The organism is bacterium SCSIO 12844, from assembly GCA_024397935.1.
Classification (GTDB): Bacteria; Pseudomonadota; Gammaproteobacteria; order Francisellales; family Francisellaceae; genus M0027.
Window position 1 is genome coordinate 115,344 of record CP073743.1, and the last position, 57,671, is coordinate 173,014.

Annotated in this window: 47 protein-coding genes (2 of these 47 cut by a window edge); 29 read left to right on the plus strand and 18 right to left on the minus strand. The window is 31.7% G+C overall.

What is annotated here, in order from left to right; translation table 11 throughout:
- The 3 genes in view from KFE69_00545 to KFE69_00555 are tightly spaced (at most 20 nt apart) and all read left to right on the plus strand, a layout consistent with a single transcriptional unit that may run on beyond the window.
- On the plus strand, positions 1-443 hold the 3' end of the coding sequence (locus KFE69_00545) for an ATP-grasp domain-containing protein (GenBank protein ID UTW42668.1). It extends 814 nt beyond the left edge of the window; only the last 443 of its 1,257 coding nucleotides appear in the window; its start codon lies off the left edge, out of view; the stop codon is at positions 441-443.
- A gap of 20 nt (positions 444-463) precedes the next feature.
- Positions 464-2,071, plus strand: a complete 1,608-nt coding sequence (locus KFE69_00550) for an FAD-binding oxidoreductase (GenBank protein UTW42669.1) — start codon at positions 464-466, stop codon at positions 2,069-2,071.
- A gap of 9 nt (positions 2,072-2,080) precedes the next feature.
- The gene (locus KFE69_00555; protein UTW42670.1) at positions 2,081-8,272 is read left to right on the plus strand and encodes an AMP-binding protein; all 6,192 of its coding nucleotides are present in this window, start codon (positions 2,081-2,083) and stop codon (positions 8,270-8,272) included.
- A gap of 163 nt (positions 8,273-8,435) precedes the next feature.
- Here the strand turns inward: KFE69_00555 and KFE69_00560 are convergent, their stop codons facing one another.
- Positions 8,436-8,837 carry a hypothetical protein gene (locus KFE69_00560; GenBank protein ID UTW42671.1) on the minus strand — a complete coding sequence of 134 codons (402 nt, stop codon included), beginning with the start codon at positions 8,835-8,837 and terminating at the stop codon, positions 8,436-8,438.
- Between the two features lie 393 nt (positions 8,838-9,230).
- Here KFE69_00560 and KFE69_00565 point away from each other — a divergent pair, with 393 nt between their 5' ends.
- Positions 9,231-9,530 (plus strand): helix-turn-helix domain-containing protein, encoded by a 300-nt coding sequence (locus tag KFE69_00565; GenBank protein ID UTW42672.1) that lies wholly within the window; start codon positions 9,231-9,233, stop codon positions 9,528-9,530.
- 390 nt (positions 9,531-9,920) lie between these two features.
- Here the strand turns inward: KFE69_00565 and KFE69_00570 are convergent, their stop codons facing one another.
- Together KFE69_00570 and KFE69_00575 are read right to left on the minus strand one after the other, a co-directional pair.
- Positions 9,921-10,124: a cold shock domain-containing protein gene (locus KFE69_00570; protein UTW42673.1), complete on the minus strand. Its 204-nt coding sequence runs from the start codon at positions 10,122-10,124 to the stop codon at positions 9,921-9,923.
- A gap of 140 nt (positions 10,125-10,264) precedes the next feature.
- On the minus strand, positions 10,265-10,618 hold the full coding sequence (locus KFE69_00575; protein UTW42674.1) for a hypothetical protein: 354 nt from the start codon (positions 10,616-10,618) through the stop codon (positions 10,265-10,267).
- A gap of 583 nt (positions 10,619-11,201) precedes the next feature.
- Between KFE69_00575 and KFE69_00580 the strand changes: the two genes are divergently transcribed.
- Both KFE69_00580 and KFE69_00585 read left to right on the plus strand, forming a co-directional pair.
- On the plus strand, positions 11,202-12,299 hold the full coding sequence (locus tag KFE69_00580; protein ID UTW42675.1) for a fatty acid desaturase: 1,098 nt from the start codon (positions 11,202-11,204) through the stop codon (positions 12,297-12,299).
- 181 nt (positions 12,300-12,480) lie between these two features.
- Positions 12,481-13,782, plus strand: a complete 1,302-nt coding sequence (locus tag KFE69_00585) for an MFS transporter (protein UTW42676.1) — start codon at positions 12,481-12,483, stop codon at positions 13,780-13,782.
- Here KFE69_00585 and KFE69_00590 read toward each other — a convergent pair.
- Positions 13,779-14,264: a MarR family transcriptional regulator gene (locus KFE69_00590; GenBank protein UTW42677.1), complete on the minus strand. Its 486-nt coding sequence runs from the start codon at positions 14,262-14,264 to the stop codon at positions 13,779-13,781. The genes KFE69_00585 and KFE69_00590 overlap by 4 nt on opposite strands.
- Before the next feature lie 210 nt (positions 14,265-14,474).
- Between KFE69_00590 and KFE69_00595 the strand changes: the two genes are divergently transcribed.
- Positions 14,475-15,638 (plus strand): tetracycline destructase, encoded by a 1,164-nt coding sequence (locus KFE69_00595; protein ID UTW42678.1) that lies wholly within the window; start codon positions 14,475-14,477, stop codon positions 15,636-15,638.
- A gap of 203 nt (positions 15,639-15,841) precedes the next feature.
- Here the strand turns inward: KFE69_00595 and KFE69_00600 are convergent, their stop codons facing one another.
- The 4 genes from KFE69_00600 to KFE69_00615 form a co-directional block, all read right to left on the minus strand.
- Positions 15,842-16,219 (minus strand): VOC family protein, encoded by a 378-nt coding sequence (locus tag KFE69_00600; GenBank protein UTW42679.1) that lies wholly within the window; start codon positions 16,217-16,219, stop codon positions 15,842-15,844.
- Between the two features lie 78 nt (positions 16,220-16,297).
- Entirely contained in the window at positions 16,298-17,584 is a 1,287-nt protein-coding gene (locus KFE69_00605) for an MFS transporter (GenBank protein UTW42680.1), read from the minus strand.
- Between the two features lie 54 nt (positions 17,585-17,638).
- The gene (locus KFE69_00610; protein UTW42681.1) at positions 17,639-20,743 is read right to left on the minus strand and encodes an efflux RND transporter permease subunit; all 3,105 of its coding nucleotides are present in this window, start codon (positions 20,741-20,743) and stop codon (positions 17,639-17,641) included.
- A 3-nt stretch (positions 20,744-20,746) separates the two neighbouring features.
- Positions 20,747-22,045 carry an efflux RND transporter periplasmic adaptor subunit gene (locus KFE69_00615; protein UTW42682.1) on the minus strand — a complete coding sequence of 433 codons (1,299 nt, stop codon included), beginning with the start codon at positions 22,043-22,045 and terminating at the stop codon, positions 20,747-20,749.
- Between the two features lie 161 nt (positions 22,046-22,206).
- Here KFE69_00615 and KFE69_00620 point away from each other — a divergent pair, with 161 nt between their 5' ends.
- From KFE69_00620 to KFE69_00630, 3 genes are all read left to right on the plus strand, one after another.
- On the plus strand, positions 22,207-22,509 hold the full coding sequence (locus tag KFE69_00620; protein UTW42683.1) for a hypothetical protein: 303 nt from the start codon (positions 22,207-22,209) through the stop codon (positions 22,507-22,509).
- A 76-nt stretch (positions 22,510-22,585) separates the two neighbouring features.
- Positions 22,586-22,951 carry a hypothetical protein gene (locus tag KFE69_00625; protein UTW42684.1) on the plus strand — a complete coding sequence of 122 codons (366 nt, stop codon included), beginning with the start codon at positions 22,586-22,588 and terminating at the stop codon, positions 22,949-22,951.
- A gap of 73 nt (positions 22,952-23,024) precedes the next feature.
- A complete protein-coding gene (locus tag KFE69_00630) occupies positions 23,025-23,987 on the plus strand; it encodes an isopenicillin N synthase family oxygenase (GenBank protein ID UTW42685.1) in 963 nt (320 codons plus the stop codon).
- 5 nt (positions 23,988-23,992) lie between these two features.
- On the opposite strand, the gene KFE69_00635 is transcribed toward KFE69_00630, so the two are convergent.
- From KFE69_00635 to KFE69_00645, 3 genes are all read right to left on the minus strand, one after another.
- A complete protein-coding gene (locus tag KFE69_00635) occupies positions 23,993-24,820 on the minus strand; it encodes a VUT family protein (GenBank protein UTW42686.1) in 828 nt (275 codons plus the stop codon).
- A 141-nt stretch (positions 24,821-24,961) separates the two neighbouring features.
- Positions 24,962-25,153: a DUF2188 domain-containing protein gene (locus KFE69_00640; protein UTW42687.1), complete on the minus strand. Its 192-nt coding sequence runs from the start codon at positions 25,151-25,153 to the stop codon at positions 24,962-24,964.
- Between the two features lie 70 nt (positions 25,154-25,223).
- A complete protein-coding gene (locus KFE69_00645) occupies positions 25,224-27,272 on the minus strand; it encodes a mechanosensitive ion channel (protein UTW42688.1) in 2,049 nt (682 codons plus the stop codon).
- 148 nt (positions 27,273-27,420) lie between these two features.
- Here KFE69_00645 and KFE69_00650 point away from each other — a divergent pair, with 148 nt between their 5' ends.
- The 8 genes from KFE69_00650 to KFE69_00685 all read left to right on the plus strand — a co-directional run bounded on the left by KFE69_00650 (position 27,421) and on the right by KFE69_00685 (position 34,967).
- A complete protein-coding gene (locus KFE69_00650) occupies positions 27,421-28,272 on the plus strand; it encodes a mechanosensitive ion channel (GenBank protein UTW42689.1) in 852 nt (283 codons plus the stop codon).
- 67 nt (positions 28,273-28,339) lie between these two features.
- On the plus strand, positions 28,340-29,287 hold the full coding sequence (locus KFE69_00655) for a hypothetical protein (GenBank protein ID UTW42690.1): 948 nt from the start codon (positions 28,340-28,342) through the stop codon (positions 29,285-29,287).
- 10 nt (positions 29,288-29,297) lie between these two features.
- On the plus strand, positions 29,298-30,200 hold the full coding sequence (rimK, locus tag KFE69_00660; protein ID UTW42691.1) for a 30S ribosomal protein S6--L-glutamate ligase: 903 nt from the start codon (positions 29,298-29,300) through the stop codon (positions 30,198-30,200).
- 3 nt (positions 30,201-30,203) lie between these two features.
- Positions 30,204-31,232: a succinylglutamate desuccinylase/aspartoacylase family protein gene (locus tag KFE69_00665; protein UTW42692.1), complete on the plus strand. Its 1,029-nt coding sequence runs from the start codon at positions 30,204-30,206 to the stop codon at positions 31,230-31,232.
- A complete protein-coding gene (locus tag KFE69_00670) occupies positions 31,229-31,708 on the plus strand; it encodes an ATP-dependent zinc protease (GenBank protein UTW42693.1) in 480 nt (159 codons plus the stop codon). Before KFE69_00665 ends, KFE69_00670 begins: the two co-directional genes overlap by 4 nt.
- Positions 31,709-31,790: 82 nt before the next feature.
- On the plus strand, positions 31,791-32,636 hold the full coding sequence (locus KFE69_00675) for a DUF4396 domain-containing protein (GenBank protein ID UTW42694.1): 846 nt from the start codon (positions 31,791-31,793) through the stop codon (positions 32,634-32,636).
- A gap of 141 nt (positions 32,637-32,777) precedes the next feature.
- On the plus strand, positions 32,778-33,707 hold the full coding sequence (locus KFE69_00680; GenBank protein ID UTW43934.1) for an aldo/keto reductase: 930 nt from the start codon (positions 32,778-32,780) through the stop codon (positions 33,705-33,707).
- 60 nt (positions 33,708-33,767) lie between these two features.
- Positions 33,768-34,967 (plus strand): multidrug effflux MFS transporter, encoded by a 1,200-nt coding sequence (locus KFE69_00685; protein ID UTW42695.1) that lies wholly within the window; start codon positions 33,768-33,770, stop codon positions 34,965-34,967.
- Here the strand turns inward: KFE69_00685 and KFE69_00690 are convergent.
- The 7 genes from KFE69_00690 to KFE69_00720 all read right to left on the minus strand — a co-directional run bounded on the left by KFE69_00690 (position 34,964) and on the right by KFE69_00720 (position 45,243).
- On the minus strand, positions 34,964-35,338 hold the full coding sequence (locus KFE69_00690; GenBank protein ID UTW42696.1) for a membrane lipoprotein: 375 nt from the start codon (positions 35,336-35,338) through the stop codon (positions 34,964-34,966). The genes KFE69_00685 and KFE69_00690 overlap by 4 nt on opposite strands.
- A gap of 230 nt (positions 35,339-35,568) precedes the next feature.
- Positions 35,569-38,382 (minus strand): type VI secretion system ATPase TssH, encoded by a 2,814-nt coding sequence (tssH, locus tag KFE69_00695; protein ID UTW42697.1) that lies wholly within the window; start codon positions 38,380-38,382, stop codon positions 35,569-35,571.
- Positions 38,383-38,427: 45 nt separating this feature from the next.
- Positions 38,428-40,830, minus strand: coding sequence for a type VI secretion system tip protein VgrG (gene tssI / locus KFE69_00700; protein UTW42698.1), 2,403 nt, complete (start codon positions 40,828-40,830; stop codon positions 38,428-38,430).
- A gap of 9 nt (positions 40,831-40,839) precedes the next feature.
- A complete protein-coding gene (locus KFE69_00705; protein UTW42699.1) occupies positions 40,840-41,229 on the minus strand; it encodes a DUF4150 domain-containing protein in 390 nt (129 codons plus the stop codon).
- Positions 41,230-41,247: 18 nt separating this feature from the next.
- Positions 41,248-41,835, minus strand: coding sequence for a DUF3540 domain-containing protein (locus tag KFE69_00710; protein ID UTW42700.1), 588 nt, complete (start codon positions 41,833-41,835; stop codon positions 41,248-41,250).
- A complete protein-coding gene (locus KFE69_00715; protein ID UTW42701.1) occupies positions 41,828-42,859 on the minus strand; it encodes a pentapeptide repeat-containing protein in 1,032 nt (343 codons plus the stop codon). The genes KFE69_00710 and KFE69_00715 overlap by 8 nt, the downstream gene beginning before the upstream one ends.
- The gene (locus tag KFE69_00720) at positions 42,859-45,243 is read right to left on the minus strand and encodes a pentapeptide repeat-containing protein (protein UTW42702.1); all 2,385 of its coding nucleotides are present in this window, start codon (positions 45,241-45,243) and stop codon (positions 42,859-42,861) included. Before KFE69_00720 ends, KFE69_00715 begins: the two co-directional genes overlap by 1 nt.
- 235 nt (positions 45,244-45,478) lie before the next feature.
- Here KFE69_00720 and tssB point away from each other — a divergent pair, with 235 nt between their 5' ends.
- The 11 genes in view from tssB to KFE69_00775 are tightly spaced (at most 58 nt apart) and all read left to right on the plus strand, a layout consistent with a single transcriptional unit that may run on beyond the window.
- Entirely contained in the window at positions 45,479-45,979 is a 501-nt protein-coding gene (tssB, locus tag KFE69_00725; protein ID UTW42703.1) for a type VI secretion system contractile sheath small subunit, read from the plus strand.
- A 24-nt stretch (positions 45,980-46,003) separates the two neighbouring features.
- Positions 46,004-47,485 (plus strand): type VI secretion system contractile sheath large subunit, encoded by a 1,482-nt coding sequence (gene tssC / locus KFE69_00730; protein ID UTW42704.1) that lies wholly within the window; start codon positions 46,004-46,006, stop codon positions 47,483-47,485.
- Between the two features lie 32 nt (positions 47,486-47,517).
- Positions 47,518-48,003, plus strand: a complete 486-nt coding sequence (locus KFE69_00735; GenBank protein UTW42705.1) for a type VI secretion system tube protein Hcp — start codon at positions 47,518-47,520, stop codon at positions 48,001-48,003.
- A gap of 58 nt (positions 48,004-48,061) precedes the next feature.
- A complete protein-coding gene (gene tssE, locus KFE69_00740) occupies positions 48,062-48,430 on the plus strand; it encodes a type VI secretion system baseplate subunit TssE (GenBank protein ID UTW42706.1) in 369 nt (122 codons plus the stop codon).
- Positions 48,431-48,476: 46 nt separating this feature from the next.
- Positions 48,477-50,210: a type VI secretion system baseplate subunit TssF gene (tssF, locus tag KFE69_00745; protein ID UTW42707.1), complete on the plus strand. Its 1,734-nt coding sequence runs from the start codon at positions 48,477-48,479 to the stop codon at positions 50,208-50,210.
- Positions 50,174-51,163 carry a type VI secretion system baseplate subunit TssG gene (gene tssG, locus KFE69_00750; protein UTW42708.1) on the plus strand — a complete coding sequence of 330 codons (990 nt, stop codon included), beginning with the start codon at positions 50,174-50,176 and terminating at the stop codon, positions 51,161-51,163. The genes tssF and tssG overlap by 37 nt, the downstream gene beginning before the upstream one ends.
- Positions 51,164-51,175: 12 nt before the next feature.
- On the plus strand, positions 51,176-51,697 hold the full coding sequence (locus KFE69_00755; GenBank protein ID UTW42709.1) for a type VI secretion lipoprotein TssJ: 522 nt from the start codon (positions 51,176-51,178) through the stop codon (positions 51,695-51,697).
- 19 nt (positions 51,698-51,716) lie between these two features.
- Complete coding sequence (gene tssK, locus KFE69_00760) at positions 51,717-53,108, plus strand: type VI secretion system baseplate subunit TssK (GenBank protein ID UTW42710.1); 1,392 nt, start codon at positions 51,717-51,719, stop codon at positions 53,106-53,108.
- 2 nt (positions 53,109-53,110) lie between these two features.
- Positions 53,111-53,788 (plus strand): type IVB secretion system protein IcmH/DotU, encoded by a 678-nt coding sequence (gene icmH, locus KFE69_00765; protein UTW42711.1) that lies wholly within the window; start codon positions 53,111-53,113, stop codon positions 53,786-53,788.
- An 18-nt stretch (positions 53,789-53,806) separates the two neighbouring features.
- A complete protein-coding gene (locus KFE69_00770) occupies positions 53,807-57,427 on the plus strand; it encodes a hypothetical protein (protein ID UTW42712.1) in 3,621 nt (1,206 codons plus the stop codon).
- A protein-coding gene (locus KFE69_00775; GenBank protein UTW42713.1) for a type VI secretion system domain-containing protein crosses the window boundary here: on the plus strand, positions 57,418-57,671 show its 5' end (the start). 1,300 nt of this gene lie beyond the right edge of the window; only the first 254 of its 1,554 coding nucleotides appear in the window; it begins with the start codon at positions 57,418-57,420; the stop codon falls past the right edge of the window. Before KFE69_00770 ends, KFE69_00775 begins: the two co-directional genes overlap by 10 nt.

A 57,671-nucleotide genomic window follows, 5' to 3' on the forward strand; every position in this document is an offset into this window, starting at 1 on the left:
CCTGCCACACCGAACTTATGCAGCAGAATGACAGAATCGTAATGATAGAGTCTGCAAATCGCTTAATGGGCGGAATTCCTAGTATATTATTAAGAGAGTGCCTATCAACAACTCAATTAGATGCTTTTTGTCAAATGATTGTTGATCCAAAGTGCTTATTAGACCTTTCGATAGGAATTAAAAAGTTTATTAAAATAGTTAATATTATTCATGATGAGAAGCCAGGAAATTTGGTTAGCATAGAAAAATTAGATTTATTCAAGTCCTTAAAGTCATTTAGAAACCTTAAGATAAATGTATCTATTGGACAGAAAATTGAAACTACTAGCAGCATTCATAACTGTATTGGTCATGTGCTTTTAACGCATGAAAGCTTGACTCAGCTAGATTTAGATGAATGCTATATACGTCAAAATCAGAGTCAGATATTTAAAATAGTGTAATGAATAAAGGTGGGTTGATGATGGACAATATATCTCAAGCGATAGTTAAGTGGCAAGAAATCCTTGGTGAGAACAAAGTTATTATAGATAAAGATCAATTAATAAAGAATTCTGTTACTACCACAGGTGTAAAAAAACATCCAATTTGTAGGTTGGAGCCAGACACTTCTGAGGAAGTTAGTAAAATACTCGAAATAGCCAATGAGTTTCATGTGACTGTTTATCCATATAGTCGAGGAAATAATCATGGCTATAACTCATCGTGCTCTTACTCTGATAAATCTGTATTAATTAATCTTAGCGATATGAAACGTATTATTTCTTATGATAACTATTTTGGGTATATAGAAATTGAACCAGGGGTTACGTTTAAACAATTATATGAATATGTTGCGAACCACATGCCTGATCGAATGATATCTGGCTTTGGTGGGAGTATGTCAGCAAGTATTATTGGTAATGCGCTAGATCGAGGTGTTGGTAAAGGAGTATATGGTAATAGAGAAAAATCTTCCATTATTACAGAAGTTATAACTGCACAAGGAGCAGTTTTAAATTTAAAAGATAAATTGGGTTTGGATGATATAACAGGCGTATTTAGTCACGCAACTGTAGGTCCAAGTTTAAATGAGTTATTTTATCAATCTAACTACGGTGTTGTAACTAAAATGATTGTATATCTCGAGTCTATTCCAGAGTATATGACGGTTCTAGCTTTTTCAGTGCCAAAGGATGATATGTTACCAAAAATAGTTGAAAAACTTAATTTGCTTAATAAGCTAAAAGTTATTGAGCCAGTTTATTCACTATATAATGACGAACGTTTAGCAGTAGGCTCAGGCCTTGGGAAAAAAAGTGAATATATTGATCAGGGATATACAACCAAAGCAGCAATTAAAGATATAATTGATAAACTTTCTGAAAGATATAAGCGTAAATTATCACGGTGGAATTCGTCCTTCGCTATTCACTGCAGTTGTAAGGAAGAATCTGACTTAAGGATAGCTCAGATTCAGAATATATTGGGTGATACTATTGATGGATTCAGTTATTCATCCATCACAAAATCACAAGCTAAAGAAATTATACAAAACTCTCTTTCCTATGCAGATAGTAACCCTCCTGAGAGTGAATTTAAATTCCTATTTAATTTAGGTTTTACAAATGATTATGATCAACAAACATTGTATTGGAAAAGTAAAGCTAGCATGACCTCAGAGTCAGTTGCAGTGATTGACGGTAGTGGGTTAATCTTTTTTGTTCCTAAAATTCCATTTAAGCCTGAAAACATAAAAGAATCTTTAGAAATAGTAAAAACCATATCAGATAAATATGATTATGAAGTGCCTGTTACATATCAATTTAAAAGCCAATATTTTTGCTACTTAGTATTACCAGTTTTATTTGACAAGAATAACCAAAACGATGTAGATAAGGCTTATAAGTATTATATTGAGTTATTTAATTCATTTAAGGATAAAGGCTATATTCCATATAGAGTGCCTGATATTTCTATGAGAGATATGTTTAGTAAAGATACTAACTACAATGATTTAACTCACAAGATTAAAACTATATTTGATCCAAATAATATCATTGATCCTATTAAATATATGTATCATAAATAGGAGAAATTTATGTTACATGTCATTGAGCACTTTAAAATTAATGTGCAAAAACAACCGTCAGCACCTGCACTATTAATAGATGAATCATCTTTTTCTTATGCTGAATTAGATTATCAATCGGCTAAATTTGCTGAAAGTTTAATAAATAGAGGCTTACAAAAAGGTGATGTAGTGGCTATTCATGGCATGAATGAGCCTTGGATTGTATTTATTATATTTGCAGTTTGGAAAGCTAGGGGAGTTATTTGTTTAATCGATACTTCACTTCCTCAAGAAAGAAAAGAAGTTATGGTAAGTGAAGCAAATGTGAAGTTTATAGTTGAAAATGATCATTGTTTACTTACAAAACATGATGTAATAAGGGTAAATGATTTAAAGCTATTATCTAATTTAAAGCATCATAAAGCAGATCACGCTAAGCATGTTTTTGAATATGATTTAAATGATAATGCGTATATATTTTTTACATCAGGTAGTACCGGTAAACCCAAAGGAATCTTAGCAAAACATTTGGGTCTTGCGCATTTTTTAAACTGGCAAAAAGATGAGTTTCAGCTTTCAGAAGAAGATAGTTGTTACCAAATAACAAAAATTTCATTTGATGTAATTTTAAGATCAGTTTTTACGCCATTAATTAGTGGAGCATCTGTTGTATTTCCCAATGCACAATTAGCAATTACTGATGTCAAAATTATAGAAGAAATGTCTTTAAAAAAAGTTACATTTTTTCACTGTGTTCCTACTTTATTTGATATATGGTTATCTCAACTTAATAGCTCAGTTAATATGCCTGAATTGAAATACATATTTTTTGCAGGAGAAAAGCTATCTGAAGAGTTAATAGTAAAATCACGTAAAAAGATTTTTCATAATGCTGAATATGTTAATTTGTACGGTCCTTCAGAGACTGTGTTGGCAAAATTTTACTATCGTTTTACAAATATTATTGAAAATAGAGATATTCCAGTTGGTCAAGGTATACCTGAAACAGAAGTTTATATTCTAGATAGTAAAAAGAATATATGTGATGTTAATCAAACTGGTGAAGTAGTCATTGTAACACCTTATAAAAGTGAAGGGTATATCTCTAAACAGCTAGCATTTAAGAACTTACCAAAAGTGTTAAATAGCAAACATAAGCAAGGATATTATACAGGTGACTTAGGTTTTATCGATTCAAGTGGTTTATTACATATTTCGGGTAGAATAAATGATGAGATAAAGGTAAACGGTGTAAAAGTAAATTTACTAGAAGTTGAAAATATCATTTCATCTTCTGAGCATGTTAGTAGGGCAATTTGTTATTATAATGATTCTTTAAAAGCTCTTGAAGTATATCTAATGCTAGAAGGTAACTTTAGCAGAAAGAAGATAGAATCAATCTATCAATATATGGAAAACTTTCTTTTAGTTGAGATGATGCCAAGTAAAATTTATCGTGTTAAGGAGTTTATTTATACAGGCAGTGGTAAAATTGATCGCAAGCGTACAGCAAGCCTTTCTAAAAAAACTGAAATAACGCTACTGGATGATAATTTTCAAGATTTTAGTGCAACTGATCAATTAATATTTAACCTCATTGAAAGTGAGTTTAACATAACACCCGGGTATGATGTGAGTCTATTTCGTTATGGTATTAATTCTTTAAAGCTAACTTTATTATTAGCAAAATTATCTCAAAGACTAGCTATTAATATTAAGCTTAGTGATTTTAGTGTACCTACTCTAGCTAACATTAGTAAAATAGTTGATCGTTATTTACTTAATCAAAAAGAGTCTATACAAGATAACTTAAGAACCGTTCAAACTACTAATCATCTTAGATTAAGCCCACCACAACAATCAATTTACAACTTCCAGCAGTTATTTCCAGATTCTGCCGCATATAATTTGGTTTATGCTTTTGAGTTTGATGAATATTTTGATAGTAAAATTTATACTCAATTTATTAGCTATATTTGTTATAAATATCCAATCTTACTATCAACGATTCATACTGTTGAAAATGATTATGTTTTTTCATTTAGAAATAATAATGTAGAGTCACAGATTGAAATAAAGGATATGGTTAACTCTAATAAAATTGATGCGTATTTATTGGAATTAACAGCGGAACCTATTAGCAAAAAAGGTTTTCTATTTAAATGTTATATTATTCCTACTGAAGATAAAACATATGTTGTTAATTTATTTGATCATGTTGTCGTTGATGGTTATTCAACAACACTTTTTATCAATGAAATGACTAAGTATCATAATAAATGTTATAAAGATGAGAGGCCTAAGAGAGGGTTTATTGAAACATCTCGCTCCTTCAAATATAGAAAGCATTCTTATGATAGATTTTGGCGATATTATTTACTTGGTTATCAAAAAACATTAGTTTTAGGGGACAAAAATCAAATAGTAAGTAATCTTGGAAAAACTAAATGGTTTCATATTGAAAAACACAAGCATTTAAAGGTTAAGGAAATTTTACCAGAAGATATAACTGAATTTAGTTTTTATTTTTCTGTTTTTGCTATTTTAATATCCAGACTGACAAGCCAGGACATTGTAAATATTGCAGTTCCATTCAGCCATAGAGGACTTTATGTCGATGATGCAATAAATTGCTATGTTGGCGCATTACCACTTATTGTAAATGCCAGAGAACATTTAAATATATTAACGTTTTCTAAAAGAGTATTAAAAATAATTAAGTTAATTAACCAGAATTTAGATGAATCAATAGCTTCTTTAATGAAAAAGAATGGCATAAAAATTGATCATGCGCGCTCGAATAATATTTTTGATGTTTATTTTTCATATGATGATGTGTTCCATAAAGAGGTGTCATTTCTAAAAAGTTCAGGGAAACGCCATCATATCAGTCAACCAGAGTATAAATACCCTTTATCATTTATGATTAATAAATCTGATTTAAATGAGCTTCATATTGAAATCGAGTATAGTTCAGAAACATATTCAGAAAGTTTGATAGATCAGATATTTAGTGGTTATATGGGTTTAATTGATCAGGTTCTTCTAAAACCAAATGAATTAATTAACTCAATTTCTTTATCATCAAATGAAGTATTAAAAAAATATAAGCGCATAACTAGTATTACATCATTATCTCATAGCAATATTATTGAAAGTATTTTGAAAGTCGATGAAAGCGTATTCAACAGAATAGCAATTAAAGATATTAACGGCTATGAATACACCTATACTCAATTACTCTCTTATGCATATAGGATATCAGAAATGTTATCTTCAAGCGTACAGGAAGTCGTTGCAATAAAGCTTAATAAATCATTTGATCAAATTGCTTGTTTACTAGCTAGTTTTATGAGTAACAATATTTATTTACCACTTGCTGTTGATATACCAAAGATACGAATGTCTTATATTTTAGATGATTCAGATGTTAGATTTTTAGTTGAGTATGATGAAAAAGGTACATTAATTCTTAGAGATTTAAAAAATGAAAAATCAGCATTAATATCTAATAAAAATTTATCAGGGATAAAGTATTTAGAAAGCATTAAATTTAACAAAGATATAATCAGTAAGCCAGCATATATTCTATATACATCAGGGACAACAGGAAAGCCTAAAGCAGTAATACAAACACATAGAACATTAGTAAACTTGATAGATTTTCAAAAAAAGCAATTACATGATTTAGAGTTTCCAATTGTCACACAAATCGCATCATTATCATTTGATGTTAGTTTACAAGAAATTTCTTATGCTTTGGCTTCTGGAGGTAAATTAATATTATGTGATAAGGATACAAAATTAAATCCAAATAAGATATGGAGTTTATTTGATACTGAAAAAGTTGAAGTCACTTTTATTCCGCCAGCTATATTACAGTTACTTGCTGAAGAGAGCATAAATAATAAGGCAATTAATTATGGTCTTTATAATTTAAAGTATATTATTTGTGCTGGTGAGCAATTGAAAATTTCAGATGCTATTAGAACTATGCTTAAAAATGCATTTCGACATGCTTCTCCTAAATTATATAATCATTATGGTCCAACTGAAACGCATGTAGTTACAAGTTTTGGTATTGAAACGACTGAAACCTTACTAGAGGATTTCCCTTCAATAGGTAAACCAATTCAGAATGTACAGTGTTATATACTCAATAAGTATAAAGATTTAATGCCATATGGGATGAGAGGAAATTTGTATATAGGTGGAGATACACTGGCGTTAGGCTACTTAAACCGAGTGAAAGAAACAAAAGAAAAATTTATTAATACCCGTTATGGTAGGTTATATGATACTGGAGATATCACATACTACTTTTCTGATAATTTATATTTTGAGGGTCGTTCAGACCATCAAATTAGCATTAATGGCTACAGAATCGAGCCTAAAGAAATTGAATCGGCGATTATGGCATCGAAGTTAGCTATTGAACAATGTTTAGTTGTTAAAGTTAATATTAATGATCAAAACCAACTATGCTGTTACTATAAATCAAAAGAAAAAATTGATCCAAATCTAATTATTACTCATTGCCAGAGTTTATTGCTAGATTATATGATCCCAGTTTTCTACGTTCAAGTATCGAAATTTCCATTAACTGCAAATGGTAAAATAGATATTAAATCCTTATCCAAACCTAAGCTAAATACTAATAAAAAATCTAAAGCTCTTCGATCTGCTAAAGTTGATAGTATTCAAAAACAGATAATTACAGTATTACAAGAATATTGTGACTATCCAGTTTCAATTACTGATAATATTTTGCAAATTGGGATTAGCTCGCTTAATTTAGTTAGGGTATTATCTAAATTAGCTAAATTATTTAAAGTTGAAATATTTTTTAGAGATTTGGTTCAGAACCCAACTATATTTTTACTTGATACATGGATAAAAAGGCAAATAAATAAAAACTTAATATCATCTGGCGGCGGTATTAACGAACAAATTCGTAGAAGTAAGATATCTTATCAGCAAAAAAGGATTATTGAAGATATTAAAAATGGTCAAAACCCAATTGCTAATAATTTATCATTGGTTATACGGTTTAATGATAAAATCGATCTAAGTAAATTATCTCATAGCATTAATTTAATAGTAAACCGACATGATATTTTTAAACTTTCAATGAAACAAACATATAATAATGAAAATTTAGTTAAAGGGTATACATTATTCTCAGAAGCACTTCTCGTACAAGAAGTGACAGTTGATATTTTGGCTTATATTGATCAATTGATACATTATAATTTTTATCCATATAAAAATGGTTTTGGCCAGTTTCATTTATTAAGATCATTACAGAATAATCATATATATTTTGTTATGGTCATCCATCACTTAATTTTTGATGGTATTTCATTAGGACATTTCATTGATGAGTTATTAGATACTTATTTGGATAATACAAAGCAAGGTATTCCTAGGAAAGAATTATCATATTTAGCGTATATTCAGCAAGTATCTCAAGATTATTACTATGAAAATCTAGATTATATTAAAAATTGTATTAAAAATATTAATTCATTAATTTGTGTAAAAACAAAACCTAAATCAGATAACTTTTATAAAAATTATAAATCAAACTGTTGGTTTGAAATTGATAAATCATTAGGAAATGGTTTAAATAAAGTAGCAAAAGCAGTAAACATTTCTTTGTATAGTGTATTTGTTTATATTTACGGTTTATTTATCTACTTTAATAAATCAGATAAAAATAATTCTACATTACTAATTGGCACAACGACCTCAGGAAGAGAGTCAAATAATACTCAATCTATGATGGGTTTATTTTCGCAGAGAATACTAATTGATATTAGTGAAATTGAAGAACAAACTAATTTAACTGAAAAGTTGATATATATACAGTCTAAAGTTAATGTAGCTTTGTCAAATCAATTACTTTCGATGAATGAAGTTCCAAGCTGTAAACGTTTTTTACATAATAAAAATATTTTAACTCCTCAGTTTAATATTGTTTTTCAGAACTTTGCATCTCAAAATAAAAAATTATCTCAACTTAAAGCTGAAATAATTAAGTTAGAAAATAGATATTATTCTCTCGATGAAATGGATATCACACTAGTTATTTATCAGCATGCAGTGAATTTTTTTGAAGTTGAGATCGTTTATAATAAAAATTTTTATAATACAGATTTTATTAATAGTCTGAAGCATTTTTTTATAGAGCAGGCGACAAATATTGCTATGCATTAATAATTTATTTTAGAATAAGCAAAAAAATTAATGTGGGGTAACTATGGGGTAACAAAAAATTATTAAAATATAAATTGATTATAAATTATATAGTTATAATTCAATTGGAATCCCTCTTCCTCCGCCATTTTAGTGTTTTTTAAAGTCTCAAATCATTCCAAAATTAGTTAGAAGACAGTGTTTTTAAAGTGACATTACCCCCTTCTTCAATAAAGCGACTAACTGCCTTATCAGGCTTTCCTCTAATGATTAATACTTTATCACCTAATGAACTAGTATCAAGCAGTTGCCCTGTAACATACTTATGTACAAGTGATCTTAGAAATGGTTGATAATCTAAGCCTTCTAGTTCTGCAATTTTTTTCAATAGAAGTACATCATCTGCATAAGCTTTAAAGTTTACTGATGCAGTCTGCTTTTTATGACTAAGTGCAGCAGATTGTAATTTTTTAATTTCTTCATCTTTATTTTTAGTTACATGGTATTCGCCTTGCTCAAGCAAATCTATTAACTCTTTTTCCTCTTGATCAAGAGGTTTAAATATATCTTTTTTTTGTTTAGTCATTTTATTTCACCTCTTTAACTTTTGTTTTGTAAGTTTTCTTGTTGGAAAAATGGTTTTCAAAAAAATATGCTGTTTATCTTCAACATAGGGTACGGCATAGATGTAGTCATCAAAATTTATTATAGGTTACTTTGTTTATAAGTATACTTAATATGTAGCTAATAGCAATATAATAGCTACAATAATGCTGAAATTAAATTTAATTTTCAGAAAGTTAATAATGACTCCCTAAATTTTTGGAGTACTAAATTAGTTTTGCTCCATTGGAGCTAAATCTCTATTGGTAAGGATTTGAGCGTTATTAATGCCCAAGATGACTAGAGATAAATTGAAGTTTTGTATTTTCAATTATATACTACATAGTAGCATAGTAATTATCTTTTAGATAAAATCATGAGTGCTAGAAATACAATAAATGAGTTTGCCAATGATCTTTATGATAGTGGCATGATTGATAAAAAAACATTACGTGATCTGTCAGATCATGCATTACCAGATCTATATGAATTTACTGGTGATGAAATTAAGGCTTTAAGAGAAAGAGAAAAAGTAAGCCAAGCTGTATTTGCAAAGTATCTTAATATAAGTGCAGGTATGGTTAGAAGCTTAGAGCAAGGTAGTCGCCATGCTAAAGGTGCTATTTTAAAATTACTGAATATAGTTAAGCAAAATGGAATTAAAGCATTAGGTTAAAAAGGTACTTTCAACCCAAAACTTGGTGGGGGTGATTCACCCGCCGAAAGCTTATTCTGCGTTACAAAAAAATTGATTTCGTTTCGCTTTTTTATTCTAAAAGGATGAGTCCATAAATAGCCATTAAAGAATATGAGTGATCATAACGTCTTAAAATTTTAGCTGTAATATGGTTAAAAAAACGAAATGGTTTAAGTGGTGATTAAATTAAGTTTCAATCTAAAGATTTGCTAATTTTGATCTATTAAAAATTATTGTTAGCAAGACTTACTATTATGGAATTTTATAGATGTTTAATTCAAAATTTAAATTTTATTTAAAACAAATAATTCTCTTTTTATTTAGATAAAGGGAAGTAGTAACTCAAATTAGAGATTACTAACTCCTATTTTAGATTGCAGTAACATTAACTGCTTGGTCGCCTTTAGGTGTTTCTTGTATCTGAAACTCGACGTGCTGCTCTTCAGATAAAGTATCAGCACCATTGATGCCTCTAACATGAACAAAAATATCTTTTTTGCCATCATTACGTTTGATAAAACCAAAGCCTTTTTGATCGTTGAAAAATTTAACGATTCCTGTATATGTATTCATTATTGTATATTCTCTTTAATTGTTTAATTTACTTAATTTGCGTTGTGTATAAATTTGAAAAAATAGAAGTTCTAAATTTTAGATAAAAAAATAAACAAAGCTCGCACATCCTAGCACACATTTTTAGATTAAGATATAATTTAGTTGCGATTAAGTTTGACGCCATGAATGGGAAATGTACCATTAGCTAGCTCAGAAGAGTAGAAAGACATTAATTTATTAATGTTTGGTTTGTATTTTTTTCCCCATAATTTTTTTAATCTAAATATGGCTTTTTCATTAATATAAATACCACCTTTATTATCAACTAAAAACATAGCAACATCACTATTATTTGTTGTTATTGCATAGACAAAATCATCTTTATCATCATTCATCTCTTCGATTGTATCTTCAATATGCTCTTTTAGCTCAAATTCATATAATTCTTTTGACATAGGCTTATTTTTAAAGAATGTACTGCGTAAAATTTCTTCAAAGTTTTTTTTACTCATATTTATGAAAACTCCTAGTTTTATTGCTGCTTTAGGGTATGAACGTTACTTGGTAAAGTTCATTAGCTGCTAATGGCATTAAAGTTAAAATTTGAATATTCTAGTGATTACTTATTTTAAGATACCAGCATGCTCATCTATCTTTAAAACTTTAAAAGCCTTTATTTAAGTTACAAATAATGCTGAACTTGGATCTAAGATAAATAGAGAATAACCTATATATTTTGAGAAACTAATAAAGCGGAGATAGTGTATCATCATTTTCTTAAAATTACATCAAAGACGTCTTTAATCTACAGAAAGTGTTAATATATAGGTGCAAAATTGCTATCATTTACCAACTAAATATCTTATGATGGGATTTTCCTAGTTTGTTTCAATGGTTAACTTCTAAATTCTAGAATGCCAAAAGTAAGACATGATTAGGCATTTATTAATAGAAACTTAAGGAGCCAACTAGTGAATAATCCTAGATTTTATATTGATAACTTATTGTTAATATAACAAAAAGTAGATCGTAAATTTTTATTTTAAGTAAGCCTAAACCAAAATATATTAATTTATATTTCTTTTGGATATCAAAATGAAAGTAATCAATGCTAGTTGCTGGAAAGGTCTAATAAGGCCTTATACCCAAAAATCTAATTATATTGCAAGTAGACAAGTAATTAATACACTTTTGCCTTTATTTCTTCTCTGGGCGATTTATTTTACGTTTTATAATGTTTCTATTTTAGTGTTATTTATTTGTCTCATTTTAAGTTCTACATTATTGCTTAGATGTTTTGTATTGATGCATGACTGTGGCCACAACAGCTTATTTAAATCAAAGCGTCTTAACAATATATTCGGCTTTATCTTTGGCGTTATTACGGGTATGCCACAATATGTTTGGTCAGCTAATCATGCCTTTCATCATAAAACAAATGGTGATTGGGATAGTTATCGTGGACCATTAAATATAATAACAACAGATGAATTTACAGAACTAAGTTATTCTAAGCGTATCAAATATATTTTTTTACGTAATCCCTTACTGTTTCCAATTGGAGGTTTTATCTATCTTATTTTTAATCCACGCTATAACTGGATTAAAGATTCTATTTTAATGCTAGTGTATGTAACTAAATATAAAGCAAAGAAGAATAATACGCTTAGTGTACAAGCTTTACTTAAACAGTTTCCATCACGCTCTTGGAGAAATCTGAATGAGTATAAGCATCAATCACTGAATAATATCTTGTTAATTTCAATTTGGATTATTCTTTCTATTTATTTTGGAGCATACCATTTTTTTGTACTATATATTGCGAGCGCTTCAATAGGTGGTGGGATGGGTATTCTTTTGTTTACAGTACAACATAATTTTGAACATGCCTATGCATCAGATAAAGAGAATTGGGATTATTATAAAGGAGCGTTAGAAGGCTCTAGTTTTCTTATATTTCCGCCTATATTAAATTGGATTACAGCTGATATTGCTTATCACCATATACATCACTTATCTGCAAGTATTCCTAATTATCAGTTAGCTAAATGCCATAATGATCATGCTAGTTATTTTCAAGAGGTAAAGAAAATTCACTTAAATGAAATACTATACTCTTTAAAATATATTCTTTGGGATAAAAATAAACAAATACTGATATCTGTCAAAGAGTATAAAAATATTCACGAATAGTAGGATTCTAGCGTTCTTAATTTCATTGCCTTTAATAGTATTTGCATTAAAAAATATTCGTACACAAATTAAATTACATGGATTATAATTGATTGTATCTTGTACAGTTGGTTGATAATATATCTGAAATTTAGTAGTATAGCTATTGTATTGTCAATAAAGGATATTAAATATCAGAAAAATGAAAAATAATATATTTCGTTCACTAAGAAATTCTTTAGGGAATATTATCGAATGGTATGACTTTTCACTCTATGGATATTTTGCCGCAGTAATTGCTGTTGAATTCTTCCCGTCAGACAATCATTTTATAGCCTTATTAGCAACGTTTGCAGCTTTTGGTATAGGTTTTCTTGCACGGCCTTTAGGTGCTATTGTTTTTGGTGCATTAGGAGATAAAAGGGGGCGCTATTATGCTATGAATTTATCTATTCTATTAATGGCAATCCCTACAACCTTAATGGCTATTTTACCAGGCTATAATACGATAGGTATTTTAGCGCCTATTTTATTAGTTCTAATTAGAATAATACAAGGCATATCAGCAGGCGGACAGTTTGGAAATTTATTAACGATTACATCAGAAGATAGTCAAACTAGATATACAGGTTTTAGTGCTGGGATTGCCTACTCATCATCAGTTATTGGTTTTTTAATCGCGGCAGGTGTTAGTTATTTGGTTATGACCTTAACGCCAGAGAGTTGGCATAATATTGCATGGCGTTTGCCATTTGCATTGAGTCTATTATTATTATTTACGCAATTAAAATTAAGAAATAATCATGATAATGAATCTGTGGAACAACAAACAATGCAAACAGACTCAGCTACGGTAGAACCATCTAAACCACTTTCAAAATTAATTGAACTTTATCCAAGATGTTTATTCTACATTATCCTATTATCGACAGTAACTTCATTTTTGTACTACTTGGTACTAACTTATATGATTACCTATATGACCGATTATCTAAATTTGAGTTTAAGCCAAGCGTTAGGTGTTAATGTTATTAGTATTGTATTATTATGCTTGTTGGTTCCAGTCTTTGGTATTGTCTCGGATATATTCGGTAGAAAACGTTTTCTAATTATTGCATTTTTGATCACTTTATTAGTGGAGGCACCTTTAATCTCTCTATTACAACCAGTCAGCTATGCTTCAATTATACTTGCCAGTATTGGATTTGCTGTAATTACTGCTTTAATACAAGGTGCAGCAACCCCTCTATATAGTGAAATTTTTCCAAGATATATCAGAGCATCTGGTTGTTCAATTGGTTTTGGAATAGGAACTTCAATTGCTGGATTTTCGCCAATGATTGCTACTGGGCTAACAGGCTTCTTTAGTCCTGCATCTAGTTTGTATATTTTATTTTTTATGATTGCTTTTGTGGGGTTGGCAGTCGCCATTTTAATACCACACAAAAAGTTAGAAGTTAGACGCTTACAGAATTTAAATACAGAAATGCTTAAGGCAGCTTAATTTAGTTCATCAGAGTAAAGCAATGGTGAGAAGTTTTCATTTTCATTTAAATCAATTAAAGTAGCGACTCTTTCTAAAGAAGATAGAATCATAAGTTGTTCCCACTTTTTTAGATTATCAAATTTTGAAATAAACTGTTCATGCATCAGTGTTGGTGATTGGTTGAATAAGTCGCGACCACTATCTGTTGGTATGATGAATACTTTACGTTTATCTTTGTCTAGGCGAACACGTTCTAAGAGATTCCTTTTTTCTAGTCGGTCAATAATTGGTGTAATGGTAGCTGGAGATAAGGTAATTAATTTAGCAATATCACTGGCAGTTAGCTTTTCTTTACTTTGGCAAATAAATTTTAAAATTAATAATTGTGGTACTGTTAAGCCATATTTTTTAATTAAATCACGAGACCTTTGATCGACTGATCGTATAATTTTACGTAATAGAATTAATACTTGATCACATAGATCATTATTTTCATTCAACAATGCTTAGAACCTCTAGTCTCAAATAATAGTAAATAAGATAGCTATTCTAACTTAATTTATTGTATTCAAACAAAAGAATTTTAAATAATTGAGCTTTGTATCTTCCGCCATTTTAGTTTTTTTGTTTGAATACAAGATATCCTTTCTAAAAAGGGATATTTTGTGTATATTCAAACCATTATTGTAATTATCTATTAAAGGCTAAGTATGAGTCACAACCACAAAATACTCGTTATAGGTGCTGGCATAGCCGGGCCTGCGATTTGCTATTGGCTAAAAAAGTATGGTTTTAACCCAACTCTAATAGAAAGAAGTAAACAATTAAGAACGGGTGGATACGACATAGATATTCGTGGTATTGCAATAGATATTGTCAAAAAAATGGATATATATGACAGTATACGTGCAAAACGCACATCGCTACTATCAACACGTTATGTGAGTGCTGATGGTCAAACGCTATCAGAGGAATACAATGAAGAAGGAAGTTTTAAAGAAGGCGATGAAGTCGAAATTGTTCGTGGTGACTTAGTTAGTATTTTATTAGAAGCCATCCCTGATGTGCCTTGCTATTTTGATCAAGAAATAACAAGCCTTATACAAAAAGAGCAGTTTGTCGAAGTAACTTTTAAGAATGGTCATATTGAGCACTATGATTTGGTGATGGCAGCCGATGGATTACACTCATCAACTAGAAAGATGACCTTTTCAGACGAAGAATATCAGTTTTTTAATCTAGGCTATTACATCAGCGTTTTTAGTATACCTAATTATTTAGATATCAATAGAGCTCAAGTTATATTCACAAAAGATCAAAAATCAATCAGCATGAATAGCGATAAAGACCCCGATAGAGCATTTACATGCGTTGCGTTTCGATCCAAGAAAGTACTAAGTGGTGTAACTAATGAAAGAGAACAAAAAGAGTGTCTTAGAGACTTGTTCTACGATATGGGGTGGGAGTCGAATAAGATAATCGATCTTATGAATGACAGTGATGATTTCTATTTTGACGTTATGGCTCAGATAAAAATGGACTCATGGACTAAAGGTCGCATCGCACTATTGGGTGATGCTGGCTATTGTGCTTCGCCATTATCTGGTATGGGTATTAATATATCTCTTGTCGGGGCTTATATTTTAGCAGGTGAGCTAAAATCTGCAGAAGGTGATTATGCTATGGCCTTTAGTCGTTATAATAAAATAATGCGCCCATTTGTTGATGCTAATCAAAACATAGCCCCTTGGATGGGAGAGTGTTTTCTGACAGAAGATGAAGTTTCAACAGAGGTAATTGAGCAACGCTCAAGTGATATTTTGGAAAAAATCAGAACGGCAGCGAATGCCATTTCATTACCCGATTATGTATAACAAGTGTGAGTTTACAAATAATTACATAACTGGTAAGTATTTATTACCGTGCTTTATTTGATCTTTACATACCCATTGAGGCTGCAAAACAAGGCAATGAAAAGGCACAAGAAAAGCTAGATAAATTAAAAGATAAAGATAATTAAAAGACAAGTGTACCAACTTCAAAAGAAGATAAATAAAATAAAGTAACTTACATATATTTAATCTAAAGGGCATACGCGAATTATATTTCCATCTGGATCTTTAACTAGAAATGTTCGACCAAATACTTCAGTTATAGGGTTTTGTATAATTTTAATATCAGGGTCACTTTTCCATTGTAGAAAAAGATGATCTACTGCTTCATTGGAAGATAACATAATGCCAATTTCTGAAAATCTAGGCGTTGAAGGATCAGGTGTTGTGCCGCCTGACCAAAGTGCAAATAATGCTTCTCTACCAGCAGAAAATGCAACGTATCTAGGACTTGTAAAAACAGGTTCTATATTAAATATTTTTTTATAAAATTCAGTCGATCGATTAATATCTGATACGTAGATAAGCTGTAGATTTGCGCAATATGATTTTAATTGTTGCATGTTTGTTCTTCCTAAATTTTATTTTTATATCAAATAGGCTAGAGTCTATTTAAATAACAGGTTAGTCAATTTAATTGCTTAATTTTGCTTATTAAGTTTAATTAAAATAACACTAATTAAACTTAATATAGCAAGTATAATCATATAGATTGATAATATCATTGGGTTATTTGTAATTTTAATAAGATAAGTGCTTAATAGTGGTGCTGTGCCACCAAAAAAGGAAAAGCCAATATTATAAATAATTGCAATGGCACTAAATCGAATGTTTGTTGGGAACATTTCAGCTAAAAAAGTACCATAACAAGCAATAATAATGGCAAAGAATAAACTTAAAATAAGCATTGCAATAAGGACATAGCCTATCGATTGTGTTAATAAAATAACATATAAGGGATAGAGTGTTATTGCCATAAGTAAAATACCTGTAATGAGTAAATATTTACGTCCTATGACATCCGAATAAAAACCAAAAATGATAATAAAACATGCAAAAATAAGTAAACTTAAAGCAATCATCATTTGAATATGCATGGAACTAATCATATAAGTTCTAAAGTTTGTTAGATAAATTGGCATATAAACAAAAAGTAATAACATTGTCACAGAAATAAAAGCGATCATGATAATGCCTTTAATGATTTGAAAAGCATGATGTTGTAATAAGTGAATTAAGGGTATATTTGCAAATTTAATTTTATATTCAGTCTTAATAAAAGCTTTTGATTCAATTAAATTCTTGCGCAGATAACCGCCAACAATTCCTAAAAGTGAACCAAAGATAAAAGGTATGCGCCAGCCCCACTGGTTAAATACATCATTGGAAAGTAAAAAATGCAGTAATATGATAATACCTTGGGCAATAAAGGTGGATAATGCACTGGCTGCAAATAAAAAGGAGATATAACGACCACGATGTTTGGCATTAACAAGCTCAAATACATAGGTAATCATCCCCGGTGTTTCACCACCAATTGCAAGACCTTGGATGATACGTAATATAATAAGCATAATCGGTGCTAGTATGCCAATGCTTGTATAGGTAGGTAAAAAGGCAATTAGTAATGAGGGAATAGCCATTAACATAATGGTTAAGTAAAAGATTTTTTTGCGTCCATATAAATCACCAAAATGACTGAAAATAATACCACCAATTGGTCGTGCAAGATAACCAACACTAAAAACGCCAAATGTGGCTAATAGCGAATTAATATGATTCGTAGCTGGAAAAAATAAAGGTGCAATAACATTGGCTAAATAAACAAAAATAATAAAATCATAAAATTCAAGCGCACTGCCTAAAGATGTCATGATGACAAACTTATTATTACTAATTGTTCTTGTAGGATGTGTGCTATTGTTCATAATTTAAATCCGCTTTAAAGAGTATTCATATTTTAAGTACTTTATCTAAACTAATTATTTTGCATAATGATACGATTTTAATAGAAAGATACAGGGTAAAAGTAGTAATGCCAATACAGTTGCACTAATCATGCCTCCAACCATTGGTGTTGCAATTTTTTGCATCACTTCAGCGCCTGTGCCAGATGCATACATAATCGGAATTAAACCAGCAATGATTGCAGAGACTGTCATCATAACCGGTCTGATTCTTAGTAGTGAACCATCAATAACAGCTTGTTTAATTTCTTTTTTAGTAGGTGATTTGTTGTGACCTAATAATGTGTTAAGTGACTGGTTCATATAAATTAACATTAAAACGCCAATTTCTACGGCAACACCTGCTAAAGCAATAAAACCAACGCCAACTGCAACTGATAAATTATAATTAAGCCAATAAATAAGCCAGATGCCACCGATAATTGCAAGCGGTAAGGTTAAAATAATAATGAAAACTTCAGTGATTTTTCTAAAACTAAAATAAAGTAAGACTAAAATAATGCCTAAAGTAATTGGAATGACTTTTAATAATTGTTGGTTTGCCCGTTGCATGTATTCATATTGCCCTGAGAAACTGATTGAATAACCTGTAGGTAAGATTAAATCTTTATTGAGTAATGATTGAGCATGGGTGATGTAGCTGCCAATATCTCCTTTAATATCAACTAAAACCCAGCCCGTTAAACGACCATTTTCACTTTTAATGACAGCTGGCCCATCATCAATATAGATGGTTGCAACATCTGATAATGGAATATGCGCACCTGTTGGTGTTACCATGGGCAAGGATTTAAGTTTTTCTAAGGAATTTCTATCATATTGGGGGTATCTTAAGTTAATGGGGTAGCGCTCTAAGCCTTCAATACTTTCGCTGATATTCATACCACCGACTGCAAGTGATATAACAGACTGTATATCTTTAATTGATAAGCCAAAATTGGCAGCCTTTTTGCGATGAATATCAATATTGATATAGCGACCGCCTTCAGAGCGATCAGCATAGGTAGATAATGTATTGGGTAGTGTGTTTAAAGTAGTTGCAATTGATTGGCCTATGGTTTGAATTTCAGATAAATCTGATCCAGATATTTTAATTCCAATGGGTGTTTTAATACCGGTTGCTAGCATATCAATTCTAGTACGAATGGGCATTACCCAAGCATTGGTAACACCTGGAATTTGAACCGTTTTATCTAATTGTTGTTTGATTTTTTCAAATGTCATCCCTTTTCGCCACTGAGACTGTGGTTTAAATTGTATGATAGTCTCTATCATAGTTAACGGTGCTGGATCTGTTGCTGTTTGTGCGCGACCAATTTTACCAAAAACAGTTTTAACCTCTGGAATGCTTTTAATAAGCTTATTAGTTTGTTGGAGTACTTGTTGTGCTTTACCAATCGACACACCAGGTAAGAGAGTTGGCATATACATGAGATCTCCCTCATTCATATCTGGCATAAATTCATACCCTGTATGCTTTAATGGGTATAAGCTGATTAAAACGATAAGAATACAAAGTACAATTGTGATTTTAGGGAATTTAAGTACCAGATTTAAAATAGGTCGATAGAGTGTAATTAAAATGCGATTAATTGGGTTTTTATCTTCTTTAATAATTTTGCCACGGATTAAATAGCCCATTAATACAGGCACTAAAGTAATCGATAAACCAGCTGTTGCAGCCATTGCATAGGTTTTGGTAGATGCCAAAGGTGAGAATAATTTACCTTCTTGTGCTTGTAATGCAAATACAGGTAAGAAGCTTAGGGTAATAATTAATAAAGAGAAGAAAATTGGTGGTCCTACTTCGCTTGTTGCTTTGGCAATAATTTGCCATCGATTTTCATTGGTAATGGTATTTTTTTCAAAATGCTTATGAACATTTTCAATCATTACAATAGCTGCATCAACCATAGCACCAATGGCAATAGCAATACCACCTAAAGACATAATATTCGCGTTAATGCCTTGAATACGCATAATAATTAAGGCACATAAAATACCGACAGGTAAACTGATGAGAATGACTAAAGAAGAGCGGATGTGAAATAAAAAGATTAAACAGACAATTAAAACAATAATTAATTCTTCGATGAGTTTATCATTTAAAGTATCAATAGCATTATTAATTAGAGTTGAGCGATCATAAGTCTCAACAATTTTTACACCTGCTGGTAAGCTTTTTTCTAATATATTTAATGTCTTTTTTACAAGCGCAATGGTTTTAAGTGCATTTGCGCCATCTCGCATCACAATAATACCACCGACACTATCACCTTGACCATTTAAGTCAGCAACACCACGACGCATTTCAGGGCCTGTGTTAATTGTTGCAATATTCTTTAATAAAACGGCTGTACCATTTTGCATCACACCAATGGGAATATTCTCGATACTTTTAATGCTTTTGATATAACCGTTGGTTCTAACCATATATTCAGCTTCTGCCATTTCAATGACAGAGCCACCGACTTCAGAGTTAGCATCAAGAATTGCTTGTTTAATTTTAGCTAAGGTTAAATTATAAGCGCGTATTGCATTTGGATGTAATGTGATTTGATATTGTTTAACCATACCACCAACAGTTGCAACTTCTGAAACACCATCAACTGCTTGTAGTTCATATTTTAAAAACCAATTTTGTAAGCTAGTTAATTGGGATAAATCATATTGATGTGTTGGATCAATTAATGCATATTGATAAATCCATCCAACACCTGTTGCATCAGGTCCAAGTGAGCTTTTGGCGTTTTTTGGTAAGTCGGATGCACTTTGGCTTAATGTTTCTAATACACGTGAACGCGCCCAATAAGGATCAGTTCCTTCTTTAAAAATAATATAGATATAAGAGTCACCAAAAAATGAATAGCCTCGAACACTGACTGCACCTGGTGTTGCTAACAATGCAGTAGATAATGGATAAGTGACTTGATCTTCGATCACTTGAGGGGCTTGGCCTGGATAGGTGGTTTTAACAATCACTTGTACATCAGATAAATCAGGTATTGCATCGATCGGTGTTGTATGAATGGCATAGATTCCACCAATGATAAGTGCAATGGTTATCAGTATAATGAGTAATCTATTTTTAATAGACCAATAAATGGTTTGTTTAATCATTACTTAATGGCTCCTGTGATGGCTATGTGATAGTGAATTAGCTTTATCATCATTTGTGGAGGTCATAAGCCTTTTTAAACTTGTTTGGATATCTGACTCTGAATCAATTAAAAACTGAGCTGAGGTAACGATAGCATCACCTGATTGTAGACCAGCTAAAATCTGATAATAATCATTCGTAGTTAGGCCGATTTTAATTTCTTGGGCAGAAAAATGATTATTTTTATCTGCAACGATTACATAGTCGATATTCTTTAGGCGTATAACAGCAGATTTTGGTACAGCCAAACTATGTTTAATCATTTTGGATTCAATGGTTACATCCATATATAAATTAGGTTTTAATAGCTTTTCATTATTGGCTAAAGTTGCTCGAGCACTAAAAGTTCTTGTGGTTGGATCAATCGTTGGTGAGATAAAATCAATCTTGCCAGAAAAGCTCATGTTTTCAATGCCATTGACTTTACCAATGACTTTATCACCTATTTTAACCTCACTAATTTGATTGGGGAAAACCTCTATCGATAGCCAAACTGTATTTAAGTTAACTATGGTCATTAAATTCTTATCAGGTGTAATATACATACCTTCTTTGGCATCGAGTTCAGATATTACACCAGAGATGGGTGCATAAATATCAACTAAGGTATCAGCCTTTTTATTTTTAATAATTCGTTGTATTTGCTGTTGAGAAATACCTAGTGATTCTAGTTTAGAGATTGCTGAATCAACATAGTTTGTTTGATCAATATAGGGGTTATTTTTAGATAGTTGATTAGAGGTTGTTTGCTCTTTTATGGCTAAGACTAATTCTTGTTCAGCTTCAATTAGTTTAGGTGAGTATATTTTTGCAATTAATTCTCCCTTATTAACATAAGCACCGATTTCATTAATATTTAATTGTCTTATCCAGCCATCTTCATAAGTGTGGATATGCTCAATATTGTTATCATTTTCTTTAACAATGCCTAAGGTGTTAATTGTTTTCGTTAAATTATGATAGTCAACAGGTTCGATTTTTACGCCGATATTATGAATCATATTTGGTGCAATATAGACACCATTACTTTTATGATCTTCTTTATAAACAGGTACAAGATCCATGCCCATAGGTGATTTTCCAGGGTTATCTCGTTTGTAGTTTGGATCCATTGGCGCAACCCAATAAAGAGGTTTGTTTTCATGAGCCATATTACTTTTATTTTTTACAATAGAATGGCTTGTATATAGTAGCGTTATACCGACTCCTAAACAAACTCCGATAATGATCAAAAGCAGATGTTTAATCAGTTGGGGCTTCATGCCAAACTATCCTTTTAACTCTATTTTAAATATTTTTAGTATAGATAATGTTAGGTAAGGTTTATATGATGATATGAAAAATATAATATTGCATTGGTAGCAGTGTTCAAATTAATTTAAGATCATAGCAACTAAATAATAAAGTCTAAGGTTTAAAGTTAATGTATGTGTCGATTCGTCAGTATAAATTAATTAAAGGTACAGTAGAAGTAATGAAAGAAAAAGTTGATAAAACTTTTTTACCTGAGATTAGATCAGCCGAAGGCTTTGTTGATTACTCTGTGATAGTTGGTGAAAAAACAATAAATAATCTACCACATATCATTACGATTAGTATTTTTAAAGAAGTGCAGTTTGCAGCTCAATCAAGTCAAATAGCTGCTAAATGGGCACAACAAATGCTACCTTATTTTGAGTTTGAAAAAATATCAGAAACCAGAGGCTATGTAGCGAATAGAGGGTAACTAATGAATATTTTTAGCATTACTCTACTAAGATTTTATCTATAGTTAATAGAGGAAATCATTAAGGAATTTGATTATGATAATTTATGTAGCAGTAATGGCAATTATTTATATTATTTTTGGTCTTGTATCTTTAGTTTCAATAGAAAAAGCATTTGCATTTTTTAATATTAGATTTTCTAAAACAAGTAATGCATTGAACGAGTTTCAAGCAGCTTATGGTGGTATTAATACTATCATTGGCATATTAGGCTTAATTTCGATTTATTATACATATTTAATTGAGCATTTTTTATGGATTATTTTAATAACTAATTTGGGCTATGCATTAGGTAGAGCATATGCTTATTTAATTGGTAATAAACCAACGCCTAAATTAATGATTATATGGTGTGGTGAAATAGTTATTGTTATCTTATCAGCGCTTTTTTTGCTTTATTAATCATTGTTTTTTACATTTTGTGATCTGATTTAGAATCAGCTAATATTAAAAGAAGTAAAATATGGGGTTATTGATGGCTATTCCAATTTTAGATTTTAGTAGTATAAATAATGAAGTACCACGTTATGATAAGCTTGCGAAATCATTTTATGATGCCTATTCAACGCTTGGCTTTGGTTTAATTACAAATCATGGCGTCAATAAGAGCCTTATTGATCAGTTATTTCAACAAATGAAAGCCTTTCATGCCTTACCAGAAGCAATCAAGATGAAATATAAATATACACAATATTTAAGAGGCTATTTGCCAGGAAATATTTCAACGTTAAAGTCATCGACACTTGCCAATGTGACTAAACCAAATCAAAGTGAATCCTATATGATTTTAAATGAAGCCTTAACTGAAGAAGAAAAGCTTTACTTAGATCAGACACCATTTGGCGGTGTACAAATTTGGCCAGAAGAATTACCTGAATTTCAAAAAGTAGCGCAAAATTATTATCAGGCGCTGATAAATTTAAGTGGGCATCTGGTGAAAATTTTAGCACTTGCATTAAAATTACCTGAGGATTATTTTAAGCCATACTTTAGCCAGCCAAATATTTTCTTTCGTATGTTATTTTATCCACCAAGACCAATCGATACACCAAGTGATGTCTATGGCTCAGCCCCTCACACTGACTATGGTTGCTTTACCTTATTATTACAGGATTCAATCGGTGGCTTACAAGTTAAAGATACAGATGATACTTGGATTGATGTGACAACAGACCAGTATACATTTATCTTAAATACAGGTGATATGATTGAACGTTGGAGTAATGGTACTTTAAAGTCAACACCACATAGAGTAATCAATAAGAGTAATAATAAACCAAGATATTCTGTGCCATTTTTTTATAATTGTAATTTAGATACAATTGTTCAACCATTAGCGACTTGTATTGGTACTAATCATCCTGCTTTATTTGAGCCAGTTAATTATGGTGATGCATTAACTAATAAAATTATTACTAATTATACATTTTTAAAATAGTTTAATTAGTGAGTGATCTGATTTAGCCTATTTGTATGATTAGCTGAGAAACCGCTAATGTTAAATGTTAGTTGCTTATCTAGTGTATCAATTTTTTCTTTACGTTTAATATAGGTGCATAAAGTTGATGTAATAAAAGGACAAGCAAGTAATTCATAGAGCATTTTTATGACATATTGAGTAACTGCCATCATAAAAATTTGTTGAAAGCTTAATCCAGTAAAACTAAATGCGCCAAAACAAAAAATAAAAGAATCCAAGAGTGCACCAATGCTGGTTGATAATAAAAATCTGCGAATGAGTCTTAGATTTTTCAGTGGGTTATAACTTAAACTTTGAGGCTTATGATTTCGATAATCACGTATTTTTAATTTAGATAAAATATAACTATTCGTTAACTCACTAATAGCAAAGCTGATAAACGATAAGATAAAGACTCTAATTGTAATACCATACTGACCAAAGGTTATTTCATAGATTGGATCATGTTGATTAATGCCATGGATTAAAGCAATTAAAAATAATAAAATCAAAGCTATAAAATTTAATTTTAATGCAGTTTTAATGGCATTGCGTGCAGCATTAAAACCATAGATATCGGTAATGATATCATCGATAAAAAATGAGACAGAATAAATGAATATCGCTGCTGGCACGATTGCGGTATAAAAAGATAGGTTAAAAAGAATGATTACTTTTGAAGCGGTAATATTTGAGAGAAAAAATAAAATACAATAAAGTGAAACTAAAAAATGATATGTATTGTACTGAGTATTTTTCGGACTTGTATTTTGATCATTTATGTTTGATGCGCTAGTTAAATCTATCTTCATATTAATTTCCATTGTCAAATAGCAGAGTATTTTATAGATAAGATAAATTAAAAATCAAGATAAAAGTAAACTGAAACTTTAGTTTACTTTTATTGTGGAATGATTTGAAAAGGATTAAAGCTAGTATAGCTACTCCATTAGCTATACGCTTCTGATTTGTCCATTTTTACTATGGATTTTAGTCCCTGCATTTTGATTTCTGGCAATTTGTTTAGCAAGTTGAACTGCTTCTTTTTGTGTTGCACAGATTTTCGTTGCTTTAGTATTACCTTCGCCTTTTACAGCCCAACCATCTTGATGGGGTAATACATGTTGATTTTTGCCTTTAGTCATAAGTTTGCCTCCCCTATGTTTAATTAAAGACATAGATAAGTATATCAATAAATAAAAAAATATATAAAAATTATTTTTCATGTTGATATAAATGTACATCTCTTTGTGGGAAAGCAATGACAATATTATATTTTTTAAACGCATGATCAATGGCAAAATTAAGGTCACTTTGAATTTTGAATTTATTGTTAACATCGTGAATGATACACCACAGTTCAAAGTTTAATGAACTATCAGCAAACTCTCTAAATAAAACACATGGCTGATCCGGTTCTGTTTGGATAACACTTGGATGCTCTTTTGCGACTGATAATAATACTTCTCTAACAAGCTCAATATCGCTACCATAGGCAACACCGACACTACAAGCAATACGCCAATATGGGTCTCTAAACATGTAATTGGTAACTTGATTTTTGATTAGATCAGCATTTGGTACTATCACATCAGATTTTGCCATTGTTGTAATTTGAGTTGAGCGAATGCGCACTTTTTTTACAAAACCTTCTGTCTCGCCAACGATGATTCGATCACCTGGCCTAATCGGTTTTTCAAGTAAAAGTACGATACCTGAGACAAAGTTATTTACGATATCTTGAAGACCTAAGCCGATTCCAACTGATAACGCACCTGCAATAATTGCAAGGCCAGTAAAGTTAACACCAGAGACTAATAAGGCAATTAAAATAGCAAGTGAAAATGAAGCATAACCAATAATTGATGCCATAGCAACTTGAAGGTCTTTATCTTCTTTTTGATATTTTTTTGAGATCGATGCGCTAAAAAAGCGACTAACAAAACATAAAACTACAAAGATAAATATTGCTAAAAGAATTTGAAAAATATCAATTTCGATTTGAAATAATTCAAAACCATTGGATAACGCAAAGATAAACTGATGTGGGTAGGCTGTTTTCCAACCCCAGAGATAAACAAGAAAAGTTAGATAGAGAATAACAATTAAAATATTAGCTATAACTTTTAGTATTACTGTCTCTGGTAATTTTTTATTTGGCTTTACACCTAAGTAAAATCTTAATTTTTGTTGCCATAATTTTTTACTCTCATCAAGTTTTGAAATTGCATAGATAATTAATTTATTAATATAGACAATAGCAATTATGCCTAATGCTGAGAGAAAAATGTTCCTCAAAAGATAAATGGCAAGATTATGATAACCATAAGCAGTTAATGCGATGATGCTAATTAGGACAATTGCAAATAAAGTTATTAGCAATCGATAAAATAATGGGTATGTGATTAACATTTTAATCAGTAATGCACACCAGAATAAACAGATACAGCCACAAATAATAAGTAGTTCAAATGTTAAATCAATAATCAGTTTAGGTGATTGACTAAGGCTTAAGGCGAAATAAATAAAAATACCAATAAGGCCTAATAAACCGAGTATATTCATACGGCGATATAGTTTCTTTTCGTATTGCTCAAACTTAGTTAACTGTTCATTTTTGAGTTGCTTTGTAGGGTTATATAATACCCATTTAAGAAAGTACCAATAGATGAAATATAAGATAATAATCGATAAAAAAAGATACCAGTTTTCAAATAAAATGTGATTGAAGATTTTGTCAATTGATATCGTTTCAAAAGCTTTACTTAAGCTATTAATATCACTAAACTGATACCAAATTGTCTTTTCTTTCATCAATAGCTTTGAAGTTGTTAGACTATGTAATGTGTTGATATAAGCGTTAATCGCTTCATCAGTACGAATTTTAAATAAGCGGCACTCTGATACCGTTTGAATCAGTTTATTTTTTTTATCAACTAAATAGTTAACATCTTTACGACCAAGTTGAAATTGATTCGCTGTTTTTAAGCCTTGTAATTGATTGTTGATTGATTGAAGCTGTGCTGAATTTTCCTCAAAACAAATAGTTGCTTGTTGACGTAAGTCAGATAAGGTTTTAATAGCTTGTTCAAAGTTTATTGGTTTTAAGTTTTCAGTTGATAATTTTAAGGCAATTTGATCAAAAGTCGCATTCGCATTTTCAATGGAAAAATGTTCATCCTTTACTGCTGCAGAACAATAAGAAATACTAAAAAATAAGAGCATGATGATATGAAAAATATGCTTTTTTACATAGTGAGTCAATGCGATTCTCCAAATGGTCCACTACTGATTAAATATAGTTTAAATGTTCGATTTTTCTATTGATTAGATGTAAAGTTATATTGTTAAAAATACTAACTCAAGATACTATTTTATCAATTGGTTATTAATCGAATTAAAAGTGTATATAATGAACTTCAATAAACTATTTGATCAATCAATTCTGCCAAATTTATTACACAGTTTGGTAGCATTCATTATCATTTTTATTTTATTTATTTTTGTATTTTGGACTTTTAGAAATAAATGTGAAACTGAAAAGCAAAAATCAAAGCTTCGTTCAAGGCTACTTTATGTGGCGATGTGTATTTTTGTGATTACTTTAATTCAAATTTGGATTGAAGGTTTGACACATATTTTTACAATGCTTGGTTTAGTTGCCGCAGGTTTAGTTGTTAGTAATAAAGAAACGATTATGAACTTTGTTGGGTTTTTAATTATTAACTGGCGTGGTCTTTTTACTGAGGGTGATTTTGTTCAAATACAAAATTACACAGGTTATGTTGATCGAATAGGTATTTTATATTTTAAACTTTATGAAACATCTGAGTTAGGTCAAAAGCAGACTACGGGTAAAAAACTTAAATTACCAAATAGTTTAGTCATTACATCACCTAGCATTACTTTTTCACCTGATGCAAATGTGATGTTATCACAACTTCGTTTTATTATTGATTGGCAAGCAGATACATTAAAAATTTTAGCATCAGTAGAATCTATAATACAACAATTACTTGATAATGATTATCAGTCGGTTAGTTCATATAAGGATAATTATATTAAAAAACGCAATAAAACTTTAGCTACTTTGATTTCACTGAAGCCAAAGATATATGCTAAATTACCTTATGATAAAGGTAAGGGGTTAACAGTATGTGTAGATTACTATGCTTACGTTGATGATTCTAAGCTAATAGAGACTAAATTTTGGCAGGCATTACAAAAGTTAACATTAGAGGAAAATATAACACTTATATTTTAAACTTAAATAATGTCATACTAGTTTAATTAGTTAAATATTTTCAATGAGGTGAACTAGGATAGTCACTATGAAAAAAAAGATAGCAATACTGTCGCTAGATGGGCAAGGAGGAGATACTGAGTTATCTCAAACCCAGTGGCAAGCATCAAATCAGTTAGTTTGGATACGCTTAGATTTAGATAGTGCTAAAGCGTTTCTTAAGAAAATAGATATTTCTTCACTAGCAAAATCCGTATTATCAGCAAAAGATACTAGACCAAGAAGCTTAATGTTTGATGACTATTTACTAGGAAGCTTCAGAGGTATTAACCTAAATAAAGCAAGTGAACCTGAGGATATGATTTCAGTTAGAGTATTAATCAAAAGTAACTTAATTATTACGGTTCAAAGAAGAAATCTAGTCACTACCAATGAAATTGAAGAATTATTACGTCATAAAGTAGGTCCAAAAAATAGTGCAGAGTTTTTAGAGTTATTATTAAATACGTTGGTTGAAAAATCTTCAGATGTATCATCAAAAGTTGATACAGAGTTAGATCAAATTGAAAATGAAATACATAATAAATTAAAGCATATCGATCGCCATTTATTAAGTGATATACGTAGGCGCATTATTACATTAAGGCGATATTTAGTACCTCAAAGAGAGGCAATTAATAGGATTAACTCAGATAAACTATCATGGCTAGATATGAATAATACGTATCGATTACAAGAAGTCTCTGACAGCTGTGTTCGAATTGTGGAAGATTTAGATGCCATGTATCAACGAGCTATTGTTTTACATGAAGAATTATCTGCACTGATTCAAGAAAAAATTAACCAAAAAATGTATTTATTGTCGATAGTTGCAGTTATTTTTATGCCAATTAGTTTTATTACGGGTTTACTAGGGATAAATGTTGGCGGTATTCCTGGCGCTGATTTTCGCTATGGTTTTTTTGTTGTTTGTTGTGTTTTAGTTATCATTTTATTTGTTCAGTTATTTTACTTACGTAGAAAACGATGGATTTAGGAGATTTATATTGAAAATTGCCATACTTTCACGTAAAGAAAGTTTATATTCAACGAATCGTTTAAAAGAATCGATTGAAAACCGTGGCCATGAAGCCTTTGTCATCGATTATTTAAATTGTTATATGGATATTAATTCAACAAAACCATGTATTCGTTATCAAGATGAAGTGTTATACTTTGATGCAATTATTCCAAGGATTGGTGCTAAAAGAACATTCTATGGTACAGCGATTGTGCGTCAGTTTGAGGCAATGGGTACTTATTCAATTAATCCATCAATTGCAATTACTAGATCAAGAGATAAACTTCGATCACACCAAATACTAGCGATGAAAGGCGTTGATATGCCAATTACGGGCTTTGCCAGTTCACCTAAAGATATTAATCGTTTAATTAAGCTTGTTAATGGACCGCCACTTGTAATTAAGCTAATTGAAGGTACACAAGGCATTGGTGTTGTCTTGGCAGAGACGAAAAAAGCTGCTGAAAGTGTTATGCAGACATTAATTGGTTTAAATGCAAATATTATTGTTCAAGAATTTATAGAAGAGTCAAAAGGAGAAGATATCCGCTGTCTTGTTATTGGTGAGAAAGTTGTTGCTGCAATGAGGCGTCAAGCTGAAGAAGGAGAGTTTCGAGCTAATATTCATCGAGGAGGCTCATTTGAACTTGTTAAAATTACTAAAGAAGAGCGCCTTGCAGCGGTTAAGGCTGCAAAAATAATGGGATTAAAAATGGCAGGAGTTGATCTTCTACGTTCTGCTAGAGGTCCTTTGATATTGGAAATTAACTCATCACCTGGCCTTGAAGGTATTGAAGGAGCAACAAAAAAAGATATTGCTGGTATGATTATAGATTATATTATACAAAACGCTAAACCAATTAGCAGTAAGAGCCGTTATCAAGGATAAAAGATGGATGATGTTATAGAAATCAATAAACAAACGATTCTTCTTGGTGAGAAAAAAATTATACTCCTACCTATGCCACAATTATATGATAGCACGCCCTTATCAATGCCTGTGCATGTGCTAAGGAGTAAAAAATCTGGACCTATTTTATGTTTGTCTGCTGCAATACATGGTGATGAATTAAATGGTATCGAGATTATACGGCGTATTCTCAAACACAGTGCATTAAAACAAATGAAAGGTACGCTAATTGCTATTCCTATTGTTAATATGTATGGTTTTCTCTATCAAGATCGTTATTTAATGGATCGAAGAGATTTAAATAGAGTATTTCCAGGATCAGAAAAAGGTTCACTGGCATCAAGGCTTGCACATCTAATTTCGACTGAAATTATTAATAAGGTCACTCATTGTATAGATTTACATACAGGTTCATTGCATCGAACTAATTTACCACAAATAAGAATTAGCTCAAATTGTAACGATGAAATGTTAGCAATGGCTCAAGCCTTTCATCCACCTGTAATTTTAAAGACCAAGCTATTAGATGGTTCTCTAAGGCAATATACAGCAAATAGAAATATTCCAACATTATTGTATGAAGCAGGTGAATCTTTACGCTTTGATGAATATTCCATTCGTACTGGTGTTAAAGGCATATTAAATGTGATGGAATTTTTAGGAATGATTAAAAAACGCGCGATAAAAACAAAAAATAATCAGCTTAATAGTAATATTGCTCAAGCAAGTTACTGGGTTAGGGCATCACATAGCGGTATTTTTCAACCAAAAAAATTAATCGGTCAACAAGTTAAAAAAGGTGAATTATTGGCAACAATTGGTAATCCTACAACAATCGATGAACAAGCACTGTATTCACCTATTTCAGGTGTTATTATTGGTAAAAATATATTACCAATTATTCATGAGGGTGCGGCATTATTTCATATCGCATCATTTCAATCAATTGATTTAGCAAAAGAGCATATAGAAAATTTACAAGAATCTTATGATGAGCAAATACAAGGATGAAAAGCGTAAAAGTAATTAGCGATAAGTTACTAATTGGCAGAAATGAATGGTTTTCGCTATCAGAATTTAATATACCATTGATTAAAGGAAAAATTGACACAGGTGCTAAAACATCATCGCTTCATGCATTTGATATCCAAGCAAGTATAAAAGATGGTATCGATATCGTTGAGTTTAAAATACATCCACTACAAAATAATACCACAATTACGATAACTTGTAGGACTCCAATTATCGATGAAAGATATATTATGAGTTCTAGTGGCCATAAAGAAAAAAGATTTGTTGTTCAAACATTATTAAAGATAGCCAATGTAGCTTGGAATGTTGAAATGACCTTATCTAATCGAGATCCATTAAAGTATCGAATGCTAATTGGAAGAGAAGCGTTAAAAAATAAAGTATTGATTGATCCAAGCCTTATTTGTAATCAAAAGAAATATAGTAGAAAACAGACAATGGATTATTATATTTAATCAAAATAGGATTAATTAGCTAAGATTGTAAATGATGATTGTTATTTTAAAACTGAATCAAACTTCAATATTGGAGATTATGATGTCATTAGTGCTTACAATTTGGTTTATACTTTTAATCATTAGTTTTATATTTGTCTTATTTGATAGTTTTTTTAGAGTGCCAATCTCTTGGGTTCAAGCATTGGCTTGGTCAATTGTAACACTGTATGCTGGGGTGATTGCTTTAATATTTTATTTAATTACCTGCCGTAAGCGTGGGGTTAAAGCACATGATGAATATATCAAACCGATCTATAAACAAGCGTTTAATAGTCAAATGCATTGTATTGCGGGAGATGCGACAGGTGTTATTATTGCCAGTATTATTTTAGCAGGATTTAGTGTTACTAATGGCTTAGAGCTTGTCATTGAATATGTATTAGGGTTTATCTGTGGATTATTTATTTTTCAAGCATTGATGATGCTGCCTATGTATAATTATCAATATCTTCAAGCAGTTAAAAAAACGCTTTTTGCTGAAACGGTTTCTATGAATTTTGTTATGATGGGCATGTTTTTGATAATGCTTATTCTAACAGAAATTTGGCCACAATCTATGAATCCTTTAAGTTTGTATTTCTGGTTTAAGATGGATATGGCTGTTGTGGTTTCAATGCTTACTGCCTATCCAATTAATTATTATTTAGTAAAGCGAAAACTAAAACATGGCTGTATGACCAGTTATGGTGCAAAAGAAGACCATACGATGATGGCATCCGATCACAACCATCATCAAAATGATCATCATGCTCAATTAGAAGGTCACAATCATCACCAAGTTGGTCATATTTCTTTAATAAAACAATTTACTTGGATTGTAGCGACATTTATTATTTTAATTGTTGAACTATGGATCATAAATTTATTTATTCCAGTTAATTTTTAGTCATACTTGCTTATACAGTTGGTGATTGTGAATTTCAGTTTAATTTTAAGTTGAGGTTTCTATTTCTTTGACTTTAAGGCAGAATAAATGCATCTATTTTGATAGTTAGGAACTAATGCGATGAATGATGTCTTATTTACAATGAATAATCATATAGAGATTAAAGCTTTAGGATTAGGTACTTGGAGAGCAGCAGCGGGAGAAGTATATGATACAGTGATTGAAGCGATAAAAATAGGTTATCGTCATTTTGATTGTGCTTGGATCTATGGTAATGAAAAAGAAATAGGTCAAGCCATTAGTGATGCAATAAAGATGAATTTAGTTAAGCGCGAAGATTTATTTATTACATCAAAATTATGGAATGATTCCCATGGAAAAAATAATGTAGAAGCTGCATTTAAGCGTAGTCTATCGGCATTGAATCTCGATTACATCGATTTATATTTAATTCACTGGCCAGTGAGCTTTGTAGAAGGTATCGCATTTCCAGAATCAAAAGAGCAGCTTATCGCGAATAATTTTCCACTATTACTTGAAACGTGGGCAGAGATGGAAAAGCTTGTAGATTCAGGTCATATAAAAAGTATTGGTGTTTCAAACTTTAATATTAAAAAATTAGATAAATTATTAGATAAGGCAAGGATTAAACCGGTTGTTAATCAAGTCGAACTTCATCCCTATTTAGCACAAGATGATTTATTAGCTTATTGTCAAGATCATCAAATCATATTAACTGCGTATTCACCACTTGGTTCTAAAGGTAGAGATATCAGTGATCAGGGTAATAGCGTTTTAGAGCACCCGGTGATTCGTTCAATTAGTGAGAAATATCATATTACCGAAGCACAAGTGTTAATTGCTTGGGCAATTAATCGTCATACGATTGTTATTCCAAAATCGATTAACCCTAAACGTTTAACACAGAATTATCAAGCACAGTTTGTTAAGCTTGAAGAAAATGATATGCAAATGATTAATCAATTAGATAAAAAGTTACGCTATGTTGATGGTAGTTTTTTAGCTTTTGAAAATAGTGAATTTACGACTGAAGCACTTTGGGATAAATAATATTTAATTATAATTTAAATTGGTATATAATGGGTTAATTCATCTATTTGGGGGGGTAGTATGTCAAAAACACTTTCTGATCGCTTATTGGTTGGTCTAATTGCCTGTGTTATGATTATTGGCCAGCTAGGTATAGATATTTATATACCTGCAATGCCAGAGATGCGTGCCTATTTTTCAACTTCAACGCATATCATACAGCTAACTTTAACTTATTATTTGATTGGCTATGGTGTCGGTCAATTGCTATTTGGTCCGATTTCAGATTATTTTGGGCGTAAGCCAATATTGATCTTAGGTTTATTGATTATTTTGTTATCGACTTTATTAATTTGTATGAATCAAAATGCTTATGTTTTACTCATTTTAAGATTAATACAGGGTATTGGTAGTGCATCTTGTGCAATTATTGCCCGTAGTATTTTACGAGATCGATTAGATGGTAAAGCATTAGTTAAGGCAATGTCTATCGTTATGGCTTTATGGTCATTAACACCTTTAATTGCACCAATTATTGGCAGTTATTTACAAACATTGGTTGATTGGCAAGCAACCTTTGGTTTTATTTTTATATTCAGTTTTATCATATTAATTTTGATCCTTTTAGGGCTGCCAGAGACAAATCAGTCTATTAGAGCATATCCATTAGCACCTTATCATATAGCAAAAAATTACTATCAAATACTAAAAAATAAGATGTTTTTAGGCTGTTGTATCACTTCGGTATTTGTTTTTGCAATCATCACTGCATATAACACAGTAACACCTTTTCTATATCAACAAATACTAAACTTAACACCAACAACTTATGCATGGATTTTATCTATTAGCTCATTAATGATCATTTTAGGTGCCTATTTCAACCATCGATTAATTAATTTTTATAGCTCAGTATCAATTACTTACACTGCTTTAGTGATACTTTTATTATCAGCATTGATCTTATTAATTTTAGGCTTATGCCATTTAGTAAATCTATATGTAATTGTTATTCCATTTGCCATATCCACACTGTGTATTGGTATCGTCCTTCCAAATACCAATACAGGTTTATTATTACCATTTACTAAACAATTAAGCGGCAGTGCCGGTGCATTAAAAGGAGCATTACAAATGTTAATTAGTGCAGCTATTGCGACATTGATTGCATTAACTAGTGAACAAAGCCAAATACCATTAGCAATGATTATGTTAAGCTTAGCATTAATTAGTTTAATTTTTTTCAGATGGTTTGTTTATAGTCAAAAGATAAATGATTAATCATCAATACATAAATGATACCAGTAACCTGCAGTTAAGCACCAGATGGCATTAAAGATGATATTACCTAAAAAGATTGAGGCAGGTGCATAATAGGCAAAAAGACCGACACCATGAAAAGGCATTAAAATAATAAAGTTAAATAATATTGCGAGCGTTGCAATGATTGACGTTTTTAAAAACCATTTTTTTTTATCAAATTTTGGCACAACTAATAACAAAGACCATAAACAACTCCAAAGCATTAAGCGATAAAGTGTTAATTGAAAATCATCGGAGCTATCAAATCCGTAAATCATCGATACAACAAAGTTTAAAAAAACTGCTCCAATAGCACCAGCAGTTAGCGCACAAGAAATTTTTTTGAACATTTATTTATACCTATCGTTATTGTTTCTTTATTTAACTAATAATATTTTATGTCTTGTATAAACAAAATTACCTCATATTTTGCTTAATTTTGTCAAATTCAATTTGTAACATTTGATTAGGTGATATTGCTATGTTTTTATGTAAATTTTAATTATAAATAAATAAGTTGGATAAATTTTAATTTGATAATGATTGAAACAAAATAAACAACAGAAAATGCGCTAGACTATTAATGTGGGCGCTGTGATTGTTGTAGCTTGTCACTTACAGGTTCACTTTGAGGTATTGTCGTTGATACCTCCTGATTCACCTTAAATGTAAATTGACCATTTTGATCAATATCTAATGTAATGGATTCAAGTACCTGTTCATCACACATTGACTCTAAAATGACATCAGATAATTTAGGCATTACATTACTTTTTAAAATATGATCAACATTTCTTGCACCAGTTTCATGCTCAGTACAACGCTGTGCAATTTGTTGAAGTACTTTATCGCTATAGTTAAAATTAATTGCATTTTGCTGAAAGAGTCTATCTTTTAGTTTTGATAATTTCAATGCAACAATTTCAGCTAAAGCATCTTCAGATAAGATTGCATAAGGGATAATGGTAGTTCTTGCAAGTAAAGCAGGCTTAAACCATTGACTGAGTATTGGTCTAATCTGATTAATAATCTCATCTTGAGAAATATTAGGATCTTTCTGTGTTAATTCAGTAATTTCATTAGTTGCTAAATTACTGGTTAAAATCATCACCGTATTACTAAAGTCAATTTCTCTGCCTTCACCATCAGTCAAACTGCCTTTATCAAAAACTTGATAAAATAAATTTAAAACATCCAGTGATGCTTTTTCAACTTCATCAAGTAAGACGACCGTATAAGGGCGTTTACGTACTGCTTCGGTTAGCATACCACCTTCACCAAAACCCACATAACCTGGAGGAGAACCAATTAAACGACTGATGGTGTGTTTTTCCTGAAATTCACTCATATTAATTGAAATAATGCTTTCTTCACCACCGAATATGGTATCAGCAATGGTTAGCGCGGTTTCTGTTTTACCCACACCACTTGGCCCAACCAGTAGAAAAATTCCCATTGGTTGTTCAGGTTGGCTTAAGCCAGCTTTAGCTAATTTTAGATAAGTTGAGATACGTTTGATGCCTTCATCTTGACCTTTAATGCGCTTGATGAGATTATCTTCTAACATTAAAAGACTAGATGCTTGATCACGCAGTACTTTACCTAAAGGAATACCAGTCCAGTTTGAAACCACTTTGGCAACACAGTCAGGATCTACTTCATAGGATATAAGAAAATCCTCTTGTTGTATTGTTTTAAGCTGAGTTTTTAACTCATCTCGTTTATGCTTAAGCTCTGTTTGAGTTAAATTTGCATATTCAGTTATATAATCAGGTGACTGTATGTCTGAATCCGTAGTTGATGATTGGCTATTTTTATCTTCGAGAGGCTCATTTTCAGATGCATTGCTTTGGTGGCTATTAATAGGTGAAGCATCTGGATTTAACAAGCGTGACTGAATAAATAATAATTGATCAATTAAGTCTTTTTCCTGTTGCCAGCGATTAGCTAAATGAGTTTTAGATGTTTCTAGTTGTATCTTCTTTTGGACAATCTCTTCTTGGCGTTCTTTATCAATATCATTACCACAAAGTTCATCTGCATATAATGCTTTTTCTTCTCTTTGTAGTGCAGCTATTGTTCTTTCTATATGATTAATTTCATGTGGCTTTGATGACAAATTTACCTTTACTTTAGCAGCACAAGTATCAAGTAAGTCAACCGATTTATCGGGTTGGTAGCGTCCAGTAATATATCGAGATGATAATTCAACAATTGCTTTAATCGCATCGTCTCTAATCGTTACTTGATGTGATTTAGCATAGTGTTCTTTTAAACCACGCAAAATTAAAGTGGTAGTTTCAAGGTTCGGCTCAGCAAGGCTCACAAGTTGGAATCTTCGTGTCATTGCAGCGTCTTTTTCAAAGTATTGTTTATATTCTTTCCAAGTAGTTGCAGCAACAGTTCTTAATTCACCACGTGATAATGCAGGTTTTAAAATATTAGCTGCATCATTGCCACCTTGATTAGCACCACCAATTAAGCGATGTGCTTCATCAATAAAAAGAATAATCGGTATTTCAGATGCTTTTACTTCATCAATAACTTGCGTTAGGCGTTTTTCAAACTCTCCCTTAACACTGGCACCAGCTTCTAATAAAGCCATATCCAGAGATAAAATTTTAACGTTTTGTAATATTTCTGGCACATCACCACGCATAATGCGTAAGGCTAGCCCTTCAACAACAGCAGTTTTACCAACACCTGGCTCACCAACTAAGATTGGGTTATTTTTACGTCTCCGGCAAAAGATATCAAGCATTTGTTCAATTTCATCTTCGCGACCAAATACTGGATCGATTTTACCTGTTTTGGCTTTTTCAGTTAAATCTTCACAAAAGTTAGCTAAGGCTGAATCCTTATGTTGTATTTTATTACTAGCAGCTGAGGTTGATGATTTTTCACCAATAACTGTTGCAGTCTCTGGAGAGCTACCACAGAGATCATAATAATTTTTTAACAGTTCATTTCTTGATGTATTGGCAAAAATATCAGTCAAATTTAAACTCGATAATAAGGGGCGATTATTGAGTAAAGCTAAGATTAGAAATCCACTGCGAATTTCTGCTAATTGATAATTAATTGAAGCGATTACCCAGGCGCTTTCAACTAATTCAAGTAAACTTAATGAAAAGCTTGGTTTAGCGGAATTACCGCTTTCCATGGCATCAAGGTTTTTGATTAGTATTTGTTTAAAATCTTCTGTGTTGATATTTAAAGCATTTAAAATATGATAAATATCACAGCTTTTATCTTCCATGAGTTTAAATAACCAATGCTCAATCGTAATCTCATAGTGAGATTGGTTCATACATAAACCAACAGCGGCTTCTAAATTACTCGTTGAAACAGTATTTAATTTTTGAATTAAAGGTTTTAGTTCGACATTTAACATAGACTTATCCTTAAGATTAGAGTTAAAAATGAATTAAATATTTATTTATGGCGAAATATCTACCATTGGTGCACCACCTGTTATTGAGCCATCAGTTACTTCAACAAAACTTGCGCCACAAGTTAATGTAATACCGGCAGGTGTTACTTCTATGGTTGTTTCACCTGCTGAAATAGTGATGCCAGCAGGTGTGATTTCAAGGCTTGATTCATCACAAGTTAAAGTAATACCTGCATTGGCTTCAGCTTCAATATTTGTTGGTGACTGTGAAATAATGCTATCACCTGAGGTTAAAAGTGTACCATTTTCAGAAGTTACTGTAGTGGTATCGGCTGTGACTTTAAAGAATGTTGATGTGTTCTCTATTGCCGCAATGGGGGCAGTATTAACAATATTACCTGTTGTTGCAGTATTGGTAATACTACCTGCGCCTGAAGTAATTGCAATTTCTTCACCAACGGTTAACGTCCAATTACCAACGACAACCGTTGTTACATCATTGCCGGCAAAATCAAATTTTTTACTTAATTTACCAACAGTATAGTCAATTACTAAGGGGTTATAATTCCAAGAAGCTTTAATAATACCTAAAGTAATTGCTTGAGATGCGCCTAGTGTTGTGCTGAAATCATTTGCTAGTTTAAAACTTTCCGTTGCACCCATTGTCAAACTAAATTGATTACCCCAAGTTTGAGCCCATGAATTGCCTTTAGTAACAGTAGCACTATCGCCTTTCATATATTTATAGTAGCTAGAGAATTGCTGATAAGCAGTTGATTGTTTTGTATATGACCAGGTTGAGCAATCACTTGGACTAGGTTTAGGGAATATAGCTGGCCAGTCGGATGTCCAGGGTTCTTGTGTTGTTTGGCTACTGGATGATGAACTAGTCGCAGCTAGGGCTGTACCAACACTACCTAAGATAAGCTCTGTATTACCTACGGGACTATAAAAGTGCGTATATTCTTGACCCTTTTGGTCACCCATTACCATCATATTACCGCCAGCGCTTTTGGTGACACTGGTTTTTTGATTGGTTGAAGTGACAACATTTTTATTACTTGAATTATGAACGACACCAATAATAATCGGGCGATCAGGATTACCAAATTCAAATGCAAGACAGATTTCGGTATTTTTATGTAATGGAAAATGATTACCATATTGATTGCCTAAGTAAGATTCCATTTTTCTTACCCAGTCAGATGCCTGTCCACTAGGTTTATCACTATGTAATAGTCGAATTTTATAACGTCCTTGGTTATCAAGCTGTGCGTATTCACCACTGGTTTCAGCATCTAATATTGCAGGAATAATGCCATCGATACGCTTTAAAGGTGTATCAGAAGGTGCTCTAAATTGAACTTTACCAGGAATGGCTTTAAATTCTGTTATAAAAACCACAGTGTCAATAGCTTGATCATTCATTAAATGATTACCTAAATGAGCAAGTACAAGGTCACGTTGTGAGCCTTGTTGAGTCATATCAAAGACTAAGTATTCTTGATTATTGGCTTTACGAAAATGATTTTTCAGCGTGAATCGATAACCGGGTGTAATATTAGTGACCATTGTTTTGCCATAAAAAATTTGCTCTTGGCATGCAATGGCTTGGGCTCTAATCTCAGCAATACGTTTAGCATCTGATTCGCTTAAGACATTTTCATCATAAATTTCAATACTGCCAATACCATGGGATGATACCTCATGTGAGGTTGTAATGGTTTTTGTATCATCATTATAGTTATAACCTTTTAATATTAATGTTTTAGCAACTTTAGTAATATGTGATGAGAATGCTTCAATGGTGTTAGATGATTGTGAAGTAATGGTAATGTTTTCTTGATTATAGATTAATTCAGAGAAGTGGGGGTGATCTTTATGTGTTGAGTAGCGATCAGTTAGAACAAGCGTTTCATAATCACTACCTTGCTCAAAGTAATAATAAATACCTTCATGCTCCATCCAGCGACTAACAAAATTAAAGTCACTTTCTTGAAATTGACAAACAAATTCACGGGGTTGATAGCTTTGGGATAGGTCAAGTCGATAATGCTGAATATTGGCAATTTTAAAATGTGCTTCAATAATATCGGGTATGGATTGATTTAAATAAACTTCAGTTTTTTCTTGATGCTTCATTTGTGTAATATGTGGTTCAAGGATGATTTGATAAATATAATGATCACCTACTTTACCCATTTGCGTAAATGTTGTGATTACACCATTGATATATTGTAATGCATCTGTGCTTTGTACATTAATAGTTAAGGTTGCATTTTTATCAACAAAAGACCAATAATCCAAATTACAATCACTAGAGATCAAATTGATTTGGCATTGATAGAGTTTGGATAATCCAGCATCATAGGTAAAATCAAGGACTGTGAGTGATTCATTATAACCGGAAACCTTACATTCAAATTTACTTAAAAATCCTGCAATCATAATTTATCCTTATATGGCTGAAACAATCATTTGTGCAACTAGCATAACATCCCCAGGTGCATTTTCTGAATTTTGCATGGTTGTAGAACCTCCCATAATCACAGCAGGTGCACCATCTAATAATACATTTTCAGCGCCAGTTAAGCACTGTCCTTCACCCATAATTTCTGATGAAATAATACCGCCTTCAATACCTGCCTCATCGCCTTGGGTGAGATCACCCATACATTCTAGGTTCATAGCAGGTGTGCCATCAATAAGAATCGTTGGTAATGGTTCACTTAAGGTTAGATCCCAGATATTCGGATAAGGAATTGGCACTACAGCCGGACCAACTTGGGTTTTACAGACATCATCACCCGGCGCCATAGCTTCTCCATCAATTACACCAACTAACATTTTTTTCTCCTTTTTAGGTTAGCCTAATGACACACTTTGTGCATCAATGGTTGTATCAAGTTCAGAGAGTAAGTGTATTGTCTCGGCATCGATACGCATTTGTTGTTCTACAATCATGCGTAATGATTGTGTAATAGACTGTTCAAACTCATGAACTTCTTTTAGTAGTTGATTGGTTTTGACTTGATTGTATTGACTGTATTGATAAATATGTTCTGCTAAAGTTTTTAAAATGGATGTTGTTATGGCAACTTTCTGTGAAACTAACTCAATATTAAGTGCACTTTGTTCGATTGATTTGGCTTTGATTTGAAGCTTACCTTGTGAACTAATTGTTGTATCACTGGGTAAATTGATTGTTACGGTGTTAGGGATTGCACTTTCTAGGATATTAAGAATATAAATAGCTGAATCTGTGAATGTTACATTCACATAGTCACCAATTTGTGGCGCTATAAGACAACTATGAGCAACTTTTGCATAGTAACAATAATCATCTATTTTAATTTGATAACGTTCGTTTTCTATATCAACGACTTCTGCTTGAATCATTTGATTTTGCTGATGTGGCTGGTATAGGTGAATGGATGAGGTCGTATTATTCATAATGCCAGTTCTCCGCATTTAATTTAGCTTGATTGGTATAACGGGTATGCTTTAATTGAGCGCCATCAAAAATGGCCTCACCTGTACTACCATGAAGGTTTGAAAAAGATAAATCACATAAACTAAAATTTGTATGATCTATGATGGCATAACTTAAGTTACTATACGATAAATTACTGTTTTGTAATTGTGCGTTACTAAAGTTACTATGTTTAAAGTTACTATAGTTAAGTGTTGTTTTATTTAGCTTAGCTTTGTTTAAATTCGTTTGTAAAAATTGTGATTTTGGTGCAATGAGTTGATCTAAATTAGCGCTTGTTAAATCAGCTTTAAGAAAATTTAGCTTTTCTGATTGAAGATTTGAAAAATTTGCGCGGGTTAAATTTGCATTGATAAATAAAGCACCGTAGAGTCGATTGACTACACTAAAATCACCATTTGCTAGATTTGCTTGTGTAAAATTTGTTTGGATTAAATCTGCACTCTGCCAGCTACAATTAATAAACTCTGAATGACTAAAGTTTGTTTTCTTTAATTGAGAACCTTCAAACTTACTTTCATTAAAAGTACTTGAGCGAAATCGAGCATGATCAAAATTGCAATCTGTCATCTGAGTAGTTGTAATACTAAGTTTTGTTGCATTAGTATGAGCAAATGAGCAATGAGTTAAGCTTATATGCTTAAAACTAGAATCAGTCATTGAAGCATAGCCAAAATCACAGTTATTAAATTGGCAGTTAATAAACTGACAGTTTGTGAAACTTACCCGCTTGAATAAACATTGATTAAACTCAACATTCTCAAATTGACAGTTTTTAAATGAAGTAAAATCTAATTGTGCTTTTTCTAGTACACAATTTGCAAAGATTGATTCTAAAAATAAAGCATGTTCTGCTTGTAGATTACTATAAGATTTATCTTTGAATAAGCATTCACTAATCAATTTTTTATTTAATATCGGTATATCATCTTGTTGAAAAAAATTAACTTGGCTAATTTTTTTTGATTGTGGTGATGCTTGCATTATTGCACCTCCTGAGTTTGAACGCTTTTAACTAGATCAAAACTATCTTTCGTTAAATTGTTTTCAAAGAGTGTGTCGTTAATTTTAGCTTGATAAAGACTAATGCCATAGAGATTAGATTGACTATAGGTTGATTGATTTAAATTAACAAAACGAAATTTTGCATTGAGTAGGTTGGTTTTTTCAAAAAAACACGCTGTTAAACTTGAGCCATTAAAGTTACTATTTTTAGCGACTACTTTATTAAATTTTTGCATCTTGATTGTGCATTGATAAATCATTGCTCTATTGAGAATCGATTGGTTAAATTGATTATTATAAAGGTGTGATTTCATCATGCGTGCTTTGGTTAAGTTAGCGTGATTAAATAGACACTGGTCAATGTTTGACTCATTTTGAATACGTATGCCAGTTAAATTGCTGTTAGAAAAATTAACTTCTTTAAGTTGGCATTGATTTAATAATAACTCACAGGCTGTAGCTGATTCAAATGATGCAAAACTTAATTGTGAGCGTATAAGCTTAGTCGATATAAGTTTACTTTCTTGCGCATAGCAATGCTCAATAGTCGAATGATTAATTTTAAAGTCATTAGCATTGAGTTGATCAAAATAACAGGATTTAGCATGAATGTTGTTAAAATCCACTTTCGTTAATTGTGATTGACTAAAGTAAATATCAGCCATATTACAGTGATTAAATTCTACCTTTTCTAAAGCGCTATGATTAAAATGTACTTTTTTGAATTGACAGTTACGCCACTGACTACTAATAGATGTACTTTTAGATAAATCTGTTTGCTCAAATAGGCTATGATTGATAATTGCTTGGTCGAATTGGCTCTCTGATAATAAAGTATTTTTAAAGTTGCTTGAATCAATTTGAAGGTTTTTAAAAATGCTAGTGTTAAGATTCGCATCTTCAAAGTTAGTATTTTTAATGATTGTACGCTTAAAAAGTGCATTGGTTAAGTTAGCACCTTTAAAAATACTATTGGTTAGATCACAATCAGTGAAATCATAATTTGAGAAATTTTCATTTGAAAAATCACCATTTTGAAAATGAATTTTAGTAATTTTTTTAGCTTGTGGCTTAACTTTATTGGCTTTTTCTTCTTCGGCTGTTTTAATTTGCTGTGTGACATCTTTAAGTAAAGATTCAGGGCTAGGCAGTTTATCAATCTCGCTTTTAGGCAATAGTGTTTTTGCTTGATTAAAACTATTGGTTAATGATGTACTTAAACTTAAAAGCATACTATCTAATGTAATATCAGAAGGATTCAAAGTTAGATCTTTCTTACCAGGCAATTGTTCAGTTATTTGATTTTGGACTACCTGTAACTTACTATCAACGTAGGTTTTAATTTTATTAATCATCACTTTGGGATTGGATTCATTTAAAGCACTATCAAGCTCACTGGGTAGTTGTTGTGTTTGAGCTTGCTGAATTTGACTTGCATATTGAGATTTTAATGTTGCAACTTTTTGGTCAATATCTGCTTTGATATTTTTGATTTCAGGGTCTAATTCGATTGGTTTTGGCTGTGGCTTATCTATGCTTATTTCAGAAGGGATTTGTAGTTTTTTTATCTGCATAGGTTTTGGTTTAAAATTGGGCTTTTTCAGTGCTTTTTGCTTTAAAAATTCGTTTTTGTGTTCTTCTAGTGAGATAGTTTCATCTAAGGTTGGATCAGTAATATAAAAATAATCAATATCACTGGCTAGTTGATCTTTTACCTCAATTGTACCATGGGCAACGACAATGCCCGTTTGATATTCTGGAAGTAGCCATATTAGATCAGGTTGTAATTGCACTTGATCTAATTGATCTTTTTTTTCGACAAACAGTTCAATGCGTTTAAAAGGCAGTGAGTAGGTAGTATTTTCATCTTTACTAGTCGATTGATCAATTATTTTAAAGGCTTCATTCCAGCGAAAGGGTATTTTACTCCACTGATCTTTAGGTGCAATTTGAAAGGTATCTTGTTGATGGTCTTTAGGTAAAGAAGGCCAGTTATTTTTAAGCCATTCATCATTGAATGTGCCTTTCGTTTTACGATAGTGTTTATCAGTTAATGGTAGTGCTAAAAATGTCTTTTTAGCATCTCTTTTATTGATATCGCCAATCTGTAAGCTTATATTTTCAGTTTGGTTATTTTCACAATAGATTAAACATTCACTATATTTTCTTTCAATACCATGGTCAAATAAAGCGCTAGCTTGAATTTTCTTTATCAGTGTTAAAAGCGCTTTTTTATCCAGCCATTGATCAGTTTGCTTGTCGTAGTTAAATCCAGCATAAATTGTGGTATGTAGTCTAAAAATGGGCTTATCCCAGGTAACTTTTCGCATAAAGTATAAATTTGGCGGCTTGATTTTTTTCATTTCAGCATCCTTAAGCCTTGTACTAATCACATATTCTAACAACATGATCTTTCAATAAATTAAATCAAAAATAAGTATTGTTAGATAGCATTAAATCCATTATAAATTTAATTACGGGGCCTGTCATGTTAGTTATTATGATTAATGGTGACTGTCTATGCTATCACCGTGGATTTATCAATAAGGCTATGCTATACAGGATACGTTAGCTGTAAATTTTAACATAGGAGATAACATGGGAAAGGAAAGTTCAGTTGCACCAAAAGAGCGTGTCAATATTGTTTATAGTCCAGCAACAGATGGCGTAGAAGAAGATGTTGAACTTGCAATGAAGTCACTTGTTATTGGAGAGTTTACACCAGAGGTTGATCCAACACCACTTGTTGATCGAAAAGCCATTAATGTGGATAAAGATAACTTTAACGATGTCTTAAAGGGACAAAAATTAAATTTGTCAATCAATGTAAAAAACTGTCTTGAAGAAGATGCGAAAGAAGATGATGAGCTTGGTGTTAAGCTTAAATTTGAGTCCATTAGTGATTTTTCTCCTGATGGCATTGTCGATCAGGTACCAGAATTAAGACAATTAATTGAATTAAGAGATGCATTAAAAGCTGTTAGAAGTCCATTAGGTAATGTACCAGAATTTAGAAAACGCTTAGCCAGTATTATTGGGAACCCGGAAACTAGAACTCAATTATTGGATGAATTGAATTTAGAAGGTAATAAAGAGTAATTATTTAAGTTAAGGATCAAGGTAATGGCAAAAGAAGAAGCAACATCAAAACCTCAAGCAACTGAAGAGAAGAGTAAAGGTATTTTAGAAGACTTATTGGATATTTCAAATTTATCCTCAGGTGAAGACTCAGTTAGTTTGGCTAAAAAAGGCCTTAATGCATTTGTTAATGAACTTTGTGAGCCATCACGCCAAGGAGAGAAAATTTCTGGCACACTCATTAATGATATGTTAGCAAAGCTAGATAAAAAAATCTCAAAACAAATGGATCAGATTCTACATAATAAAGATTTTCAAAAACTTGAGTCATCTTGGCGCTCATTAAAATATTTAGTTGATAATACAGATTTTAGAGAAAACACTAAAATTAATATCTTAAATGTTAGTAAAGATGAGTTGATTGATGATTTTGAAGATGCGCCAGAGATTACTAAAAGTGCATTATATAAGTTAGTTTATACTGCAGAATATGGTCAATTTGGTGGTCAACCGTTTGGTTCAATTATTGGTAACTATAATTTTAATCCAGATGCAAGAGATGTTGGCTTATTACAGAATATTGCAAGTGTCAGTACCATGGCACATGCGCCATTTATTTCAGCAGCGGGACCTAAATTTTTTGGTGTAGAGTCATATGGCAAACTACCAAACTTAAATGATTTAAGCTCCATTTTTGAAATGCCACAATATGCTAAATGGAACGGTTTTAGAGAATCAGAAGATGCACGTTACGTTGGTTTAACTTGCCCAAGATTTTTATTACGCCTACCTTATAGCGAAACCACAACTAAAGCGAAAAAATTTGACTATAGCGAAGATGTTTCAGGTGGTCATGAAGAATTCTTATGGGGAAATGCCGCATTTGCATTAGCAGCTCGAGTTAATGATAGCTTTGCAAAATATCGCTGGGCTGCAAATATTACAGGCCCTAAAGGTGGTGGTGCAGTAGAAGATTTACCAATCTATAACTTTGAAGCATTAGGTGAAACGCAGACGAAAATTCCAACTGAAGTATTAATTTCAGAGCGTCGTGAATATGAGTTAGCAGAGCAAGGTTTTATTGGTTTGAGTATGCGTAAAGGTAGTAATAATGCGGCCTTTTTCTCAGCAAATTCTTGTCAAAAACCTAAAATTTTTCCAAATACACCAGAAGGTAAAGCTGCAGAGACAAATTATAAATTAGGTACGCAATTGCCTTATTTATTTATTGTTTCAAGACTATCTCATTATATTAAGGTATTACAAAGAGAGAATATTGGTAGTTGGAAAGAGCGTGATGAACTAGAAAGAGAGCTAAATAAATGGGTCAGCCAATACGTAGTGAATATGGAAAACCCATCGGCTGAAGTGAAAAGTCGTTGTCCATTACGTGAGGCATCTATTAGTGTCTCTGATGTCGCTGGTGAACCTGGATGGTATAAAGTACAGTTAAATATTCGTCCACATTTTAAATACATGGGTGCAAGTTTTACTTTGTCATTAGTTGGCAAATTAGAAAAGCAATAAATTTTATTTAATTAAAACAAAGGAGAATTATCATGGCAAATCCAATCTTTTTAGATATCGCAACTCAAAAAGGTGGTGCAATTCAAGATCCAGGTCAAACAAAGAAAAACTATGATAAGCAATTGCTTGTTCAAGAATTTGATCAAAATATTGCAATGTCAATTAGTCATCATAAAGCACATGCAGGTTCAGTTGCGCGTCCTGACCCAATTAAATTTACTTTATCGATGGGTTGTTATGAGACTGAGTTAAAGCAAGCTTGTGCTACAGGCGATCGAGTCACTACAGCGACTTTTTCATTCCCAGTTACAGATAAAAGTGGTGAAGAGAAAAATTCATATACGATTAAGGCAACTGGAGGTATTATCACAAGTGTTAGACGTATCTCTCCGCCATTATGGCAGCAAGAAAATGATACAGTACCTACTATGGTTGAAGTTGAAATTGCCTATGAAAAACTTGAAGAGCAAGATTTAATTCATAATAAACAAATGACTTATAGTTGGGATGAGCGTTAATTAATAACACAATAAAAATCACTAACAAATAATGCATAAGTTAAGACTATTAGAGAGAATGAAAGCTTGGGAAACAGGCCAGATTTCTCGATTTAATGAATCAAAAGAGACGGACATTCTTCAGTCTGTTTTGAGTCATCTTGAGCGTATGCTAAATACAAAAAAAGGGGGGGTGAAATTGTTTAATGATTATGGGGTGCCTGAATTTCATGATTTATCAGAAGGCGTGATTGAAGATGAGATTAAAAAAGTCATTAGTACCTATGAGCCAAGACTTGAAGTTGATAGTGTAACTCGTAAAGCACCAAAAGATACTGAGCCATCCAACATTGAGGTATCTATTGCTGGTAAAATTAAAGGCCGAGATAATTTATTACGATTTACAACGGTTTTAACTGCCAATGGGCGAGTAACGATTCAGCTATAGAGAAAGCTTTTAATGTACTAACTGAAAATAATAAGGACTTAATTTAGTGGCAAAGTTCCAAGACTTATATCAACGTGAATTGCATAATATTCGTCAGTTATCAAAGGAGTTTTCACAAGCACATCCAAATGTTGCGCCTATGTTGCGTGATAAATCTTCAGATCCAGATGTAGAGAGATTATTAGAAGGGTTTGCCTATATTTCGGCACAAATTCAAGAGATTATTGATGATCAAATCCCACAGTTTAGTGGTGCATTGATCAATAAATTTTTTCCACATTATTTACGACCATTACCATCAGCAACAGTCATGCATTTTCAACCAAAAGCTGAACTATCAGAAGTGTTTACGGTAAAAAAAGGTGCAAGCTTTGGTTCAATTCCTGTTAATGGAACAACGTGTTTGTTTAGGTTATGCTCAGATTTAAGCGTTGATCCTATTACACTTAATAAAGCTTGTGTCGTTAATAATTCAGGGGAACAACAGTATATTGAATTATCATTTTCTTTAGCTGGTATTGATTTAAGTTCATGGCAAAGTGATCAGCTGAAATTTCATTTAGGTGGTAGCTATCAAGATGCTTGCCAGTTGTATTATATCATCATGCGATATGTTGAGCGTATTGAATTAAGATCAAATGAGCAGCAGTTTCTTTTATCTAAGGATGCATTAATAGCCGAAGGGTTTTCAGATGAAGAAGCTATTTTACCTTATCCAGGACATGCCAATACAGCATTTCGTATTTTACAAGAATATTTTTTAATGCCTGAAAAATATCTATATATTAGCATTAATCATTTATCTAGTTGGAAAGATAGAGGACAAAGTAATCAGTTTAGTATTCGCCTTTATTTATCAAACGATGCAAAGTTATTACCAGAGATTACGCAACAATCATTTTTATTACATAGCGCACCTGCGATTAATTTATTTGAATATGATGCTAAGCCAATTGCTCTAAATCATATGCAATACCAATACCCAGTTCAGCCAGATGCCAAGGAGAGAAACCATTACCCAATCTATACCATTAAACAGGTGCAAGGTTATCAACAAGGTCGGGTACATGCAAAAAATTACGTTAATATTGACTATTTAAAAGATCAGCATTTAGATCGAGCTGCTTATGAAGTTATTAATAAATCATCTTCCAGTGGTGAAGGCTTAGATTATTATATTGCTATTTTATATAATCATGACAAGCAAGTTGAAACAGAAGAAACATTATCGGTATTACTAGAGTGTTCTAATGGCGCATTACCAGAATATTTATCCAAAGGTGAGATTAATCAGCCAACCAGTAATTCGCCTAGTTTATTAGCATTTGAGAATCTTTATGTGCCAACAACTTATAAAGTTCCACCCGATGATGATCAATGGATGTGGCGCTTACAATCGATGCTTGCATTAAATTATTTATCCATTGCTAATTGTGAGAATTTACGTTCATTGTTAAAATTTTATTTATTCTTAAATAAAGGACGACATGTTTCACGAACGATATTTGAACGCCAAATTGATAGTATTGAAGAAGTCGAGGCTTCAACGATTAATCGTATGGTATCAGGCATTCTAATGCGTGGCGAAAATATCAAAATCAAATTGAAATTAAGTGATTTTTCATCAGAAGGAGAAGCATTTTTATTCATGAGTGTATTGGATCATTTTTTTGCAACTTATGTTGCGATTAATTCATTTACATTACTTGAACTAATAGATGCAGCAACAGGAGAGTGTATTACATGGCCGATGAGAGTAGGCGAGAAGCTCTTAAGTTAATTGAGCCTTTTATTTTAAATGGTCATCGTTATGGGTTTTATCAAGCCATTCGTTGGCTTAAAAATATCTCAAAACAACTTCAAGCGTTGGGGCATCAACCATTACGTTTAAAGATTTTACCTCAGTTAAGTCTTGACTTTATTGGTAATGATATTCGTCAAGCCATTTACCACCCAGATACCCATACGATTGAAATCATCGTCACATTTCTAGCCTTATATGGAACTGCATCACCATTACCAACATTTTATACAGAAGATCTGATGTTTGAAGTTTCAGAGGATATAACCGTTGGTAAAGATTTTTTAGATATTTTTCATCAGATATTATATCAAAAACTTTATGATGTCTGGTTGAAATATAAATTAAATCAATGTGCGTTTGAGCATAAAAATATCTCATATATCAATAAATTATACCATATGATTGGTTTGGGGGATCAAACACTTAGACAAATGGTGCCTAATGCTAAAAGTTTAATTAAATATGTCGGGCTTTTAAATCAGCAACCAAGATCAGCTAAAGCATTAGAAACGCTATTAAAAGATTATTTTGAGGTTTCTGTTAAAGTAACCAGTGCCTATCGTACAACTGAGACAATCTCAAAGTTACAACAAGTGCGATTGGGTATGGCCAATCACTGTTTAGGCAAAGAAATTTATTTGGGTCAGAAGTTAAAGGCTGCAAGCTTTAGTATTGCTTTAAATATTGATAATTTAAGTTATGAGAAATTTAATTTATTTAGTTATCAGCAACCTTACGCTAAAGCGTTAGCATTTTTAATTAATTTTTTCTCATTTGCGCCAATGAAGTGTTTTGTCACTATTTCGCTAAAAAGAAATTATGTTAAAAATTTAGTATTAGGTGATCATAACTGGAGTAAGCTTGGACAGAATACATGGCTTGGCTTAAAGAAAAAAATGACCTATCAAACAAGTTATGAAATTGGTTAAATGGAGTTTAAGATGATAAAAAAAATAAAATTAACGCATAGTGTTTATAGTGGATTTTTGGTTATTTTATTGTGCCTATTAACGGCATGTTCTTCTAGTGTTACTCGAAAGACAGCTAACTGGAGTTATGCAAAAGATGCCATTACTATTAGTTTAGAAGCGGATAAAAAACTCAATGTCTATGATGGCTATGCGCATGCTTTAACAATTGGTATTGCACAAGTATCTTCTCCTGATAAGTATGCTCAAATTTTACAAACAAGTAATGGTTTAGTAACGGTAATTGCTAATGAAAAACCAGTACAAGGACAAACAAGCTTTAAGCGTATTTCTATTCAGCCAGGTGAGAAAAGAACACTGGTATTAGATCGCGCTTATGCAACAGAGTATGTTTATTTATTTTTTGGTTATGCTCAAGGCGTACTAGATAAAAACAGCTATTTAATCCCTATTCCCTTAGATGGAACACCACAACCATTAGATGTTAAGGTAGAGTTAGGACCAACTTATATTAGTAATATCAGTCATTCGTAAGTTAAGGAATAGTAAAATTATGGAATTATTTAAAAAAGTTAGTTGGGAGCAAGGGTTATTTCTACAGCCGCAACATTTTCAATTAGTTGAAGCACATTATGACTTACAACAAAGTTATCATACGCAACTAACACATGCTAATTGCTGGGGAAGTGAAAAAATTGTTATTGATAAGGCGGCATTAGAAGACCAACAAATAAATATTCATTCAGGGACATTATTATTTAAAAGTGGTGCACTCATTACGATAGGCCAAAATGCGCTTATCGTACCAAGAGCATTTAATAAAAGTTGGCAAAATCGCTTTCAGCCTTTGGATGTTTATATAGGTATTAAGCGGATGAGTCAACATGGTTTAAATGTAACAACGGTTAAATCATGGGATGAAATCCATCAGGTTCAAAGCCGTTATGCAGCCTTAGAACAGCCTGAGCTTGTAAAAGATTATTATTATGATGGGCCAGATGCCTATGTTAAGCAGCAGATGTATATACTACAGCTTATTTGGGGTGATGAAATTGAAAAGGCATCAGATTTTGAGTTAATACAAGTTGCAAAAGTGGTTCAAAAGGGTGATAAAATTGCTTTAGATACGCAATATATCCCACCTTGCTTGGCATTGAAAAGCTATCACAGGCTAAATAATTTAGTCAAAGATTTAAGAGATGATTTATATGCAAGGGCAAAACAGTTAGATATTTATAAACTACCCACAGCAGAAGAGGATGATCAACGTCTATCAAGGCTATGGTTGAATTTATTAGCCTTACAAGTATTTAATCGCTATATCCCGGCTATTTCACATTTACTTGTAATTGACCCTGTATCTCCAAGTGATTGTTTTATGGTTTTATTACAATTAATTGGTGAATTAAAAGCATTTCATCAAAGTGAGCAAAGTGTTTTAGCGACTGAAGATGAAAGTACTTATTTTATTGAATATCGTCATGATCACTTAACAGAAGTCTTTGATCAAGCAAAAGAATTAATTTTTAAACTATGTGATAACATTACTTTTGTACCACATCAGTTCTTTGCTTTAGATTATATTAATGATCTATATTCTGCTGATTTACCGCATACAATATTTACGCCAAGAACAAGTTATTATTTAAGAGTGCATGCACAAGAGAATATGCAGCAATTAAAAGCAACTGATTTTCATATGCAATTAAAAATTGGTTCGATTATTAGCATAGAGACGATTGTACAACGTGCATTATCAGGCATTCCACTGGAAGTGTTAGATAATGCACCGGCAGGCGTACCTAAAGACTCAGTCTGTGTTTATTTAAGATTAGATCCAACGGTTGAGGCCTGGCGCTCAGTTGTTTCATCTCAATCAATTGCTGTTTTTTGGGCAGAACCAATTGATGGTGTTAATATTGATTTTGTTTCAGTGAGGTCATAAAGATGAGTCTAGTAACTAATTTTAGTGATGTTATTGCTTTTGGTATAGGGTTAAATCAAACGCAATTTAAGGACCAGACACTTGAGGGTGTTCAAACAAAGTTAAGTCACTATTTTGATCAGATAAAAATAATAACATTACTACGTTACTCAGAAGAAGAGTATCAAGAAAGCTTATTTGCAATTTGTGCCTGGTTCGATGAAATTGTTTTATGTTCAAATTGGAAAGAGAAATTGAAATGGCAAAAAGCAATGTTACAACAAAAATATTTCAATACAACAAGAGCTGGTGAAATATTTTTTGAAAAACTTGATACCATTCCGCCTGGAGAAATTGATTTAATTGAAATTTATTTTTATTGTTTAAAACTTGGATTTAAAGGGAAGTACCATCGAGCACAAGATTGTATTGTTTTAACAGAGAAGTGTAAATCAATTTATCAATTGGTTATGGATCAGCATGGAGGTGATTTTGATAAGCCTCTAGTTCATTGTACGTTAACACCTGATGGGTTAATAGAAAACTCAGCAGTTACACAACTACAAGATCATAAACGTAGGCGAAGATTAACACGATTGATTTGGTGGTTAGTACCGATGATTCCATTTGTGGTTGTAACGCTTGTATTTAATGAAGTCATTCAGTCAATGGCTGTTGATTACTTTAAAAACTTTTCGTAAAAGCTAAGGATAGTTACGATGTTTAGAAAAATTTTGAAATTTTGTTTTATCGTTATTGTCTTGTTACTACTAGCATGCTTTAGTATCTTTATCACATTATTTTTTAGAATCAGTCTACTGTATAGCCCAGTTATTTTTATTTTGATTATACTTCTTTATTTTATCAATCGTTTTATGATGAAGAAAATACGGCTTTATTTAAGACGACGCAAATCATCTAGTGACATTCAGTTTGAAGGTAGTGATAAAAAACAATTAGAAGAAAGTTTTAACAATGCATTATTACATACGAAGAAATACAATCGTGAATATAAAGGAAAAATGCCATGGTATATCATGCTTGGCACATCAACTAGTGGTAAATCTAGCCTTATTAGTGGTTCAAATATTTATACGCTTTCAGATAAAATAGGTTCAGCACAAGAAGTTTTACCCACTAAATGTGGCTATTGTTGGGCATTAGATGATATGGTTATTGCTGAGACAAGCGGTGATTTATTTGCAAGTAAGCCTACGGCTATGGCGAAATATGCTTGGCGGTGGTTAAACGATAAAATTAAATCCAATTTTAGATATATAAAATTTAAAGGATTTATTGTTACAATCTCAATTGATCAGCTTAATCAAGATAAAGAGTCATTAGCAGAGTACGCACTTAAGCTAAGAGAGGAAGTTGAAAAATGTTCAAGAAATTATGGTTTTAGTTATCCAATTTATTTAGTGATTACCAAGGCAGATCATCTTCAGGGTTTTGAAAGTTTTGCATTGGGCTTGCCTGAAGAAATACAACGCCAAGGGTTTGGGCAATTATTTTCAGAAAGTACATTTTATGGGGAGCATAAAACACAGATTAATCAATGGGCAGAGCATATTAATGAGCGTATTAGAGGGTTTAATACATTACAGTTACAGGCTAATGGTTCCCTTTTAGCAAGGGTTTTATTATTAGAGAATCAAATTAATCATTTAAAGAAACCATTAAAAGTATTCTTAACGGCATTTTTTAAAATAAAAGCGCAGGTTAGAGAAGATAACCCAGTACTTAGAGGGTTGTTTTTAACCAGTGTTCGTCAAGATGCTAAAGCGTCATCCTATGATGAAAATACGGCCTTAGAAGGGCTTTTACTGCCTAGTCGTAACCGTGCTAGTTCAGCAAGTTTATTTGTTGAGCATTTATTCACATCAACCTTACCAAATGATTTTGATTTATACCAAAGATTTTCTAAAAAAGTCTTAATGAGAAAACAATATTATCGTCGTGCGCTTGGTGCTTGGTGGGTTATTTTAATTGGTAGTACTGCTTATCTTGGGACTGCTTATGCACATGCGATTAAAGCATTTATGGAAATTCAACAAGTTACCAAAATCAGAAATGATCAGTTTGGTAATAACTTGAATTATAATTTGCTATTAGCCTCTGGGATGAATAAGGATATTTATCGCGTAGTTGAAATTAAAAATAGTTGGTTTTTTTCAGCTTGGCCTTATGCTTCTGTTTTTAATAAAATCATTAAGGGTTATAAAAGGTATTATGTTGAAGTATTCAATCAGTATATTATTAATGATTTACAACAGACATTAGCTAATAGCGCTAAATTAGTAACGACAAAACCAAAATATAAAGAGAATTTTGGTTATGTTGTTGAAAATATTGTACAAGGTGTAAACTTAATCCAGGCTAGATTGGATTTAATGCCATACAGTGAAATTAAGTCATTAAATATGGAAGGCTTAATTATTGATAATCACTTTCAACCTAACAACTATGGTATTTTATATAAGAACTATGTCGCTTGGAATAATCATTTTATTTCTTTAAAGAAACAAAGAGGACAATTACTGAATTTATTAGAGAGCTTGGATGTATTTAATAAACCTTATAGCTGGCTTATAAATTGGGTGGACCAAGTTAGTCATATACGACCAATTATTGCAAGTAACTATTGGCCTGAAAATACCTTTAGTACTAAAAATGAACCTGATATTTCTCCAGCTTTTACTCAAAATGGTATGCAGCAAATAAAAGCACTCTTGCATAATATGGCAAATATTTATTTACAGCCAACAGAAGTTGAACAGTATAGTCTTAGATTTTTTGCACAATATGATTTAAATCGTTACAAAGTTTGGGAGCAATTTACCAATGATTTTAGAAGTGATATTGATACTATTCCATCACAGGCGGCATGGTATTCATTAGCGCAGTTAAATGTAACAAATTCGCCCTATGCTTTATATGCTCGAGATTTATCACTAAACTATACTGACAGCATGCTGATTAACCAGCCGGAATGGTTGAAGCTATTTTTAAATTTAAGAAATTATTTTAAAAAATCAGCCTTTAATATGTTGGCATCAGAAACTAAGCCAACGTTTTGGGATAAATTAGTTGCTTATCTAAATCAGTATACCAATGAGTTTGAGTCACGTGTTGAGATGATTAATTATGATGGCAATTTATTAAAAGCAGTTGAAACTTATCAACAGTCATTATTAAAACTTCAGAAATATGTATTAACACTTGATCAAGCATCATCATTTAAAACGGTTAAATCATTATTTTCATCAGGTAGTGATAGCCAAGATACAACTAATAATAACCAAAAATCATCGAGTAAAAATCAGTTTTATACAACCTATAATGCATTTCAACAAGTTAAGTTTTTTGCAACAACTGACTTTGGCTTATTAAATAAGAATCAAGCAACTTGGAATTTATATCGAGGCATGTTTGATTTATTACTTCATGGTACGATGGAAAATGCCATGTGTTATACAGAACAAATGTGGGATAGTCAGGTGCTTAATCAATATGCTGCGACATTAAGTAGCTCACAATTATCTTTGGATGACTTATTTGGTCAAAAGAGTATGATTAGTAAATTTATGTATCAGTATGTTTATCCCTTTGTCAGATATAGCGGGCGTAACAATGGTTATACTGCAAAATCAGTCTTTGGTCATAAGCTTAAATTTTCACCATTTGTTTATGATTATATTCGTAACCAATATGATTACTCTCAATTAGAGATATTAGAAAATCAAATTAAAATGACAATTAAGAAAACGCAAGCACTAATCCCAGTTCAAATGAAACCGACAGATGTTAATAAAGATGCTAAGTTATTACCAGTATCAACTACGTTAACGGTCTTATGTGGTGATAAAGCTCAAGAATTTACCAATTTTGATATGGTGTCGAATTTCTCATTAACGAACAATATTTTTAATTGTACTTCTGCTAAATTAGATATCCACTTTGAAGGTGCTACAAACTTTACGATCACTAAAAAATATACGCAACAAGATGGTTTATTAGAATTAATTAAAGACTTTAGCCAAGATGCGCGTAAAGTCTATAAGTCAGCTGATTTTCCAGATTATTATACTCAGTTACAAGATTATAACATTCATCAAATAATCGTTGCGATTGACTTTAAAGGTTTAGATGCAGTTAAGTCATTATTAAACGAGTATACAAAACGCAAAGATAATTTGGTACAACAAGTATATGGCAAGCTTGCAGACTGGCAATACTTAGATGTTGCTAGTTGCTGGAATGACCACCCATGGACGAATAAAGCAAATAAAAGCTCAGCATCAATAAAGACAGAAAGTGAAAATGAGATATGGACTTAGAAAGCGTAAAACAGTCAGTAACAACAAGTTTAAATGAAGATCAAATTGGTGAGAATTGTAGGGATAATGAACGTTATACTAAAATTAAAACATTATTGTCAAAAAAAAATAATCCAAATGCAGATGAAGCTTCAATTAATTGGGCGGCAGTCTCACAATTATCAAGTGAGATTTTAGCGAAAGAAAGTAAAGATTTGCTTGTTGCTTGTTATTTAGCGATTGGTTTATTAAACACTGATGACAT

Bases quoted from the DNA above. Each gene is read 5' to 3' on its own strand.
- KFE69_00550 (UTW42669.1), top strand. From the start codon at position 464: ATGGACAATATATCTCAAGCGATAGTTAAGTGGCAAGAAATCCTTGGT.
- KFE69_00555 (UTW42670.1), top strand. From the start codon at position 2,081: ATGTTACATGTCATTGAGCACTTTAAAATTAATGTGCAAAAACAACCG.
- KFE69_00560 (UTW42671.1), bottom strand. From the start codon at position 8,837: ATGACTAAACAAAAAAAAGATATATTTAAACCTCTTGATCAAGAGGAA.
- KFE69_00565 (UTW42672.1), top strand. From the start codon at position 9,231: ATGAGTGCTAGAAATACAATAAATGAGTTTGCCAATGATCTTTATGAT.
- KFE69_00570 (UTW42673.1), bottom strand. From the start codon at position 10,124: ATGAATACATATACAGGAATCGTTAAATTTTTCAACGATCAAAAAGGC.
- KFE69_00575 (UTW42674.1), bottom strand. From the start codon at position 10,618: ATGAGTAAAAAAAACTTTGAAGAAATTTTACGCAGTACATTCTTTAAA.
- KFE69_00580 (UTW42675.1), top strand. From the start codon at position 11,202: ATGAAAGTAATCAATGCTAGTTGCTGGAAAGGTCTAATAAGGCCTTAT.
- KFE69_00585 (UTW42676.1), top strand. From the start codon at position 12,481: ATGAAAAATAATATATTTCGTTCACTAAGAAATTCTTTAGGGAATATT.
- KFE69_00595 (UTW42678.1), top strand. From the start codon at position 14,475: ATGAGTCACAACCACAAAATACTCGTTATAGGTGCTGGCATAGCCGGG.
- KFE69_00600 (UTW42679.1), bottom strand. From the start codon at position 16,219: ATGCAACAATTAAAATCATATTGCGCAAATCTACAGCTTATCTACGTA.
- KFE69_00605 (UTW42680.1), bottom strand. From the start codon at position 17,584: ATGAACAATAGCACACATCCTACAAGAACAATTAGTAATAATAAGTTT.
- KFE69_00610 (UTW42681.1), bottom strand. From the start codon at position 20,743: ATGATTAAACAAACCATTTATTGGTCTATTAAAAATAGATTACTCATT.
- KFE69_00615 (UTW42682.1), bottom strand. From the start codon at position 22,045: ATGAAGCCCCAACTGATTAAACATCTGCTTTTGATCATTATCGGAGTT.
- KFE69_00620 (UTW42683.1), top strand. From the start codon at position 22,207: ATGTATGTGTCGATTCGTCAGTATAAATTAATTAAAGGTACAGTAGAA.
- KFE69_00625 (UTW42684.1), top strand. From the start codon at position 22,586: ATGATAATTTATGTAGCAGTAATGGCAATTATTTATATTATTTTTGGT.
- KFE69_00630 (UTW42685.1), top strand. From the start codon at position 23,025: ATGGCTATTCCAATTTTAGATTTTAGTAGTATAAATAATGAAGTACCA.
- KFE69_00635 (UTW42686.1), bottom strand. From the start codon at position 24,820: ATGAAGATAGATTTAACTAGCGCATCAAACATAAATGATCAAAATACA.
- KFE69_00640 (UTW42687.1), bottom strand. From the start codon at position 25,153: ATGACTAAAGGCAAAAATCAACATGTATTACCCCATCAAGATGGTTGG.
- KFE69_00650 (UTW42689.1), top strand. From the start codon at position 27,421: ATGAACTTCAATAAACTATTTGATCAATCAATTCTGCCAAATTTATTA.
- KFE69_00655 (UTW42690.1), top strand. From the start codon at position 28,340: ATGAAAAAAAAGATAGCAATACTGTCGCTAGATGGGCAAGGAGGAGAT.
- KFE69_00665 (UTW42692.1), top strand. From the start codon at position 30,204: ATGGATGATGTTATAGAAATCAATAAACAAACGATTCTTCTTGGTGAG.
- KFE69_00670 (UTW42693.1), top strand. From the start codon at position 31,229: ATGAAAAGCGTAAAAGTAATTAGCGATAAGTTACTAATTGGCAGAAAT.
- KFE69_00675 (UTW42694.1), top strand. From the start codon at position 31,791: ATGTCATTAGTGCTTACAATTTGGTTTATACTTTTAATCATTAGTTTT.
- KFE69_00680 (UTW43934.1), top strand. From the start codon at position 32,778: ATGAATAATCATATAGAGATTAAAGCTTTAGGATTAGGTACTTGGAGA.
- KFE69_00685 (UTW42695.1), top strand. From the start codon at position 33,768: ATGTCAAAAACACTTTCTGATCGCTTATTGGTTGGTCTAATTGCCTGT.
- KFE69_00690 (UTW42696.1), bottom strand. From the start codon at position 35,338: ATGTTCAAAAAAATTTCTTGTGCGCTAACTGCTGGTGCTATTGGAGCA.
- tssH (UTW42697.1), bottom strand. From the start codon at position 38,382: ATGTTAAATGTCGAACTAAAACCTTTAATTCAAAAATTAAATACTGTT.
- tssI (UTW42698.1), bottom strand. From the start codon at position 40,830: ATGATTGCAGGATTTTTAAGTAAATTTGAATGTAAGGTTTCCGGTTAT.
- KFE69_00705 (UTW42699.1), bottom strand. From the start codon at position 41,229: ATGTTAGTTGGTGTAATTGATGGAGAAGCTATGGCGCCGGGTGATGAT.
- KFE69_00710 (UTW42700.1), bottom strand. From the start codon at position 41,835: ATGAATAATACGACCTCATCCATTCACCTATACCAGCCACATCAGCAA.
- KFE69_00715 (UTW42701.1), bottom strand. From the start codon at position 42,859: ATGCAAGCATCACCACAATCAAAAAAAATTAGCCAAGTTAATTTTTTT.
- KFE69_00720 (UTW42702.1), bottom strand. From the start codon at position 45,243: ATGAAAAAAATCAAGCCGCCAAATTTATACTTTATGCGAAAAGTTACC.
- tssB (UTW42703.1), top strand. From the start codon at position 45,479: ATGGGAAAGGAAAGTTCAGTTGCACCAAAAGAGCGTGTCAATATTGTT.
- tssC (UTW42704.1), top strand. From the start codon at position 46,004: ATGGCAAAAGAAGAAGCAACATCAAAACCTCAAGCAACTGAAGAGAAG.
- KFE69_00735 (UTW42705.1), top strand. From the start codon at position 47,518: ATGGCAAATCCAATCTTTTTAGATATCGCAACTCAAAAAGGTGGTGCA.
- tssE (UTW42706.1), top strand. From the start codon at position 48,062: ATGAAAGCTTGGGAAACAGGCCAGATTTCTCGATTTAATGAATCAAAA.
- tssG (UTW42708.1), top strand. From the start codon at position 50,174: ATGGCCGATGAGAGTAGGCGAGAAGCTCTTAAGTTAATTGAGCCTTTT.
- KFE69_00755 (UTW42709.1), top strand. From the start codon at position 51,176: ATGATAAAAAAAATAAAATTAACGCATAGTGTTTATAGTGGATTTTTG.
- tssK (UTW42710.1), top strand. From the start codon at position 51,717: ATGGAATTATTTAAAAAAGTTAGTTGGGAGCAAGGGTTATTTCTACAG.
- icmH (UTW42711.1), top strand. From the start codon at position 53,111: ATGAGTCTAGTAACTAATTTTAGTGATGTTATTGCTTTTGGTATAGGG.
- KFE69_00770 (UTW42712.1), top strand. From the start codon at position 53,807: ATGTTTAGAAAAATTTTGAAATTTTGTTTTATCGTTATTGTCTTGTTA.